General features: G+C 67.0%; 52 protein-coding genes (2 of these 52 cut by a window edge). 30 read left to right on the top strand and 22 right to left on the bottom strand.

The genetic code is table 11. The features are described 5' to 3' along the window. Together J5837_RS06110 and folE are read right to left on the bottom strand one after the other, a co-directional pair. On the bottom strand, positions 1-294 hold the start of the coding sequence (locus tag J5837_RS06110) for a TCR/Tet family MFS transporter (RefSeq protein ID WP_210535801.1). 960 nt of this gene lie to the left of the window's left edge; the window shows 294 of its 1,254 coding nt (coding positions 1-294); it begins with the start codon at positions 292-294; the stop codon falls past the left edge of the window. A 212-nt stretch (positions 295-506) separates the two neighbouring features. After that, positions 507-1,136 (bottom strand): GTP cyclohydrolase I FolE, encoded by a 630-nt coding sequence (gene folE / locus J5837_RS06105; RefSeq protein ID WP_210535800.1) that lies wholly within the window; start codon positions 1,134-1,136, stop codon positions 507-509. Between the two features lie 386 nt (positions 1,137-1,522). Between folE and J5837_RS06100 the strand changes: the two genes are divergently transcribed. From J5837_RS06100 to J5837_RS06070, 7 genes are all read left to right on the top strand, one after another. After that, on the top strand, positions 1,523-1,792 hold the full coding sequence (locus J5837_RS06100) for a hypothetical protein (RefSeq protein WP_210535799.1): 270 nt from the start codon (positions 1,523-1,525) through the stop codon (positions 1,790-1,792). 59 nt (positions 1,793-1,851) lie between these two features. Then, positions 1,852-2,142 (top strand): hypothetical protein, encoded by a 291-nt coding sequence (locus J5837_RS06095; RefSeq protein ID WP_210535798.1) that lies wholly within the window; start codon positions 1,852-1,854, stop codon positions 2,140-2,142. A 110-nt stretch (positions 2,143-2,252) separates the two neighbouring features. Next, positions 2,253-2,594 carry an ArsR/SmtB family transcription factor gene (locus J5837_RS06090; protein ID WP_210535797.1) on the top strand — a complete coding sequence of 114 codons (342 nt, stop codon included), beginning with the start codon at positions 2,253-2,255 and terminating at the stop codon, positions 2,592-2,594. Continuing rightward, positions 2,591-3,079, top strand: coding sequence for an ArsI/CadI family heavy metal resistance metalloenzyme (locus J5837_RS06085; RefSeq protein ID WP_210535796.1), 489 nt, complete (start codon positions 2,591-2,593; stop codon positions 3,077-3,079). The genes J5837_RS06090 and J5837_RS06085 overlap by 4 nt, the downstream gene beginning before the upstream one ends. Before the next feature lie 3 nt (positions 3,080-3,082). Then, positions 3,083-3,523: an arsenic resistance N-acetyltransferase ArsN2 gene (gene arsN2 / locus J5837_RS06080; protein WP_210535795.1), complete on the top strand. Its 441-nt coding sequence runs from the start codon at positions 3,083-3,085 to the stop codon at positions 3,521-3,523. Beyond that, positions 3,520-3,903: an arsenate reductase ArsC gene (locus J5837_RS06075; protein WP_210535794.1), complete on the top strand. Its 384-nt coding sequence runs from the start codon at positions 3,520-3,522 to the stop codon at positions 3,901-3,903. Before arsN2 ends, J5837_RS06075 begins: the two co-directional genes overlap by 4 nt. Further along, complete coding sequence (locus J5837_RS06070) at positions 3,903-4,586, top strand: MIP/aquaporin family protein (RefSeq protein ID WP_280518201.1); 684 nt, start codon at positions 3,903-3,905, stop codon at positions 4,584-4,586. Before J5837_RS06075 ends, J5837_RS06070 begins: the two co-directional genes overlap by 1 nt. Here the strand turns inward: J5837_RS06070 and J5837_RS06065 are convergent. Continuing rightward, on the bottom strand, positions 4,583-4,957 hold the full coding sequence (locus J5837_RS06065) for a hypothetical protein (RefSeq protein ID WP_210535793.1): 375 nt from the start codon (positions 4,955-4,957) through the stop codon (positions 4,583-4,585). The two genes, J5837_RS06070 and J5837_RS06065, sit on opposite strands and share 4 nt — an antisense overlap. A gap of 318 nt (positions 4,958-5,275) precedes the next feature. Between J5837_RS06065 and J5837_RS06060 the strand changes: the two genes are divergently transcribed. The 4 genes from J5837_RS06060 to J5837_RS06045 all read left to right on the top strand — a co-directional run bounded on the left by J5837_RS06060 (position 5,276) and on the right by J5837_RS06045 (position 7,180). Beyond that, positions 5,276-5,722 carry a fasciclin domain-containing protein gene (locus tag J5837_RS06060; RefSeq protein ID WP_210535792.1) on the top strand — a complete coding sequence of 149 codons (447 nt, stop codon included), beginning with the start codon at positions 5,276-5,278 and terminating at the stop codon, positions 5,720-5,722. A gap of 261 nt (positions 5,723-5,983) precedes the next feature. Further along, entirely contained in the window at positions 5,984-6,646 is a 663-nt protein-coding gene (locus J5837_RS06055) for a class I SAM-dependent methyltransferase (RefSeq protein WP_210535791.1), read from the top strand. Then, positions 6,643-6,954 carry a YkgJ family cysteine cluster protein gene (locus J5837_RS06050; RefSeq protein ID WP_342345508.1) on the top strand — a complete coding sequence of 104 codons (312 nt, stop codon included), beginning with the start codon at positions 6,643-6,645 and terminating at the stop codon, positions 6,952-6,954. The genes J5837_RS06055 and J5837_RS06050 overlap by 4 nt, the downstream gene beginning before the upstream one ends. A gap of 13 nt (positions 6,955-6,967) precedes the next feature. After that, the gene (locus J5837_RS06045) at positions 6,968-7,180 is read left to right on the top strand and encodes a hypothetical protein (protein WP_210536197.1); all 213 of its coding nucleotides are present in this window, start codon (positions 6,968-6,970) and stop codon (positions 7,178-7,180) included. 365 nt (positions 7,181-7,545) lie between these two features. On the opposite strand, the gene J5837_RS06040 is transcribed toward J5837_RS06045, so the two are convergent. Both J5837_RS06040 and J5837_RS06035 read right to left on the bottom strand, forming a co-directional pair. Further along, positions 7,546-8,016: a hypothetical protein gene (locus J5837_RS06040; RefSeq protein ID WP_210535789.1), complete on the bottom strand. Its 471-nt coding sequence runs from the start codon at positions 8,014-8,016 to the stop codon at positions 7,546-7,548. Positions 8,017-8,175: 159 nt separating this feature from the next. Then, entirely contained in the window at positions 8,176-9,060 is an 885-nt protein-coding gene (locus J5837_RS06035) for a DNA adenine methylase (protein ID WP_244755661.1), read from the bottom strand. 57 nt (positions 9,061-9,117) lie between these two features. Between J5837_RS06035 and J5837_RS06030 the strand changes: the two genes are divergently transcribed. Both J5837_RS06030 and J5837_RS06025 read left to right on the top strand, forming a co-directional pair. Beyond that, positions 9,118-9,354, top strand: coding sequence for a helix-turn-helix domain-containing protein (locus J5837_RS06030; protein WP_210535788.1), 237 nt, complete (start codon positions 9,118-9,120; stop codon positions 9,352-9,354). A gap of 17 nt (positions 9,355-9,371) precedes the next feature. Further along, positions 9,372-10,220, top strand: a complete 849-nt coding sequence (locus J5837_RS06025) for a DUF7687 domain-containing protein (RefSeq protein WP_210535787.1) — start codon at positions 9,372-9,374, stop codon at positions 10,218-10,220. A 39-nt stretch (positions 10,221-10,259) separates the two neighbouring features. Here the strand turns inward: J5837_RS06025 and J5837_RS06020 are convergent, their stop codons facing one another. From J5837_RS06020 to hrpB, 6 genes are all read right to left on the bottom strand, one after another. Further along, the gene (locus tag J5837_RS06020) at positions 10,260-12,110 is read right to left on the bottom strand and encodes an ATP-dependent endonuclease (RefSeq protein ID WP_210535786.1); all 1,851 of its coding nucleotides are present in this window, start codon (positions 12,108-12,110) and stop codon (positions 10,260-10,262) included. 93 nt (positions 12,111-12,203) lie between these two features. Continuing rightward, positions 12,204-13,262, bottom strand: coding sequence for an alpha/beta hydrolase (locus J5837_RS06015; RefSeq protein ID WP_210535785.1), 1,059 nt, complete (start codon positions 13,260-13,262; stop codon positions 12,204-12,206). A gap of 111 nt (positions 13,263-13,373) precedes the next feature. Next, positions 13,374-15,290 (bottom strand): exodeoxyribonuclease V subunit alpha, encoded by a 1,917-nt coding sequence (gene recD, locus J5837_RS06010; protein WP_210535784.1) that lies wholly within the window; start codon positions 15,288-15,290, stop codon positions 13,374-13,376. Then, positions 15,287-19,039, bottom strand: coding sequence for a UvrD-helicase domain-containing protein (locus J5837_RS06005; RefSeq protein WP_244755659.1), 3,753 nt, complete (start codon positions 19,037-19,039; stop codon positions 15,287-15,289). Before J5837_RS06005 ends, recD begins: the two co-directional genes overlap by 4 nt. Continuing rightward, positions 19,036-22,431 (bottom strand): exodeoxyribonuclease V subunit gamma, encoded by a 3,396-nt coding sequence (gene recC, locus J5837_RS05995; protein ID WP_210535783.1) that lies wholly within the window; start codon positions 22,429-22,431, stop codon positions 19,036-19,038. The genes J5837_RS06005 and recC overlap by 4 nt, the downstream gene beginning before the upstream one ends. Positions 22,432-22,582: 151 nt before the next feature. Next, positions 22,583-25,087: an ATP-dependent helicase HrpB gene (hrpB, locus tag J5837_RS05990; RefSeq protein ID WP_210535782.1), complete on the bottom strand. Its 2,505-nt coding sequence runs from the start codon at positions 25,085-25,087 to the stop codon at positions 22,583-22,585. A gap of 38 nt (positions 25,088-25,125) precedes the next feature. Here hrpB and J5837_RS05985 point away from each other — a divergent pair, with 38 nt between their 5' ends. Beyond that, on the top strand, positions 25,126-25,926 hold the full coding sequence (locus tag J5837_RS05985; RefSeq protein ID WP_210535781.1) for a TatD family hydrolase: 801 nt from the start codon (positions 25,126-25,128) through the stop codon (positions 25,924-25,926). A gap of 6 nt (positions 25,927-25,932) precedes the next feature. On the opposite strand, the gene J5837_RS05980 is transcribed toward J5837_RS05985, so the two are convergent. After that, positions 25,933-26,280, bottom strand: coding sequence for a hypothetical protein (locus J5837_RS05980; RefSeq protein ID WP_210535780.1), 348 nt, complete (start codon positions 26,278-26,280; stop codon positions 25,933-25,935). Between the two features lie 176 nt (positions 26,281-26,456). Between J5837_RS05980 and J5837_RS05975 the strand changes: the two genes are divergently transcribed. Then, positions 26,457-28,418, top strand: coding sequence for a winged helix-turn-helix domain-containing protein (locus J5837_RS05975; protein WP_210535779.1), 1,962 nt, complete (start codon positions 26,457-26,459; stop codon positions 28,416-28,418). Between the two features lie 43 nt (positions 28,419-28,461). Here J5837_RS05975 and J5837_RS05970 read toward each other — a convergent pair whose 3' ends face one another. Beyond that, positions 28,462-30,369, bottom strand: a complete 1,908-nt coding sequence (locus J5837_RS05970) for a sigma-54-dependent Fis family transcriptional regulator (protein ID WP_210535778.1) — start codon at positions 30,367-30,369, stop codon at positions 28,462-28,464. A 237-nt stretch (positions 30,370-30,606) separates the two neighbouring features. Here J5837_RS05970 and adh point away from each other — a divergent pair, with 237 nt between their 5' ends. The 11 genes from adh to J5837_RS05915 all read left to right on the top strand — a co-directional run bounded on the left by adh (position 30,607) and on the right by J5837_RS05915 (position 44,777). Continuing rightward, complete coding sequence (adh, locus tag J5837_RS05965; protein WP_210535777.1) at positions 30,607-32,136, top strand: aldehyde dehydrogenase; 1,530 nt, start codon at positions 30,607-30,609, stop codon at positions 32,134-32,136. A 184-nt stretch (positions 32,137-32,320) separates the two neighbouring features. Then, entirely contained in the window at positions 32,321-34,612 is a 2,292-nt protein-coding gene (locus J5837_RS05960) for a TonB-dependent receptor (protein ID WP_210535776.1), read from the top strand. A gap of 55 nt (positions 34,613-34,667) precedes the next feature. After that, positions 34,668-36,452, top strand: a complete 1,785-nt coding sequence (locus J5837_RS05955) for a PQQ-dependent dehydrogenase, methanol/ethanol family (RefSeq protein WP_244755654.1) — start codon at positions 34,668-34,670, stop codon at positions 36,450-36,452. Between the two features lie 10 nt (positions 36,453-36,462). Further along, positions 36,463-37,701, top strand: coding sequence for a c-type cytochrome (locus J5837_RS05950; protein WP_210535775.1), 1,239 nt, complete (start codon positions 36,463-36,465; stop codon positions 37,699-37,701). A 115-nt stretch (positions 37,702-37,816) separates the two neighbouring features. Then, positions 37,817-38,989 (top strand): porin, encoded by a 1,173-nt coding sequence (locus J5837_RS05945; RefSeq protein ID WP_244755652.1) that lies wholly within the window; start codon positions 37,817-37,819, stop codon positions 38,987-38,989. A gap of 90 nt (positions 38,990-39,079) precedes the next feature. After that, positions 39,080-41,215, top strand: coding sequence for a TonB-dependent receptor family protein (locus tag J5837_RS05940; RefSeq protein WP_210535774.1), 2,136 nt, complete (start codon positions 39,080-39,082; stop codon positions 41,213-41,215). Continuing rightward, positions 41,212-41,631, top strand: a complete 420-nt coding sequence (locus J5837_RS05935) for a DUF779 domain-containing protein (protein ID WP_210535773.1) — start codon at positions 41,212-41,214, stop codon at positions 41,629-41,631. Before J5837_RS05940 ends, J5837_RS05935 begins: the two co-directional genes overlap by 4 nt. Positions 41,632-41,824: 193 nt before the next feature. After that, entirely contained in the window at positions 41,825-43,027 is a 1,203-nt protein-coding gene (locus J5837_RS05930) for an amino acid aminotransferase (RefSeq protein WP_210535772.1), read from the top strand. Between the two features lie 133 nt (positions 43,028-43,160). Next, positions 43,161-43,862, top strand: a complete 702-nt coding sequence (locus tag J5837_RS05925) for a 2OG-Fe(II) oxygenase (protein ID WP_210535771.1) — start codon at positions 43,161-43,163, stop codon at positions 43,860-43,862. Between the two features lie 14 nt (positions 43,863-43,876). Then, positions 43,877-44,302, top strand: a complete 426-nt coding sequence (locus J5837_RS05920; RefSeq protein ID WP_210535770.1) for a GNAT family N-acetyltransferase — start codon at positions 43,877-43,879, stop codon at positions 44,300-44,302. Positions 44,303-44,318: 16 nt separating this feature from the next. Next, complete coding sequence (locus J5837_RS05915) at positions 44,319-44,777, top strand: GNAT family N-acetyltransferase (protein ID WP_210535769.1); 459 nt, start codon at positions 44,319-44,321, stop codon at positions 44,775-44,777. Positions 44,778-44,795: 18 nt separating this feature from the next. Here the strand turns inward: J5837_RS05915 and J5837_RS05910 are convergent, their stop codons facing one another. Further along, complete coding sequence (locus J5837_RS05910; protein WP_210535768.1) at positions 44,796-45,911, bottom strand: PA0069 family radical SAM protein; 1,116 nt, start codon at positions 45,909-45,911, stop codon at positions 44,796-44,798. Between the two features lie 275 nt (positions 45,912-46,186). Here J5837_RS05910 and cls point away from each other — a divergent pair, with 275 nt between their 5' ends. The 3 genes from cls to J5837_RS05895 all read left to right on the top strand — a co-directional run bounded on the left by cls (position 46,187) and on the right by J5837_RS05895 (position 48,726). Beyond that, positions 46,187-47,632, top strand: a complete 1,446-nt coding sequence (gene cls / locus J5837_RS05905; protein WP_210535767.1) for a cardiolipin synthase — start codon at positions 46,187-46,189, stop codon at positions 47,630-47,632. Between the two features lie 66 nt (positions 47,633-47,698). Then, positions 47,699-47,968: a hypothetical protein gene (locus tag J5837_RS05900; protein WP_210535766.1), complete on the top strand. Its 270-nt coding sequence runs from the start codon at positions 47,699-47,701 to the stop codon at positions 47,966-47,968. A 5-nt stretch (positions 47,969-47,973) separates the two neighbouring features. Beyond that, positions 47,974-48,726: a pyridoxine 5'-phosphate synthase gene (locus tag J5837_RS05895; RefSeq protein ID WP_210535765.1), complete on the top strand. Its 753-nt coding sequence runs from the start codon at positions 47,974-47,976 to the stop codon at positions 48,724-48,726. 76 nt (positions 48,727-48,802) lie between these two features. Here the strand turns inward: J5837_RS05895 and J5837_RS05890 are convergent, their stop codons facing one another. From J5837_RS05890 to J5837_RS05865, 6 genes are all read right to left on the bottom strand, one after another. Further along, on the bottom strand, positions 48,803-49,198 hold the full coding sequence (locus tag J5837_RS05890; protein WP_210535764.1) for an ExbD/TolR family protein: 396 nt from the start codon (positions 49,196-49,198) through the stop codon (positions 48,803-48,805). A 223-nt stretch (positions 49,199-49,421) separates the two neighbouring features. After that, positions 49,422-51,647 (bottom strand): NADP-dependent isocitrate dehydrogenase, encoded by a 2,226-nt coding sequence (locus J5837_RS05885; protein WP_210535763.1) that lies wholly within the window; start codon positions 51,645-51,647, stop codon positions 49,422-49,424. 295 nt (positions 51,648-51,942) lie between these two features. Then, entirely contained in the window at positions 51,943-52,431 is a 489-nt protein-coding gene (locus J5837_RS05880) for a hypothetical protein (protein ID WP_210535762.1), read from the bottom strand. 33 nt (positions 52,432-52,464) lie between these two features. Continuing rightward, positions 52,465-52,776: a LysM peptidoglycan-binding domain-containing protein gene (locus J5837_RS05875; RefSeq protein ID WP_210535761.1), complete on the bottom strand. Its 312-nt coding sequence runs from the start codon at positions 52,774-52,776 to the stop codon at positions 52,465-52,467. A 97-nt stretch (positions 52,777-52,873) separates the two neighbouring features. Then, positions 52,874-53,686 carry an NADPH-dependent 7-cyano-7-deazaguanine reductase QueF gene (queF, locus tag J5837_RS05870; RefSeq protein ID WP_210535760.1) on the bottom strand — a complete coding sequence of 271 codons (813 nt, stop codon included), beginning with the start codon at positions 53,684-53,686 and terminating at the stop codon, positions 52,874-52,876. A 56-nt stretch (positions 53,687-53,742) separates the two neighbouring features. Further along, positions 53,743-54,741, bottom strand: a complete 999-nt coding sequence (locus J5837_RS05865; RefSeq protein WP_210535759.1) for an aldo/keto reductase — start codon at positions 54,739-54,741, stop codon at positions 53,743-53,745. 109 nt (positions 54,742-54,850) lie between these two features. On the opposite strand from J5837_RS05865, the gene J5837_RS05860 reads away from it, so the two are divergent. Further along, positions 54,851-55,759 (top strand): LysR family transcriptional regulator, encoded by a 909-nt coding sequence (locus J5837_RS05860; protein ID WP_244755650.1) that lies wholly within the window; start codon positions 54,851-54,853, stop codon positions 55,757-55,759. Here the strand turns inward: J5837_RS05860 and J5837_RS05855 are convergent. Both J5837_RS05855 and J5837_RS05850 read right to left on the bottom strand, forming a co-directional pair. Next, the gene (locus J5837_RS05855) at positions 55,756-56,169 is read right to left on the bottom strand and encodes an acyl-CoA thioesterase (RefSeq protein ID WP_210535758.1); all 414 of its coding nucleotides are present in this window, start codon (positions 56,167-56,169) and stop codon (positions 55,756-55,758) included. The genes J5837_RS05860 and J5837_RS05855 overlap by 4 nt on opposite strands. 77 nt (positions 56,170-56,246) lie before the next feature. After that, positions 56,247-56,370: the end of a glutathione S-transferase family protein gene (locus J5837_RS05850; RefSeq protein WP_210535757.1), read on the bottom strand. 629 nt of this gene lie beyond the right edge of the window; the window shows 124 of its 753 coding nt (coding positions 630-753); its start codon lies beyond the right edge, outside the window; it ends in the stop codon at positions 56,247-56,249.

Raw genomic sequence — 56,370 nt, 5'->3', positions numbered from 1 at the left:
GAAGATGAAGTCGGCGCCCAGGCCGAGGCAGGACAGCAGGATCACCGGCCGCCGGCCGTAGCGGTCGGCCAGCGCGCCCTGGATCGGGGTGCTGAAGAACTGCACGGCGGAGAACGCGAACGAGAACACGCCGGTCCAGTACGCGGCGGTGGAGGTGTCGCCGCCGACGAACTGCTGCACTAGGTGCGGCAGCACCGGGATGATCACGCCGAACGCCAGCACGTCGATCAGCACGGTGATGAAGATGAAGGCCAGCGCGGCCTGGCGTTGCTTGCCGATGACGGGGGAGTTCAAGCGGGGACCTCGACTGGTTCTTGTTTTTGCTCGTCATTCCCGCGCAGGCGGGAATCGCTCTTGCTCTTGCCTTTGCCTTGTAGAGCCGAGCACGCTCGGCTGCCTTTCGCCCGAAAAACCACCCACTCCCGCGATCTCCCCACCCAGAAGCCAGAGCGATTCCCGCCTGCGCGGGAATGACGAGCAAAGGCGGGATGACGAGCGACAGCGAATCAGCGCGAGTGATTGCCCACGTCGATGAACCGTAGGAACTCCGCGCGCGTGCTCGGGTTGCTGCGGAACGTGCCCAGCATCTTCGAGGTGATCATGCTGACCCCGCGCTTGTGGATGCCGCGGGTGGTCATGCATTCGTGCGCGCCTTCGACCACCACGCCGACGCCGCGCGGTTGTAGCACGTCCTGGATGCACTGGGCGATCTGCGCGGTCATCTTTTCCTGTACCTGGAAGCGGCGCGCGTAGGTTTCGACCACGCGGGCCAGCTTGCTGATGCCGACGACCTTGCCGTCGGGCAGGTAGCCGACGTGGACCTTGCCGATGATCGGAGCCATGTGGTGTTCGCAATGGCTTTCGTAGTCGATGTCGCGCAACACAATCAGCTCGTCGTAACCGGCCACTTCCTCGAAGGTGCGGGCAAGGAATTCGCGCGGGTCGTCGCGATAGCCGCTGAACCAGTCGCCGTAGGCTTCGACCACGCGGCGCGGGGTGTCCAGCAGGCCTTCGCGGCGCGGGTCTTCGCCGGCCCAGGTCAGCAGGGTGCGGACGGCGTCCTCGGCCTGCGCGCGGGAAACCGGCGCGGGTGCCGGCGCGGCCTTCTTGCCGGCGGTTTTGTTGGTCTTGCTCATGGGTTGGCTCCACGGCGGGACGCGCAGTTTACCCGACAGTTTGTGCCATGCCGTTGGCAACCCGCAGCGGCAGGGACGGTGGGCCAGGGGCCCGCCCTGCGCGGCGTAGGGCGGGCTCAAGCCCGCCTTCCCCGCCACACATGGACGCCACACCACGCCAATGCAACCGGGCATCTCCTATCCTCGCGACCGACTGCATGCACCGCGTTGATCCGCGTGAACACCATCTCAAGCGAAGGCGCAGCGCGCTTGCGATGACGTCCGCGGCGGCGTATATCTGGTCGCGCTGACCGGTCGTCCATTTCCACGACACTCCGCCGCTTCCGGCGGACTTCCTTCCCTTCGGCTCCGAGCGATCTTCGCGTTTCAGCCGGGAACAGGAAGCAATGGCGCCACGACATCGAAAGGTCTTCATCCTGCACCTGAGCCCGCGCCAGTCGATCGGGCCCAACGACCTGCATGCCCTGTGGTCGAGCGCATGCCGGACCACGGATGTCGGGGTCAGCCGCAATGCGCCGCTGCTGCGCGATCCCTCGCGTCCTTCCTACGGTTTGTGGGCGAGCAATTCGTTCGACCGGGCCGGGGCGGAAAAGCGCCTGCGGATGATGCTGGAGGCACGCGGCTATTTCTTTTCCCTGACGGGCATCATCCACTAGGAGGCGATGTGTCGTTCGATGTGGGTATTGGCAAGTGCCGGTCGGTTTCCGGCGATCGGGTGGATGTCTGGGTCGACAGTTCGGTGGTGAACAAGATCGTGCCGGACGCGAAGTGGCAGAAGGCCGGGGTCAGCGTGCTGCGGGTGTCGCGCGGGTTGTGCAGCACGCAGCGGCCGGTGGAAGCGGACGAAGAGGTGTTCCTGTCCAGCGAACGGGTCGGCGCGAAGAGCACGGGCCTGATCGATTACCTCGGCTCCGGCGAGTTCGTGCGCGTCGGGCTGGCGGCGCTGGTGCCTGCGCTGGACGAACGCACGCATCCGGCGAGTTCGCGCAAGCCGGGCTGGCGTTAGGCCAGCGCTGCGCTTCCGCAACCACGGGCCGTTGACGCTCACTGCGACGGACGCGGTTCGTTTCCGCCCTCCCCATTGACATAATTCCATAATTCCGGAATATTGGAATTATGAAGACCCCTTCCGCTCTTTCGGCCCTCGGCGCGCTCAGCCACGAATCCCGCCTGGCTGCGTTCCGTGCGCTGGTCCAGGCCGGCCCCGATGGCCTTGCCGTGGGCGAACTGCGCGAGCGCCTGGACCTGCCGCCGGCCACGCTAACCGCCCACCTCAACGTGCTGCGCGCCGCCGCGCTGGTCCACGACGAACGCGAGGGGCGGGTGATCCGGGTGCGCGCGAACTATCTGCAGATGAACGCGCTGATCGGCTACCTCACCGAGAACTGCTGCGCCGGCGCCGTGGATTGCGGCCCCGCGCAGACCTGCAAACCCAAGAAGACAGGAACCCGCGCATGAACCGCTTCCACGTGCACCTCAACGTCGCCGACCTCGATGCCAGCATCCGTTTCTATTCCGAGCTGTTCGCGGCCCAGCCGGCCGTGCTCAAGCCCGACTACGCCAAGTGGATGCTCGAGGACCCGCGGGTGAACTTCGCCATCTCGACCACCGGTCGCGCGCCGGGCATCGACCATCTCGGTTTCCAGGTCGACAGCAGCGAGGAGCTGGCCGCGCTCGGCAAACGCCTGGACGCCGCCGGCGGCGCGGTGGTTCCCGAAGCGGCGACGATCTGCTGCTACGCCCGCTCCGACAAGAACTGGACCGAAGACCCGCAGGGGACGCGCTGGGAAACCTTCCACACGTTCGGCGAGGCCACCACTTACCACGCGGGCGATGCCGCTTGCGCGACCGACGGCGCGGCCTGCAGTCCCGACGTAGCGTCGATGAAGCCGCGTCCGCAGCAGGCGACGTCCTGCTGCGCGCCGCAATCCGGCTGCTGCTGAGCCATGGACCTGCGTGCGGGCACCGCCGACGACCAGGCGGCGATCCATGATCTGTTGCGGGACAGCCGCCTGCCGGTCGATGACCTCGGCACGGCGGCCGTCGATTTCACCGTGGCGACCGACGCTGCCGGCCTGATCGGTGTCGTCGGACTCGAATCCTTTGGCGATGTCGGCCTGCTGCGTTCGCTCGCGGTGCGCGACGGCCAGCGGGGCCGTGGCCTTGGCGAGCGGCTGGTCGGCGCGGTCGAAGCGCGGGCGGCCGCGCTCGGACTTCGGCAACTCGTGTTGCTGACCGAAACCGCCGCGCCGTTCTTCGCCAGGCGCGGCTATGCCGCGATCGCGCGCGAACAGGCGCCGGCGTCGGTCCGGCACAGCGCCGAATTCCGCTCCATCTGCCCGGCTTCGGCCACCTGCATGATCAAGTCCGTGGAAGTCTCTCCATGAAGCGCGTGCTGTTCGTCTGTGTCGAGAATTCCAACCGCAGCCAGATGGCCGAGGCCTTCGCCCATCTCTACGGCGGCGACCAGGTCGAAGCGTTCAGCGCCGGATCGAAGCCGTCGGGCCAGATCAATCCGAAGGCGGTCCGTTTCATGGCCGAACTGGGTTACGACCTGTCGCGCCATGCGTCGAAGTCGCTGGACCAGATCGAAGGCGAGTTCGATGCCGTGGTCACCATGGGTTGCGGCGACAACTGCCCGTGGGTGCCGGCCAAGCGCCGCGAGGATTGGGCGCTGCCGGATCCGAAACACATGGACGACGACGGATATCGCGCGGTGCGCGACGAGATCGCCGAACGCGTCAAGACTTTGCTGGCGTCGCTCTGATGGTTCTGTGGCGGAAGTTGCTGGCCGAGTTCCTCGGCACCGCGCTGCTGCTCGCGTGCGTGGTCGGTTCGGGGATCATGGGCGTGAACCTGGCCCGGGGAAACGATGCGATCGCCTTGCTGGCCAATGCGGGCGCCACGGCGGGCGTGCTGTACGTGCTGATCGTGGTGTTCGGCCCGATCTCCGGCGCGCATTTCAATCCCGTGGTGACGCTGGTGATGCGGCTGCGCGGGGAGCTGAGCACGCGGGAGGCACTGGCCTATGTCGGCGTGCAGGTCGTGGCGGCGATCATGGGCGTGCTGTTGGCGCATGCGATGTTCGAGCTGCCGCTGATCCAGCCGGGCACCCACGCGCGGACGGGTCATGCGCAGTGGCTGAGTGAGGCGGTCGCGACCTTCGGTCTGGTGTTGACGATCCTGCTCGGCGTGCGTCACCGGCCGGCGTCGGTGCCGGCGCTGGTCGCCAGCTACATCTTCGCCGCGTACTGGTTCACCGCCAGTACCTCGTTCGCCAATCCGGCGGTGACGCTCGCGCGCTCGCTGACGCAGACGTTCGCGGGAATCCGGCCCGGGGATGTCTGGGGCTTTGTTGTGGCGCAACTCGCGGGCGGTGCCGTGGCGTCAGCCGCGGCGTCCCTGTTCATCGCCAAGCGGCAGCACGAGAGCGACGTTGCGTCCGCTTAGCGTGCGGACTGGCGTACCGACGGAATAACGAGCCCGGAAACCGGAAACGGATCGGATCCACTTGAATCCGCTAACGCGGAAAAGTAACCCTGCCTCCGTAACGCGGGGAGCGCATCGGGCGATGTCGTCCTGCGCCGCGCTCCGGTCCGTCCGGACCAGAAGTGCAACTCGTCCCTCACATGCTCGCGGAACAGCGCGGTCGCGCGTCGCATGGCGCTTGCCCGCGCCACGATCAGCGGCGCTTCGATCTCATCGGCCGGAATCGGCCAACCTTCGTTTTCGGCGCATTCCACGGCGCGCTCGTTGAGGATGACGGCGGCGCGCTGGAAAGCGGATGCGCCCAGGACGACGCGATGCTGCTTGGTGTTCATGACGGCTCCGGACATTGTGCTACCCGGCACACAGCGGGCGCGGTAGCTAGCCAAAGTCGGAATGCCGCGTGAGCCCACGCTAGCACGTCGAGGCGACGCACAACGCGCATTCCGACCAACGGACATCACGCTGTCGTAACCGCATGAAGCGCACGGTGCTGCGGCTACGGTGCAACTCCGTATCGGCTGCTCAGCCGCGCATCACCTCATCCCATCCTCCGCATTGAGCTTGCGCCTGGCGTCTCGCCGGGTCACGGCCCTGGCCGTCCATTCGATCCCTCTCCGGGATCATCACGCAGGAAAAAAATCCTCATGGAAATGCAGCAGAAAGAAGGCTTCGGGCAACAGAACCTGTTGGGCACACTCAAGAGCAACAAGTCCTTCGAAACCTTCGCCAACGCCATCGACAAGGCGGGCCTGGCCGCGTCCCTCGACGGGACCGATCAATACACCTTGTTCGCACCGACCGATGAAGCGTTCTCGGCGTTGCCCGCAGGAGCGCTGGACCGGTTGCTCGAACCGGCCAACAAGGATGAACTGGCTTCGCTGGTGAACTACCACCTGGTCAGCGGTCGCAGGACTACCTCCGACGTCGGCAAGTGGCAGGCCGCCCGCACGATGCATGGCCAGCCCGCGCCGGTCCGGGTGTCGGAAGGGCAGCTCAGCATCGCAGGCGCCCAGGTCACCCGGCCGGACATCCTGGCCAGGAACGGCGTGATCCATGGCATCGACAAGGTGAACATTCCCGAGTCCAGGGCCGATTGAAGGAAGACGGAAAAGGAATGCCGGCGGCGGGGAGCGATCCCCGCCGTTTTCTTTTTTTCTCCCCCGAAACGTTGGCGTGGACGGTTCGTGAGCAGCGCGAGGCGTTCTTCCCTTTACCCGCTTCAGGCTGCAAGGCGACTTATCGCGTACGATGTCGGCGCAACATCCGTGCGTCCCGTCCGACCGCCGACACCGTCGCTCGCTGCGCTTTCCTTCACGCGTCACCGGCCTCGGCCGCTCGACGCACCCACGGGAGCGCCCATGACGGGCTACCAGGTCCGCGAGACCCGCCAGACCGTTGGCGGCCATGTCTATCGCCTGCGCGTACTCAGCGACAAGCAGCAGTTCGCCGATCCCGACGGCCACGGCGCCCGCATCGGGATCTCGTCGGCGCAATGGAGCCTGTTCGGCCAGGTCTGGCCGGCGGGCCGGCTGCTGGCGCAGGCAATGCAGCGCTTCGACATCGCCGGCAAGCGCATCCTGGAGCTCGGATGCGGGATCGGCCTGCCCAGCCTGGTGTTGCAGAAGCGCGGCGCCGACGTCGTCGCTTCCGACATGCATCCGCTGGCGGAAGTGTTCCTGGCGTACAACGCCGCGCTCAACGGCCTGCCCGCGCTGCATTACCGGCAGATGCGCTGGGACGGACCGATGGCTGCGCTGGGCCGCTTCGACGCGATCGTCGCCAGCGATGTCCTGTACGAGCGCGAAAGCGCGGAGGCGCTGAGCGCGGTGGTCCAGCACCATGCGCAGGCCCGTGCCGAGGTGTTGATCACCGATCCGGGCCGGGGCAACAGCGCGCGTTTCAGCCAGTTGATGGCTGATTGCGGGTTTTCGGTCGATTCGAAGCCCTGCCCGATGGACGACCTCGACCGGCCGCCGCATCGCGGCCGGATGCTGCATTACCGCCGCGGGTTGGACGCGTGACGGCCTCTGCGAAGGTGCCGTTGTGCGCGAGCTGCGATGCGGTGTGCTGTCGCCTGGTCGTGGTGCTGCAGCCGGAAGACCGCATTCCCGCGCACCTGACCGCATGCACGTCGGCGGGCCTGACGGTGATGGCGCGCGATGCGGAGGGCTGGTGCGTGGCCGTCGATGCGGCGCGGATGCGCTGTTCGATCTACGAGACCCGGCCGGGCGTGTGCCGCCGCTTCGCGATGTCGGGGCCGTACTGCCATACCGTGCGGGAGGACTACCTGGACCGCACCACGCGCGGCATCCCGCTTACGTTGTACTGACTGGAGAAACCTCTTGCCGATCACACCCAACTACGCCTTCGAGAAGCGCCAACGCGAGCTGGCCAAGAAGAGGAAGCAGGAAGAGAAGAAGGCCAGCAAACGCGATACGCAGGCCCCTGCACCCGCCGAGTCGGCGCAAGGTTCGGCAAGCACTGCCGGCGCGCCGTCCGCGCCACCCGCCGAACGAGCGGTGGCGCCAAGGGTTCATCGCAAGCGGGTGCCTTGACGCTTGCGCGGATCCGGGCCGGACGAATCATCCGATGGATGTCGGGGAACGAGGTCGGGTTCATCCACGCCCGTCTCCGGGAGGAAATGAACCCGATTCCGTTTGCGCTGCCTCGACAAGGCGGTGGGCCAGGGCCCACCCTACGAAGCTTGCAGAAGCTGGTCCATGTAGGGCGGGCTCAAGCCCGCCTTACGCGGGTTGCTAGCGGAAAGGTGTGTTGAGCACCTGGCGAAATAAGCTAATCGCCAACTCTGGGGAGGTCAACAGGTTGGTGCGCCTAAGCTAGCTAACGCCGGAGTTAAGTCGACTCATCTGAGGCTGACATCGAGGCCACGAAACAAGCTCGACTTGAATGAATTGTTAGGTCACAGCGATGAGGCAAGCTTTGACTCGCCCTGATACTTAATGAAAATCAACGTCTGGTCGATCTGTGGTTTTTGGACTTCTCCAACAATCGTCATGGCTGACCCGAAGTATTCCCAGAACTTCCACGCTACCGTGGGGTTCCAGTATTCGTCAGGTAGCCTTCCTAGGCTCTCACCTTTTTCAATTCGTCTTTGAAGAGTATGGACAATTGCGATCGGGGCTTTGTGGTACAAGGCCATCTGTACTTCATAGATGTTGATCTTTTCGGGATCAAAGCGCTGCCTGAGGGCGAAGTAGTAGCAAAAATCAAGGTCGTCCGTGGCAAATAGGCAGAACGACCTATTTGGCTGATGTGTCCCTCTAAACTTCTCGATCTCTGTAACAGCTTCTGGGTAGAAGGTAGTTGGTACCGTCGCTACAACCTCTTGCCCTGAAGAATAGGCCCTCAATGTTGCGTGATATAGCGGCATGTGAGAGCGCTCTTTGTAAGCTAACTACGATCGGATCCAAAGGTGGAGTGTGGCGTGGCTTCCGAGCAAGCCGTCAATGCACCATCAATCAATTTTTTCTATATGAATCTGCGGTCGCACAGGCAGCAGCATGAATTACCAAGCCTTGAGCTACGCAGGCTAATAGGTCAACAAGAGTCGATCAGCAACAACTTCTTCTTCTAGAGACTGACCATCCATTTGAAAACGACGCAGCATGGAGCGCCCACAGTTTACTAGAGCTTCGCGCTTAAATAGATCTGCAGGTGATTCAATACGAACGACGTCGTTTCCGGACTTCTTTGTGCCATCAATGCTGAGGGCCACAAATACTCCACGCCTCTTGCAGGACTCGATGGCAGTGAACAATTCGGAAAGTCGAAATTCTTGTGCGCCGTATAAGATGGATTGCGAGTCGACATAGGGTGGATCGCAGTAAACCAAGTCCCCGGGTTTAGCGCGCTCCATTAGCTCTCGGTAGTCTGCGTGATAAAACTCTGTGCCCTTAATTCGCTCGTGCCATATATGGGCGCGATGCGCAAAATTTTGTGGCGGCATTGGCGTATGCGGCCCACAAGGAGTGGACATGAAGCCATCTGATTTCCTAAAGCGAACGACCCCGCCATAGCAGGTCCGCGATAGAAAAAGGAGGTCCGCGCCATTGGCGGCACGATTGTAAGACGCAAGAGTCGCTTTGTAGGCCTCCACTTTGCCCATTTGAGCAATGAGGCCGTGCCGTTCTTTATACCAAGCAATCACTTTTTCTGGATCACTTTTCAGCGCAGTCCATATCTCGATAAGCGGCTTAAACGCATCTCCAGCAATAGCATGCTTTGGAGCCAATGCGCCCAAAACGGCACCACTGCCAACAAATGGTTCCAAATAAGTATTTATGGCTCTGGGAAAGTAGGAGATCAATTCTCCAGCGAACCGCTGTTTGTTGCCAATCCACTTCAGGAGTTGGCCCTTGAAATCATCGCGCCGCCTTTGCATGGAGAGAGGCGGCAATTTTGTCATGCGGTTCATTCGACAAGAATATCCTGAATTGGGATAGACAACAAGCTGGCCCTAGAGTTTCCGGTGATGACTACCGCCCCAGACCGACACGCGTTGCTTGCCCTACTACTCCGCGATCTACGAAGCCAAGCCCGACTGACCCAGACTGATGTCGCTGCCGCTCTCGGTAAGCCTCAATCGTATGTCAGCAAGTACGAGAGCGGGGAGCGTCGTTTGGATTTGGTGGAGCTAGCTGATCTGTGCGCGGTCCTCGGCGTAAGTCTCCAAGAATTCATCTCATTGTTTGAGAAGGGAATGCGATGAGGGGGAACGCGGAGTTTATGCAGCAGCCAGCCAGCTTCTGGGCGCTGGTTCGATCTTTATCGGAAGGGCTGGGCTATACGCAGCGCGCCCCACGAGGAGAGCCCAAAGGGGCTGGGCCGCTGAAAACTCACACCGCCAAAGATATGGCGCATGAACTGACCAGGCAGGGACTCGATCCTCGATTGGTCTTGTTGGACGATAAGCCCACTGAACTAGGTAAACAGCTGGAGCAATATTTCATCTATCGCGCACAAGTATTGAACGATCTTGTCAAGCCAAACCTTATGGATGTTGCTGAAGCTAAGGCATTGTTTGACAAGGTCTATGCTAGGGTTAATCCCCCCGCGACTTGCCCGATACCTAATAACAAACAATCTGACGAAAAGAGGGCGCCAGCATATCTAACTGGCTTGGTGAATATGCTGATCTATGAAGCAATCGGCGACGCGCGGTGTAACTATTCGCCGAGTCAGCTAACAACTTTCACGCGCCAAGGTGTTCCATTAAGGACGCTAGCTCGCCGGGTAGACGGGGCATTTCCCTCCGTAGTGAATCCAGTCGCAGTGTGGGAGATCAAAGAGTACTACTACACCACTACTTTCGGGAGCCGTGTTGCAGACGGAGTATACGAAACCCTTCTTGACGGCTTGGAGTTAGATGAGCTCCATAAGAAGGAAGGTGTTCGCGCAGAGCACGTGCTAATTGTCGATGCGCGCTATACGTGGTGGGTATGCGGGAAATCCTATCTATGCAGAATGATAGACATGCTGAACATGGGATTGGTGTCTGAAATCATATTCGGCCGTGAAGTCGAGGAACGAATACCAGTGTTGGCGCGCGAGTGGTTAGCAAGGGCTGCGCGCTAATGCGCTAGCCCTTCCAATCGGACAGGCAGGTAACCGCCTTCAAGGAACAACCTCTGGCTCGGCGAGTTGGCCGAAATATGCCATGTAGACGGCCTCGCAAAACGCTTGGGGTAGCTGCCCCTGAACGTGAAGGTCATCCACGGCTGATACTGCCGCATAAGGCTTGGCCTTACTTGGGGGCACATAGCCAAGTAGGCCCTCCAAGTTTGGGTTCACCAAATGAAGCTGGGCAGCGGCATTGGGAATCGCTGCGAGTATCTTCTGGTTGTTCGCCTGCTCAGTGGCGTTTCCCGGATCAGCATCATGAAGAACCCTGTATGGGATTTCAAAAGCATTGAGGACCCGCAGAAAAGCAGGAATGTTCGCTTTCCCGTTGCAATCAATTAGTGTCACCTCGCGCCGAAGCCTGCGATGTCGCTCGAATAGCCCAAGAGCCTCGGCGGCGCGATCGAACGCGGCAATTGCACTGAATTCTTCCATCAGCACAACGCTTTTCGCGAAGAAGAGTTCATTCACGACGGGGTCAAACTTCGCCACGGCATTCAGCCTTTGCCTATCTGCTTGGTGGGGTGGCCCAGGGAACAAATCCTGCGTCACTTGGTGGGATACCGCGTCACCGTTATGAGTCTTAAACATTCGGACAATTGCCCGATATTTGTCCGCGATGTCGAGAAATAGGGGCGAGTGGGTACAGTAAGCTATCTGGGTGCCTGGCTGGAGTGCCAATTTGTGCAAGACATCCCGCATAAGACGTTCCATCTGCGGGTGAAGATATAGCTCCGGCTCCTCAATCAGAAGAATGATGGATCTCTGAAACCCGGGAATCGCCCCCGGCGCCCCTTGGCCTTGTGCATCGGCCAATAACTGCAGGAGCGTCATGACAAGAGTCCGCTGGAGACCATGACCTTGGTGCCCAACATCCGTTTCGATACCAGCCATGGCATCACGGATCACTAGCGAAGTCGATGGCAGTACCATCGCTCGTAACTCGGGCGCCTCGGTTCGGATCAATGCATGACCGCCAATGACTTCATTGAGACTCCGATTGATCCTATCTTGAAGATCTCTGACCTCTTGTGCTTGGCGTTGCGGGTTAGCTTCATCTGGCCGGAACAACGCCAAGACCTCATCCAAGGCATCTCGTAGCCGTGCCATTTCGGGCCTTTGCGCCAGACTTCGCTCGACGATCAGATTTACTAGTTTTCCATAGGTCGATGCATCTTTTGCGTTTGTCTCGTCACTGGCTTCGTGAACAGCTCTTACAAAGATTGCTCGTGGGAGTATCGAGTTGGCGTTGCTCTTCCAATTGCCGCCACCTCCAGGGTTCACCAGCCAGTTAGGCGCACCCATCACAACCAGATCTGGCCGCTGCTCACGCACGACCGATCGCAGGGCATCTTTAGATGCGGCATTGGGTCGAGCGCCACGATTGGGGAGGGCCGCGATTAGAGGTTGGTAGTCCTCGGGAAAAGATGCCCAGGACGAATCGGGGTCAGGCCAGTCAGCGAAGCTCTCAATACTTGAAAAGGAGTAGAGCTGCTCTTTCCATCCGCCAGATTCCCCATCTTCACCTGGCTCGTACCAATACCGCTTCTTCAACACCCATTTGTCGCCATACATCCGTCCTCGAACTGCGATCTGCTCTGCTTCTTCTGAACTAATGTTGTCGAAATGCCCAATGAGCTCAATTGCATTCTGGGCATCGACCTGATGCTTGCGGAACAACGAGGCGTCTTTTGCGGCGCCTCCACTAAGAAAGAGGGCGATGGCGGACAGCACGGAAGATTTTCCCGCATTGTTCTCGCCGATCAGAACAAGTAGGTTCTCCCAGCTAAGATCCACATATTCAATGCATTTGAAGTTACGGATCTCGAAACGGCACAGTCTCATCACTTCTCCTTGAGGTGACTCCACCCGTCATCATTAAGTTTGGTTCGCGCAGCTATCTGCCGGCACATAGCGTCTGCAAGAACGGGGTCTGGTTCACTCACATCTACTAGGGAAAAGAAGTAGACCTGACCCCTTGTTTGGATCCTGCGCGGCGAGGACACGAGCGAAGAAGGGTAGAACGGACGCTTCGAATCGCTCGCGAGTATGGTCCGTGTGGGTGCCTGTGAACGCCACGAACGTGTGTGCGATGCCGGCGCGCCCCAACTCGCGGGAAAACGCCGTCGCCCCCAAAGTGACGCTGGGAATCTCATCCTGCAGTCCCGCATCGAGCGAGATGCTGCACAGCCGCCGATACGGCGATGGATCGCGCATCAGCCGGTTCAGTGGCAGGTAGTTTCGCCACGCACGGGCGACGACGGCGACTTCCCGCATTCGACCGTCGGATGCCGCCACGAAAGGCAGAGGTGGCGACTCAATCGAGGGTTCGCGGCCATTGCCAGGGGCAAAGGCTGCCGCCATTGCGCGCAGCCAGCCACGCGGTTCCTGCCGCCAACGACCGCTTTCCATTGCAAGGTCGCCTACGAAACCCAGGCAACACGGACTCATCGCATACACATGGCCGAAGGTTTCGGGATGACGGCCGGCCAGATACAGGGCGCCGAATCCGCCCATGGACTGGCCGGCCAGACCGCGGCTTTGCCGTGCCGGCAGGGTGCGGAACCGCGTATCGATGAAGCGGACAAGCTCCTTCGCGACGAAGTCCTCCCAGCGCCCGAAAGCCGTGGAGTTCACGTAGAACGAACCACCGAAACGGTTGTCGGCCATCGGCATCACCACGATGTACTCCGCAGCGAGCCGGTCGAGATCGGCGCCGAGATCCATGCCCTGGTAGGTACCGTCCAGCCATTCCTTCGGATCCGAGGTGGCGCCATGCAGCAGATAGACGACGGGATACCGCCGGGCCGGATCGCGGTCGTAGCTTGCCGGCAGGTGGATCGTGATCTTGCGATCCGGCGTATCGCCGATCCGGTTACCCTGCAATGCCGACGAGTGCAGCGTCTCCACGACGATGCGGCCTTGTGCGGTGGCACTCGGGGAACCAAGCGTCACGATGCTGAGCAGTCCCGATAACAGGACAAGGAATCGCTTCATTTCCGCCCCGTGGCCCCTCTGGCCCTGCATCGGATCCGTGCATGCGCACCGAAGGGCCAAGTCCGTTCGAGTATACGTCCGGCATTCCGTGGAAGGATGGTCAAGCTCGTCCTACGCAGGTCTGGCCGATCCAAGCCGCCACCCCAACCCCGACACCCGGCTGGCATGCCGCGCCAACGCTTTCTCGATAACGTCCGCAGTCCCCGCAATGTGCAACGCACTCCGCGCCCGAGTCAGGCCGGTATAGACCAACTCCCGGCTCAACACCCGGCTGTCGCCGCGCGGCAACTGCAGCCAGACCTCGTCGAATTCCGAACCCTGCGCCTTGTGCACCGTCATCGCGAACGCCGACTCGTGCGCCGGCAGTGCGGCCGGATGGAACGCCCGCACGCCGTCCGCGCCGGAGAACCAGGCCAGCGGCGTGCCGGCCGCGTCCGCCAGGCAGATGCCCACGTCGCCGTTGAACAGCCCGTGGCGATAACTGTTCTCCGTGACCAGCAACAACCGGCCCGGGAACCACGCCGGCGGCGCACCGATGCGACGGCCGGACAACGCTGCCTCGATCCGCGCATTGAGCCCGCGCGCACCCTGCGCGCCTTCGCGCACCGCCGTGAGCAGGCGCAGGCGATTGGCCCGCGCCAGCGCCTGCGCCGGGTCGGCCAGCGTGGCCAGCTCGCGCCACTGCGCCAGCAGGTCCGGCCGCGCCTGCAACGGATCTTCGACGCCCTCGTGGAAATGCACGCCGCCCAGCGTGCCGCCGCGCAGCAGCGCCAGCGCTTCGGTTGCGTCGCCGTTGCGGACCGCTTCGGCCAGGGGGGCGAGGTGCAGGGCGTCGCTTTGGCGCCAGCCGCGTTGGAGGTGGATGCGGTGGCCGTGGAGGCCGCCTTGCTCGTCACTCCCGCGAAGGCGGGAGTCCAGCGACTTCTGCTCCTGTTCCGCGAAAGGCGAAGTCACTGGATCCCCGCCTTCGCGGGGATGACGAGCAAAAGCAACATCGGCAGGGCCCAGCAGCGGTTGCAGCGCGTGCGCATCTTCTTCGGCCAGCGCATCGCCCAGGCCGGCGGCGGCGAGGATGGCGGCGAGCACGTCGCCGGCTTCGACCGAGGGCAACTGGTCGGCGTCGCCCAGCAGCACCAGTTGCGCGCCGTCGGCCACCGCTTCGACCAGCTTGCACATCAGCGGCAGGTCGACCATCGACGCTTCGTCGACGACGATGATGTCGAACGGCAGCGGATTGTCGGCGTGGTGGCGGAAGCGCGGCGAGTCCGGAATCGTGCCGAGCAGGCGATGCAGGGTGCTGGCCTCGCCGGGCAGCGCGGCGAGCAATGGCGCATCGACGCCGAGTGCGGCCATCTGCCGGGTGGCGCGGCGCAGGCTGTCGGCCATGCGTTCGGCGGCGCGGCCGGTGGGTGCGGCCAGGGCGATGCGCGGTGGCGTTGCGCCGGCGCGGCTCGCCTGCGCAACGCGCAGCGCGAGCAGGCGGGCAATCGTCGTGGTCTTGCCGGTGCCGGGGCCGCCGGTGACCAGTAGCAGCGTGCGGCGCAGGGCCAGCGCGGCGGCGCGGGCCTGGCGGTCGCCGGTGTGCGCATCGGGGAACAACGTCGCGAACAGCGGCGCGATCGCGGTGATGTCGCCTTCGACGGATTGCGCAGCGATGCGGCGCAGACCCAAGGCGAGGCGGCGTTCGTATTCGCGGTAACGGCGCAGGTACAGCAGGCCGTGTTCCAGCGCGAGCGGCGCGGTGGCGGCTGCGTCGTCCGACGACGACGGCGTGGCGACGAAACGCGAGGCGGCGAGCTGCTGCAACCACGCCTGCGGCTGCGGCCACGGCAGTTCCGCATCGACCAGTTGCCCCGGTTGCGTGGGATCGAAGCCGGCGTGGCCCTGTGCGACCGCCAGCGACGCCAGCGCAGCGGCGGCGAGCACTTCGTCCGGCGTGGACGGATCCAGCCGTTGCAGGGTGCGGGCCAGTGCGTCGTCGAGCGTGCGCAGGGCGCCCAGGCGGTTGAGTTCGCGGAGCAGGCTCATGGCGGGTACTCCGCATGTGTCGTGCCCCCACCCCAGCCCTCCCCCGCGTGCGGGGGAGGGGGCGCGCCGAACAGGGCGTCGAGTGCGTGCACCAGTTGCGGGGCGAAGCGTTGGGCGTGGATGCCGGGCGAATCGTCGCGCGAGGCATCGAGGCCACGACAGAACAGGTAGCGGATGCCGCCGAAATCGCGTGCGTAGTCGTAGGCGTCGCCGAGGCGGAAGCGCAGCCAGCGATGCAGGGCCAGGGTGTAGATCAGCGCCTGCAGGTCGTACTCGCCATGCGCCATCGCCCGTTGCAGCGCGGCGGCGTCGTAGGCGGGCAGGCGGTTGGACTTGTAGTCGAGCACGTACCACTGGCCGTCGTGGCGGTAGGTCAGGTCGATCAGGCCGGTCATCAGGCCCTGCAGCCGCGCGCGCAGGCCGAAGCCGTGGCGTTCGCGCACCACGCCGTGCGCGTGCAGCAGTTGCAGCAGCGCATCGACCCGGGTCGGTTGCAGGGCGAACTGGAATTCGATTTCCGGCCGGCGCTGGTCGGCGGGCAGGTCGCACAGGCGCACGCCTTCCGGCAGCGCGACGGTCAGGGTGTGGCCGACCAGCCGCGTGGTCAGCGCGCCGCCTGCTTCCAGCCCATCGGCCGTGTAACCGCTGGCCTGCAGCGCTTCGGCGATGGTGATCGCTTCATTGGCGGGCGCGTCGTCGCCGGCGCGCCAATCACGCCATGCGCCGAAGTCGGCGTGCTCCAGCGCCGCGTGCAGGGCCACGCCGTAACGATTGCCGGCGAAGCGCGCGTCGTAGCCGTCGTCCGTCGCCGCTTCGACTTCGACCTCGGGTTCGTCGTTGCCGCCGCTGGCCGGCAGGGTCGCGATGCTGGCGGTCTCGCTGCCGGCGTCGGCCTTCGACAACTGGCTGAAACTGTATACCCACCAGTCGTTCGGCGGCAGCGGCCTGGCCACGCGCGCGGGCGGCACCGCGGCGTCGGATTCGGGCGACAGGCGCGGCAGGGGTTGCGGCGAAGCGGCGTCGAACACGATGCCGGCGGCGGCGAGCCGCGCGGGATCGCGCAGCATCGCGGCCAGCGGGGTCTTGTCGTTGGCGAAGAACTCGCCGTTGGCGATCCACAGCGCGTGTTCGGCGCGGGTCAGGCCCACGTAAAGCAGGCGCGCATCCTCGGCGCGCTGTTCGCGCTTCCATTCCTGCGCCGCCACGTCCCATTGCGCTTCGGGCAGGTCCAGCTTCCAGTGCAGGCGACGGCCGTGCGCCGCGTCGTGGGCGACGCATGCGCGGCCCGGCGATTTCTCGGGCCGGCCAATGCCGACGAAAGGCAGGAACACCAGCGGGTATTCCAGGCCCTTGCTCTTGTGCAGGGTGACGATCTGCACGCGGCGTGCGTCGGATTCCAGCCGCAGCAACTGGGTTTCGTCGTTGGCGTCGGCACCGGCGATGCGCCGGCCGAGCCAGTCGACCAGCCCGTGCAGGCCCAGCGCATCGCACGCGGCTTCCTGCAGCCCTTCGGCCAGCTGCAGGTAATTGCTGACCCGGCGTTCGCCGTCGAGCAGGCCGAGCAGGCGTTCGCCGTTGGCCGCGCACAGGTCGTTGACCAGCGCCAGCGGGCCGCCGCGCAGCAGGCGTTCGCGCCAGCGCAGGGATTGCTGTTGCCAGCCGCGATGCGCGTCGGCGTCTTGTTCCAGCGCATCGATGCCTTGCGCGTCGACGCCGACCAGCACCGTGGCCAGCGCCGCGCGCAGGCGGCCGTCGTCGCCGGCATGCAGCAGGGCCAGCAGCAAGGCGTGCAGTTCGCGCGCTTCGGCAGTGGCGAACAGGCTCTGCTTGCCGGCGGCGACCGCGGGAATACCGGCCAGGGCCAGGGCCTGCTGGATGCGCGTGGCCTCTTGGTGCGAACGCACCAGCACGGCGATGTCGCCGGGCTGCACGGGTTTGCCGCCGATCGTGGCGCGGCCCGCGCGGGCGTCGGACAGCACGGCATTGATGGCGGCGACGCAGGCCTGGGTTGCAAGTTCGCGCGACGTTCCGGCCGACCACGGCTTGCGCTTGCCCTTGTCGTCCGTCGGTGGTGGTGGCGCCTGCCATATGGTCAATGCGGGCGCGGCGTGGCCGTCGCGCTGGAAATCGGCATCGTCGCGCTTGCCGCCGGCTTCGACCGGATGGAAACGGATGCGTTCGTCGACGAAGGCTGCGTCGCCGGCCTGCGCGTACAGCGCGCCGACGGCCTCGAGCAGCGAAGGCCGCGAGCGGTAGTTGTGCGACAGCGGCGGCGCGCGTTCTGCGACCTCTGCCGCGGCCAGATAGGTGTGCACATCGCCGCCGCGGAAGCCGTAGATCGCTTGCTTGGGGTCGCCGATCAAAAACAGCGCAGGTTGGAGGAGGTCGAATTCATGCTCGTCATTCCCGCGAAGGCGGGAATCCAGTGACTTTGAGCCTTCAAAAGCAACGTCCATGGATGAACCGACATTCGTCGGTTGAAAACCCCGCTTTCGCGGGAACGACGAGCAAAGGCCACTGCCGAACACGCAGTCGAAGATCCTCCACTGGCGCGCGTCGGTATCCTGGAACTCGTCGACCAGGGCGACGCGGTATTGCTCGCGCAGCTGCCGGACCAGCGCATCGCCGTTCGGGCCTTCCAGCGCATCGGCGACGCCATCGATCAGGTCGTCGTAGGTCTGCACGCGGCGTTGCCGCTTCAGCGTTTCCAATCTCGCACGCGCGTCTTCGCGAATCCGATGCAGCAGCGCCGCGCGGCGACGCGCGTTGTATTCGCCTTGCGCCTGCAAGGCCTCGAGGTACGGCGGAATCAGCGCGCACAGCGGCGAACCCGGCGTCCTGCCGACGTGGGTCTTGTTGGTCTTGCCCTGCAGGGCCTCGGCGGTGAGCCGGCCGATGCGCTCGTCGAGTGCGGCGGAGAAATCGCCGGCTCCGCACCATGCCGCCCACTGCGACCATAGCGCATTGATCCAGTCGCTGCGATAGCTGTTGCCGTTCAGCACCTTGCCGTCGACCGCCGCGAGCAGGGCGGCGAGGAAGTCCTCGCCATGCGCGCGGAATCCCTCGGCCAACGCGGCACCGGCCGCCAGCAGGCGAGGTTTTGGATCCGGCGGCAACGTTGCGTCGGCCGGCAGCAATACCGTCTCGCGCAGCAAGGCCGGCAGGTCGGCGGCGAGGGCCTCGTGCCCGCCGGGCCACAATCCCAGCAGGTCGTCGGTACCGGTTTCGTCCTGGGCCAGCGCGCGCCACAGGTCGGCGGCCAGTTCGGCGCGCAGGTCGCGGTCGTTGGCCAGCAGTTCGGACGGATCGAAGCCCTGTCCGCTTTCCAGCGCATGTTCGCGCAGCACGCGGGCGCAGAAGCCGTGGATGGTGAAGATCGCGGCGAGGTCGGTTTCCAGCACGGCCTGGTGCAGCCTGCGGCGCAGCGCGTCGTCGCTTTCGTCGCCGCGCGCGCGATGCGCGTCGAGCAATTGCCGGGTCCGCTTCGCTTCTTCGCTTTCGTCTTCGGCGCCTGGGGCGTCGACCAGTTCGAGCGTCAGCTGCAGGCGCTCGCGGATGCGCTTGCGCAACTCCTGCGTCGCCGCTTCGGTGAACGTGACGGCAAGGATCTGGCCGATGCGCAACTCCTGTTCGACCACCAGCCGCGTGACCAGGGTAGCCAGGGTGAAGGTCTTGCCGGTGCCGGCGCTGGCTTCGATCAGCTGCACGCCATGCAGGGGCAGGTCGAGGTAGGGGTCGCGCGCGCTCATGCGGCGTCCTCCGTGTCGTCCTGTTCCGGCAGGCGGACTTCGCCGATCGCGATGGGCGTGGCTTCGCCCCGGGTCACCGCGCCGAACACGATGCCGGCGATGCGCGCGAACTCGCGCTGCGCATCCGCATCGGCGAACGGATCGCGGCCGCGCAGGGCCAGCCGCAACGCGTCGCCATCGCCTTCGGCCCATTGGCGCTCGCTGCCACGCCACTTCTTCGCGGCGTCCTGCAAGCCGCGTTCCGGCGTATCGGCAGCGAACAGTTCCCACCCGCTGTAGGGCGCGAACGGCAATGGCCGGCGCAGGCCTTGCGCACGCAGGGCCAGCAGCGCGCGCAGCGCTTCGATGGCCGTTTCGCGCGGAATGCGCTCGCGCAGGTGCGGGCCGATTCCGTCTTCGCCCTCGCGGAACTCGACCAATGGCAATTCGATGCCGGCGGCCGATGCCAGCAACCAGTCCAGGCCCTGGCGGATCGACGAAGGCCCGTTGGGCGCGCCGAAACGCAGGCGCGCGATGCCCTGCGGCAACACGTTGGCGATCCGGCCATGCAGGCGCATGCCGTCGATCCCGACTTCGGCCGGAAGCGCCGTGGCTTCCGCGCCATCGCGCCACGCCGAGAACCGCTCGGCGTATGGCTGCACCTCGCGCAACGCCTCGGTAAGCACGCGTGCGCCCAGCGGGCCCGATGGCAGCAGACCGCGCGCGCGCAACCTCGTCCGCATGGTCGCTTCGTCGTGGCCTTGCAGCAGCGCATCGAACACCGCGCGCTGCAGCAGGCTGCGCTGCAAGCCGCGTTCGGGCGCCTGCAACGGCTCGATGTCCTCGTCCGCTTCCTCCAGTTCCGGCAGGCGCAGGTCGAGGCGCTGGCGCAGGAATTGCCCGGCCGGATCCAGCAGGAAACGACGCAAGGCATCGAGCGATAGTTCGCGTTCGGATTCCACGGCCGGTGCGAGCACGTCGCCCGCATCCATCCACGGCGTGAGCCTTTCGCGCGCGCCGGACAGGCGATCGGCGGCGGCATGCCATTGGCGGCCGTAGCTGAAGAAGCGCGGGTCTTCGCTGCCGAATGCGGGCGGCGAGAACGGCTGCAGCGGATGCTGCAACACCAGCCTGCGCTGCGCGTCTTCCGGATTCGCGTGGTACGCAGCCGCCGCGGCGAGCAATTCGGATACCAGCGCCGACGGTTCGCGCACGCTGCCGTCGCGCGGGTCGGCGCCGATCCAGCTGAGGTAGAACACGTCCTGCGCGGCGGAGAACAGTTGCAGGAACAGATAGCAGTCGTCGTCGCGGGTGGAACGGTCGCCGTGGCGGCGGCGTTCGGTGCCGAGTTCGGCGGTGAGCCGGTTGAGGCCGGCGGCGGGATCGCGTCGCGGGAAATCGCCGTCGTTCATGCCGAGCAGGCAGATCGCGCGGAACGGCAGCAGGCGCATCGGCACCATCCGCGCGAAGCTGACGCCGCCGGTCAGCAGCGGCGCGCGGGTGTCGGCTTCGGCCAGGGTCGCGGCGAAATGCGCGCGCACCACTTCGCTGGGGACCGGCGCATCGAAGCCGGCCCTGGCCGCCTGTCTGGCGAAATCGTCGACCAGGGTGCGCAGGCGTTCCAGTGCGCGCTGTCCGTTCGCGGACGACGGCGGCCTGGGCAACAAGGCGTCGAGCAGGCCCAGCAAACGCTCGCGCCACTGAGCCGGCGGCATCGCTTCGCCGAGCAGGCGTTCGTGGCGGGCCAGTACGCGCAGCAGGCGCAGCAAGGCGTCGAGCGCGTCGAGCGCGCCGCCTTCGAGTTCGGCCCACGGCGCGACGCCGTCGATGTCGTGTTCGTCGCCGCTGGCATGGCCCAGCAGCAGGCGGTCCAGTGCGAATTGCCAGGTGTAGGCATCGTCGGCCGGCGCGCCGCTGCGTGCGCGATGCGCGGCGTCGATGCCCCAACGCGCGCCGGCGGCGTGCAGCCAGCCGTGCAGGCGTTCGAAATCGTCGGCTTCCAGGCCGGCGGCCTCGGCCAGCGGCGGGCTGGCGAGCAGGTCGAGCATTTCCTCCAGCCCGAAGCGCGACACTGGCAGCGCGAGCAGGCGCAGGAACACTTCGGCCAGCGGTTCGCCGGCGAGCGGACTGGCGTCGGCGACGGCGTACGGAATCGCGTCGTCGTGGCCGTGGCCGCCGAGGGCATTCCCTCCAAAGACGGCATCGAGGTAGGGCACGTACGGATCGATGTCCGGCGCGAGCACCGCAATCTCGCGCGGTTGCAGCGGCGGGTCGAAGCGTTGGTCTTCGAGCAGGGCGCGCAGGCGGTCGTGCAGCACCTGCAGTTCGCGCAGGCGCGTGTGGCAGGCGTGGAATTGCAGGCTGGGATCGGTCGAATCGACGCTGGCGCGCGGTTCGCCCGAAGGTTCGGCGCGGCGATGGAACAGGTCCGACTGCATCCGCTGCAGCAGGCTGCCGCGCAGGCCGCCTTGCGACAGCTCCGGATCGGCGTAGGCGGGAATGTCGCCGGATGGATGCACGACCTCGTAGCTGCCGAGCAGGGCCATGAAGTCCCGGCCGGCCGCGCCCCAGTCGCGCAGCAGCGGGTTTTCCCCGGCTTCGTCGCCGAACGGATCGGTGCCCGCGCGCAGGCGCGCGCCGAGCGACTGCAGGTCGCCCCAGTATTCCTTGGTCGGCGTCGGCAGGTAGAAGTGCAGCGTGCCGACCCGCGCCTGCGTGGCCAGCACCCGCAGTACGTCGGGCGAAACGTTGAGCGTGCCGAAGGCGAACAGCCGCGCGGGCATGCCGGACGGCAGGGCGTCGCCACCGCCTTCGTTCTCCGCGAAGCGCGACAGGTAGTCCTGGATGCGCCGCGCGCGGTGCGAACGGCCCGCGGCGACTGCGCGCCACAGGATCGCCTGCGGGTCGTCGGGATCGGCGCCGGCTTCCCAGCGCAGCAGCCAATCGCGGCGCCAGGCCTGGTATTTCTCGAACACGGCGGCGAGCTCGCCGGCCAGCGCCCAGGGTTTCACCGGATCGTCGCCGGCAAGATAGGCGGCGATTGGTGCCAGCGCCGGTCTTGCGCGCAGCCTGGGGTCGGACAGTGCGGCGTACAGGTGCCAGCGCAGGCTGTCGGCATCCAGATCGTGGTCGGATCGGCCGAGCGCCTGCGGCAAATCTGGCGCGTTCGCAGCCAACGCGCGTGTGACGAACTCGCCGGGCGTGAGGAAATCGAGGTTGGCGGCAACGCCGTGCTTCGCCGCCAGCGTGGCCTGCAACCAGCGGCGCATCGCCACCTGCGGGATCAGCACGGTGTCCGGCGCCAGCAACGATTGCCCAGGCACCGGCTTGCGCAGCTCGTCCGCCAGCAGTTCCGCCAGCACGTCGAGCGCGTTGGAATGGTAGAGGCGGAAATCGGTGGGCATTCCCTGCATCGCGACATGATGCCCAATCGTCGTCGCAATTGCCGAGACCACGTCATGCATGGCTTCTGTAGGAGCGCCCCTGGGCGCGACCGGAGAAAGGCCACGCGGCATTTTCGAATCGGAAGGCGATCAGTCGCGCCCAGGGGCGCTCCTACATCGATCAAGTCCCGCGCGGTTTCGCGCGATGGGTCGCGGTTGCGCTCCACGGATCGTCAGGCCACGGATGACGCGGATAGCGCCCCTTCATTTCCTTCTTCACTTCCGGATAGGTGCGTTCCCAGAACCCGCGCAGGTCCCGGGTCACCTGCAGCGGCTTGCCGCCGGGCGACAGCAGGTGCAGCAGCAGCGGCACGCGGCCGTCGGCGATGCGCGGGGTTTCGGCCAGGCCGAACAGTTCCTGCAGCTTCACCGCCAGCACCGGCGGCTGCGCGTGGCCGTCGTGGTCGGTCGAGTATTCGATCTTGCGTTCCATCCCCGAAGGCACGTCGATGCGCACCGGCGCCAGCGTGTCGAGCTTCTGCCGCAGCGACCAGTCGACGCCCGATTTCAGCGCTTCGGCCAGTTCGCCCTCGTCGAGCGCGTCGAGCCGGGTCTTGCCGGCGAACGCGGGCTGCAGCCATTGCGGCAGGGTGGCGAGCAGCGCGGCATCGGACAGATCGGGCAGGCCGAGTTCCGGCATCCATTCGCGCAGGCAGCGCACGCGTTCGCGCCATTGCCGCAACGAGTCGGTCCACGGCAGCGCATCCAGGCCGAGCGCGGCAACGGCTTCGGTCAGGGCCTTCGCCGCGAGCGCCGGATCGACTTTGCCGGCCGGCTTGCTTTCCAGCACGATGCCGTCGAAGCGGGTTTCGCGCTGCGCGGACAGGGCGCGGCGTTCCGCATCCCAGCGCACCGTGTTTTCGGTGACGAAGCGCTGCGGGAAATCGCGGCGCAATGCCGCTTCGTCCAGCGGCGCGGCGCGCAGCACCAGCGCATCCTTCGCTTCGAAGCGCAGTTCGCTGGCGACCAGCCACGGCTCGCCGTACACCGCGCTGTCGTCGAACAGTCGCGCCATGCGCCCATTCGCCAGCTGGTAGCGGCGCGGATCGTTGCGATGCTGGAAGGCGATGCGGTCGGGGAAGGCGTGCAGTAGCAGGTCGCCGAGCCGATGCGCGTCTACCGAAGCCGGCGGCGCGACATCGACGTGCAGGCGGCGGCGCCATTGCTTGGCTTGCGCGTCGATGGCGGCGAGGCCGGAACGGCTGGCATCAGGTCCGATGCGACCGGTGCGGAACGCGGCCAGCGCGCGCCAGCGTTCGGCCAGCGCGTCGCTGCGGCTGCGCAGCGGATCGCGCGCCTCGACCAGCGCGGCCAGGTCGCAGGCCAGCGCGCGATCTTCGTCGTCGCGCGCCGACAACAGCATCGCGGCCAGTCGCGGATGCGTGCCCAGCGCGAGCATGCGCTTGCCCAGCGGGGTTATCGCATGCGCATCGTCCAGCGCGCCGAGCCGGTGCAGCAGGTCGCGCGCGGCGGCCAGCGCACCCGCTGGCGGTGCATCGACGAAACGCAGCGCATCGCTGCCCCACGCGGCCAGTTCTAGCGCCAGCGACGCCAGTTCCACCTGCGCCATCTCGGCGCGGCGTTGCGGTTCCAGCCGTTGCGACTGCGGCCACAACCGGTACGCCCAGCCTTCGGCGACGCGGCCGGCGCGACCGGCGCGCTGGTCGGCCGAGGCCTGCGACACCGACGCGACGTCGAGGCGCGAGAAGCCGCTGTTGGGGTCGTAGCGCGGTTCGCGGGCAAGCCCGGAATCGATCACCACGCGCACGCCGGGCAGGGTCACGCTGGATTCGGCGACATTGGTCGCCAGCACCACGCGGCGGCGGCCGGCGGGGTCGGGTTGCAGCACGCGCGCCTGCTGTTCAACCGGCAGTTCGCCGTGCAGGGCGAGGATGTCGACGTCGCGCATCGCGGTCGAATCGACCAGCGCAGCCTGGACCCGTGCGATCTCGCGCTGGCCGGGCAGGAATACCAGCAAGTCGCCTGGGTGCGACGCGAGCGCGTGTTCGATCGCGCGCCTCGCCTGCGGCTCCAGCGCCTCGTCGCGGCGCGCGGGGAAATGCGCGATTTCGACCGGATATGCGCGGCCTTCGCTGGACAAACGCGGCGCGTCGAGGAAGCGCGCGAGCTTTTCGCCATCCAGCGTCGCCGACATCACCACGATGCGCAGGTCCTCGCGCAGGCCGGCCTGCACGTCCAAGGCCAGCGCCAGGCCGAGGTCGGCGGACAGGTGGCGTTCGTGGAATTCGTCGAACAGGATCGCGCCGACGCCTTCGAGCAGCGGATCGTCCTGGATCATCCGGGTCAGGATGCCCTCGGTGACCACTTCGATCCGGGTGCGCGTGGATACCTTGTTCTCGAAGCGGATCCGATAGCCGACGGTGTCGCCGACCGCTTCGCCAAGCTGCTTCGCCATGAAGCCGGCGGCCGCGCGCGCGGCGACGCGGCGCGGCTCCAGCATCAGGATCTTCCTGCCTTCCAGCCAGGTTTCATCGAGCAGCGCCAGCGGCACCTGCGTGGTCTTGCCGGCGCCGGGCGGCGCTTCCAGCACCAGGCGCGGATGCGCGGCGAGGATGCGCCGGATGTCCGGCAACAACGGGGAGATCGGAAACTCGGGCGAAGGCATCGCGCAAGGATAGCGGCGCGCGCCGGTAGAATGTTCCGATGCAACTGATCGACATCGGCGCCAACCTCACCCACGACAGCTTCGACCGCGACCGCGACGCGGTGCTGCAACGCGCGCGCGCGGCCGGCGTGGCGCGAATGGTGGTCACCGGCGCCAGCCGCGAGCACAACCCGCAGGCGCTGGCCCTGGCGCAGGCGCATCCGGGTTTCCTGTATGCCACCGCCGGCGTGCATCCGCACCACGCGGTCGAGTACACCGATGAATGCGACGCCGAGCTGCGCGCCCTGCACGCCCATGCCGAGGTCGTCGCGGTCGGCGAATGCGGGCTGGACTACTTCCGCGACTTCTCACCGCGCCCGGCGCAGCGCAAGGCGTTCGAACGCCAGCTGCAACTCGCCTCTGAGAACGGCAAGCCGCTGTTCCTGCACCAGCGCGACGCGCATGTCGATTTCCTCGCGATGATGAAGGACTTCGACGGCAAGCTCGGCCCCGCGGTGGTGCATTGCTTCACCGGGACCCGCGAGGAGCTGTTCGATTACCTGGACCGCGACTGGCATGTCGGCATCACCGGCTGGCTGTGCGACGAGCGCCGCGGCCAGCACCTGCGCGAGCTGGTAAAGCACGTACCGGCGAACCGGTTGATGGTCGAAACCGACGCGCCGTACCTGCTGCCGCGCACGCTGCGGCCGATGCCGAAGGACCGCCGCAACGAACCGGCGTTCCTGCCGCACATCGTCGAGGAACTGGCGCGCGATCGCGGCGAGGATGCCGCGACCGCGGCCGCGGCGAGCACCGCGACCGCGCGGGCGTTCTTCCGCCTGCCCGATCCGGCGGCCTGAGCGAATTCAACGGCCCGCCGATCCGGTGCTGGCGACGGTTCGCATGCGTTTCGCTCCATCGGCCGGCACCTGCTGCACCAGGTTGACCCGTTCGATTCCCTCCCGGCTGCAGGCGCGAACCACTTCGGCCATCAGCTTCTCCCGGGTGTCGTAGACCTGGGCGAAATTGTGTTGCCCGGTCCATTCGCCGACCTCACGCTGGCTGGGCAGGGTACGTGCCCGGCAATCGAACACGTAGCGGACGGCCTGGACCTGGGGCAGCGACTGCGCTTCACCGGCGAAGGCGGCCGGCGCGCAACCGGGGGCTTCGACGGCGATCAGCAACAGGCTGGCGAAAAGGAATCGGCTGTTCATGGCAACTTCCGTGGCGTGGATACCGGCGATTCCGGCGTCGCCAGCGTCGCCTCGGCCCGCCCTGCGGTCTTGAGGAAATGCCGAGGATTGCAGCGCGAAGCTTGGGAAATGCTTAGGCCGCATCGCCCCGCCAAGTACGTATGCTTGGTTGCTCCCGGGATCCCAGGCGTCCACCGATGTCCCAGCCCCAGCCGGCCCGTCTCGCCTTCGACGATGTGGTCATCGACGTCCCGGGCCAGCGCCTGTGGCGGGGCGGGACCGAACAACCGCTGGAACCCAAGGCGTTCGCCGTGCTGGCCCTGCTGGCCGCTTCGCCGGGGCGGGTGTTCGGCCGCGACGAGATCCTCGACGCGGTCTGGGGCCACCGCCATGTGACCCCCGGCGTGCTCAACCGGGTGATGACCCTGCTGCGCCATGCGCTGGGCGAGGACGCGCAGAGCCCGCGCTATCTGCATACCGTGCACGGGGTCGGTTATCGCTTCGACCTGCCGGCTGGCCTGCAAGCCGCTCCCGTTGAAACCGGGCCCCCTGCGACACCGTCCACGGGCGTCGGGCCTGCTCCCGACAGCCCTCGTCGCCGCGCCAGCGACCAGCCGGCGCCTTCCCGCAGGTTCGCGACGCCGTGGTTGCTGCCGTTGCTGGCGGTGCTCGCTTTCGCCGGATGGCGGCTGTGGCCGCGCGAGGCGCCTGTCCCTGCGGTCGCGCCGTCCGCGGAACCACGCAGCATCGCCGTGTTGCCGCTGGCCAACGCCAGCCGCGATGCCGACCAGCAGTTCTTCTCCGATGGCCTGTCCGAAAACCTGATCGACGCGCTGTCCAAATCCGAGGGGCTGAAGGTGATCGGCCCCACCTCTTCGTTCCGCTTTCGCGACGGCAAGGACGACAGCAGGACGATCGGCGCGAAGCTGGGTGTCGCCTACCTGGTCGGCGGCAGCGTGCAGCGCGCCGGCGACATGGTGCGGATCAATGCGAACCTGACCCGGGTCGCCGATGGCAGCACGCTGTGGGCGGAGCATTACGACCGTCCGTACCAGGACCTGTTCGCGCTGCAGGACGAAATCGCCCGGGCCGTCGCCAACGCGCTGCAGGTGAAGCTGCTGCAGCCGCGGGACGCCACGCGGCAGGACAAGCGGCCGCCGAGCGGCAACATGGAGGCCTACAACGCGTTCCTGCGCGGCATGCGCAGTTTCTACCAGCAGGATTGGCGCAAGGCCGTCGAATACCAGAGCCTGGCCACGCGACTGGACCCGGGCTATTCCACCGCCTGGGCGGAACAGTCGGTCGCCTGGGCGCTGATCGGCTACGCCGAAAGCGGCGACGAGGCGCGAACCGCATTCCGCAACGCCCGCGTCGCGGTAGACAAGGCGCTGGCGCTGGCGCCCGATCTCGGCATCGCCCACGGCGCGCTGGGCAACCTGTTGCTGGGCGGGGAATTCGACTGGCGCGGTTCGATCGCCGAGTTCCGCCGCGGCACGCAACTGGACCCGGACAACGGCCCCGTGCATGGCGGCTTCAGCCGGGCGCTCGCCGCGAGCGGGAGGTTGCAGGACGCCATCGGCGAACGGCAGCGTTTCCTCGCGATCGACCCGCTGGCGCCTTTCAACTACACGCTGTACGCCGACCTGCTGATCGCGACCGGTCGCCTCGACGAGGCCGAAAGCAACCTGCGCATCAGCCGGGACCTGCAGCCGGGATCCACGCCGCGGCACCAGCTGATGTACATCGCGATCCTGCGCGGCGATGCGAAAACCGCGCTGGATATCGCGCACCGGATGCCCTCGCCGTGGCAGGAGATGGACGTGGCCGTGGCGGCGCAGATCGCGTCCGATCCCAAGGTCGCGGATGCCGCATTGGCGAAGGTGTTGAAGGACAAGGCATGGGCCGGAACCAGTCCCTACGTCGTCGCGCAGGCCTATGCGCTGCGCGGCGACGCCGACAAGACCGTCGAATGGCTGGAGCTGACCTGGAGCCGGCGGGACACCAGCATCCACCACCTGCTGTACGACCCGCTGATCCTGCGCTTCCGCGACGATCCGCGCCTGGTCGCGTTCTGCAGCAAGATCGGCCTGCCGCCGCCGTCGCAAAGCGAAGCCTTGAGCATCGACCAGATCCGCGCGAGTCTCGCCGCGAAGCGCTGAACCGCACTGGTGGCGCAACGGCGCAACGTGCGGATGACCCGGTCTAGTTCGGCTTGCGCAAGCCTCCGCCGAGGCGGCGGTACAAGGTACTGCGGCTGATGCCGAGCCGGCGCGCGGCCTGTACGACGTTGCCGTCGCAGGCGCGCAACGCGGCGCGCATCGCGGCTTCCTCGACGGCCTCCAGTCCCGCATCCGGCATCGCGGTGACCGCCGCGGCCACCGGATCTTCCGCGACGCGCGCCAGTTCGATGCTGCGCAGGTAGGCCGGCAAGGCTTCGGGGCCGATCCGCGCGCCCGGTTCGCTCAACGCCACCAGGGTGCGCAGGCAGGCCGACAGCTGGCGCAGGTTGCCCGGCCACGAATATCCGGCCAACGCCTGCAAGGCTTCGTCGGTCAGTTGCCGGCCATGCTTGTCCAGGCGTCGCCACAGGTCGCGGATCAGGCGCGCGCGCTCCGGGTGGTCGCTCAGCGGCGCGATGCGCACGCAATGGTGGGCGATGCGGTAATACAGGTCGGCGCGGAAGCGGCCTTCGGCGACGCCGCGCTCGAGATCCTGGTGGGTCGCGCAGATCAGGGCGAAGTCCAGCTTGACCGGCTTGCCGCCGCCGAGCGGGGTCAGTTCGCGTTCCTGCAGCACGCGCAGCAGGCGCGGCTGCAGGGCCAGCGGCATGTCGCCGATTTCGTCGAGGAACAGCACGCCGCCGGCCGCTTGGCGCAACAGTCCGGGACTGCCCTGCTTGCGCGCACCGGTGAAGGCGCCGTCTTCGTAGCCGAACAGTTCGGCTTCGATCAGGCCTTCCGGCAACGCCGCGCAATTGACCGCGACGAACGGCTTGTCGGCGCGCGAGCCGCGCCGGTGCAGTTCGCGCGCGAACACTTCCTTGCCGGTGCCGGTCTGGCCGAGCAACAGCACCGGCAGTTCCGCATCCAGCACGCGGCAGGCGCGCTGCAGTTCGGCATCCTGGCCGGCATCGAACAGCGGCGCGTCGGCACGGTCTGCGCGGGTCGCGGCGGATACGGTGATCGGCGGGCGCGAGGAATGCCGGCGCGGACGGTCGTCGCCGTGTTCCTGCACATGGCCGTGCAGCATGCGGCCGTGCCGATCGACCAGCACGCCGTCGTCGCGCAACCGCGACAGGGCCTGTTCGAACAAGGCGTGGTAGCTGACTTCGCCGAGCTCGCCGCGCTCCAGCCCGAACAACTGCAGGCCGCTCTGGCTGGCCGCGACCAGGCGCCCGTCGCGGAACGCGAGGATGCCTTCGCGCGCGGTGCCCAGCAGCGCCGGGTTGTGGTGCAGGCGCACGACCTGCGCGTCGGCGATGCCGTCCTCGAAGTAGCGGTGCTCGATATTGGCCACCGCCAGCCGCGCCAGGCCCAGCGCGTGGACGTGGTGCACGCTGGCTTCGCCGGAGATGTCGAGCACGCCGACCAGGTGGCCGAACGGATCGTAGACCGGCGTGGCCGAACAGCTGAGGATGCTGTGCGGCGCGAAGTAGTGTTCGCCGCCGCGCACTTCCACCGCGCGGCCTTCGACGATCGCGGTGCCGATCGCATTGGTGCCGACCTGGGTTTCGCTCCAGCACGCGCCGGGCATCAACGCGACGCGCCCGGCCTTGTTGAGGAAACCGGTGCTGCCCTCGGCGTCGAGGATCCAGCCGTCCTCGTCGGTGAGGATGACGATGCTGCCGGTGGCCATCGCATCGGTCGCCAGCGCTTCCAGTTCGGCGCGCGCCAGCCGCCACAGTTTTTCGTGGCGCTCGCGCATGCGCCGCAGGTCGGCTTCGGTGACCGGCTCGATCGCCGGATGCGACTGCGCTTCCAGTCCCAGCCGCTGGCAACGCTGCCACGACTGCAGGATGGTGTCGGGCACCTGGCCTTGCGGCGCGAGGCCGCGTTCGAAGAACACGCGACGCGCCTGGCCAACGCTGTGCCTGGGTTGTGGCTGCGCCATTTCCGCTCCCGTGTCGCAATTTGCGACACCTGTTTCTCTGGCTGTCCCGATTAACAGCACAGCCGCGACACGCTTGCAATCGAATTCCATGCTGCATCGCGCAAGCGAGCCGGCCGCTTTGCAGACCGGTGAAGGGTTTGCGCCGTGACGCGGCGCAACAGCGGATTTTTGGCACCGCGCTTGCGGTAGGGGACGTGCCCGAAACGGGTTCCTACCCAACCGATTCCAGGAGTCCCCATGAACGCCGTCACCGCCGCCAAGCCGCAAACCACCGACCCGTCCTCGATCTTCAAGCCGCGCTATGCCAACTACATCGGCGGGCAATGGGTGGAACCGCGCAGCGGCCAGTACTTCGACAACGTCACCCCGGTGACCGGCAAGGTCTTCACCTCGATCCCGCGCTCCAACGCCGAGGACATCGAGCTGGCGCTGGACGCCGCGCACGCGGCCAAGGACGCGTGGGGCAAGACCAGCACCACCGCACGCGCCAACATCCTCAACAGGATCGCCGACCGCATCGAGCAGAACCTCGAACTGCTGGCCTACGCCGAGACCTGGGACAACGGCAAGCCGATCCGCGAGACGCTCAATGCCGACGTGCCGCTGTGCGCCGACCACTTCCGCTACTTCGCCGGCGCGGTGCGCGCGCAGGAAGGCGGCATTTCCGAAATCGACCACGACACCATCGCCTACCACTTCCACGAGCCGCTGGGCGTGGTCGGCCAGATCATCCCGTGGAACTTCCCGATGCTGATGGCGTGCTGGAAGCTGGCCCCGGCGCTGGCTGCGGGCAACTGCGTGGTGATGAAGCCGGCCGAGCAGACCCCGGCATCGATCCTGGTGCTGCTGGAAGTGATCGGCGACCTGCTGCCGCCGGGCGTGCTCAACGTGGTCAACGGTTTCGGCCTGGAAGCCGGCAAGCCGCTGGCCGGCAACCCGCGCATCGCCAAGATCGCCTTCACCGGCGAGACCACCACCGGCCGCCTGATCATGCAGTACGCCAGCCAGAACCTGATCCCGGTGACCCTGGAACTGGGCGGCAAGTCGCCGAACATCTTCTTCGCCGACGTGATGGCCGAAGACGACGATTTCCTCGACAAGGCGATCGAAGGCTTCGTGCTGTTCGCCTTCAACCAGGGCGAAGTGTGTACCTGCCCGTCGCGCGCGCTGGTCCAGGAATCGATCTACGAGAAGTTCATGGAGAAGGTGATCGCCCGGGTCGAGGCGATCAAGCAGGGCAATCCGCTGGATCCGAACACGATGGTCGGTGCGCAGGCCTCGAACGAGCAACTCGAGAAGATCCTGTCGTACATCGACATCGGCAAGCAGGAAGGCGCGCAGGTGCTGGCCGGCGGTGGGCAGAACAAGCTCGATGGCGAACTGTCCGGCGGCTATTACGTCAAGCCGACGGTGTTCAAGGGCCACAACAAGATGCGCATCTTCCAGGAGGAGATCTTCGGCCCGGTGGTCTCGGTGACCACGTTCAAGGACGAAGCCGAAGCGCTGGCGATCGCCAACGACACCCTGTACGGGCTCGGCGCCGGCGTGTGGAGCCGCGACGCCAACCGCCTGTACCGCATGGGCCGCGCGATCCAGGCCGGCCGCGTGTGGACCAACTGCTACCACGCCTATCCGGCGCACGCGGCGTTCGGCGGCTACAAGCAGTCGGGCATCGGCCGCGAGAACCACAAGATGATGCTCGACCACTACCAGCAGACCAAGAACCTGCTGGTCAGCTACTCGCCGAAGGCGCTCGGATTCTTCTGAGCCCTCGTCGGGCCGCGCGGGGCGACGCCCTCTCCTGTCGCCCCGCGCCTTTCCTTCCACCTCCCGGAGGTTCGCGATGCCAGCGCGCGCCCACGCGCTTCCTGCTTGCCTTGCGCCGCGCGAAACCATGTTTCGCGATGCGACGACGCCAGCGGAACGCGAACCCCCGGTCGAACCCGAGCCGATGATGCTGCGATCGTGGTTGCCGCTGCTGCCGCTGTGCCTGCTGGCGCCGGAGAACGTCCGCGCCGGCGATGCCGTCGCTGGTTCGACCCCGGTCGAACTGGATCGCGTGCGCGTGGTCGGCGTGGTCCCCGGCGACGGCGCTTCGGTTCCGCTCGCGCATCGCCCCTACGCGGTGCGGCGGCTGGATGCGCAGGCGATCGAACGCATGCAGGCAGGCGACCTGACCGACGCGCTGCGCCGGCAGATGCCCGGCGTCAGCCTCAACACCGTGCAGGGCAATCCGTTGCAACCGGACCTGCAATACCGCGGTTTCACCGCCTCGCCGCTGCTCGGACTGCCGCAAGGCATGGCGGTGTACCTGGACGGCGTGCGCCTCAATGAAGCCTTCGGCGACACGGTCAACTGGGACCTGCTGCCGCTCGCCGCGATCGAACGCGCGGACCTGGTCGGCGGTGCGGATCCGGTGTTCGGCCTGAACACGCTCGGCGGCGCGCTGAGCCTGCACAGCCTGGACGGTTTCGAAGCCGCGCGTACGCGACTGGACATCGAGGGCGGCTCGTTCGGCCGCCGCCAGGCCACGCTGCAGCATGGCGGCAATTCCGGCGGATTCGCCTGGTACCTGCTCGCCGACGATTGGGGCGAAGACGGCTGGCGCGATTTCTCCGCTTCCGATGCGCGGCGCCATTTCGGCAATTTCAGCTGGCGCGGCGAACGCGGCCGCGTCGACCTGGCGCTGGCGCAGGCGCACAGCTCGCTCAACGGCAACGGCCCCGCGCCTGCGCAGCTGCTGCGCGACGATTACGACGCGGTCTTCACCGCGCCCGACAACACCGGCAACGAACTGCACCAGGCCCACCTGCGCGGCAGCTTCGATTTCACCGATACGGTGCGTGGCAACGCCGGCGTCTATTCGCGCCAGGTCGATACCTCCAGCTACAACGGCGACGTCGCCGACAGCGAGGTCTGCGACGACGATCCGGCGTATCGCTGCGGGGAAGACGGCGAGCCGGTGCTCGACACGCGGGGCGCGCCGGTCGCGGCGGCGTTCGATGCGATCAACAACCTCGGCGAGCGTCGCCAGCGGATGCGCGGCGGCCACGCGCAACTGGTGTTTTCGCGCCCGCTGGGCGAACGCCGCAACCAGCTGGTCGTCGGCCTGGAAACGCTGCGCGCCAAGGTCCGTTTCCGCTCGCACGTGGAAGCGGCGACGCTGGACGCAAACCGGCATACCTCGGCCGGCTCCGGCGTGGAAATGGCCGACGCCGCCGTCGATCTTTCCGCGACGACGCGCAGCCACGCCTTCTACGCCACCGATACCTTGTGGCTGACTCCCGCACTGTCACTGACCGCTGCACTGCGCTTCAACCGCACCCGCATCGTGCTGGCCGACCGCAGTGGCGAGGATCCGGACCTCAACGGACGCCATCGCTTTTCGCGCCTCAATCCGGCGCTGGGTTTCGCCTGGGACGTCTCGCCGGCGCTGAACGTCTACGCCAGCTACGGCGAATCGACCCGCGCGCCGACCCCGGTGGAGTTGAGCTGCGCCGACGAAGACGCGCCGTGCAAGTTGCCGAACCAGTTCATCGCCGATCCGCCGCTGCGGCAGGTCGTCGCCCGCAGCTGGGAAGCCGGCCTGCGCGGCGATCGCGGCGAAGCGCTGCGCTGGCAGGCGGGGTTGTTCCGCACCCGCAACGCCGACGACATCCTGTTCCAGACCACCGGCGGCGCCAGTTCCAACGAAGGCTTCTTCGCCAACGTCGCCGACACCCGCCGCCAGGGCCTCGAAGCCAGCGTGCAGGGCGGCGGCGAGCGAGCGCAGTGGTACGCCAACTACGCGTGGCTGGACGCGCGCTTCCTCGACGGTTTCGCCGAAACCAGCGCGCACCATCCCGACGCCGATGCCGACGGTGTGCTGCAGGTGCGCCGCGGCGACCGCCTGCCGGGATTGCCGCGCCACCAGTTGAAGGCCGGCGTCGATGTCGACGCGACCGCGACGCTGGGCTTCGGCATCGACGGCGAATGGCGCAGCGGCACTTACCTGCGCGGCGACGAAGCCAACCGCCTGCGCCGCACCGGCGGCTACGCGGTGTTCGGCGCGCACGCGCGCTGGCAGGCGACGCCGCGCGTGTCCCTGCGCCTGCGCATGGACAACCTGTTCGATCGCCGCCATGCCGGCTTCGGCGCGCTCGGCGCGCCGGACGAAGTGTTCGCCGGCTACGACGATCCCCGTTTCCTCGCTCCCGGCGCGCCGCGAGGCGCATGGCTGGGGGTGCGTTTCGAGCTGCTGTAACCGTTCCGCCAAGCCCCCCGCACAACGCAACGACCACCGTCAGGAGATCCGCACCATGAACCATCCGACATCCCACGCCTCGCGCGCCCCTCGCCTGCATGCGCTGCATGCCTGTCTCGTCGTCGCCGGCGCGATGTTCGGCCTGCAGGCCTGTGCCAAGGCGCCCACCGCCGCTGCCGACGCCGCCAAGCCGGCCGCCGCCGCGCAGGACGACGGCGGGTATCCGCTGGTCACCGACGTGCGTCTGCAGAACGCGGGCAACGACGACGGCTGGCTGATGTACCGCCGCGACTACGGCAGCAGCGGCTACGCGCCGTTCGACACGGTCAACGCCGGCAACGTGGCCCAGCTCAAGCAGGCCTGGGACTACACCAGCGAATTCGACATGGGCCACGAGGCCCCGCCGGTGGTCAACGGCGACTACATGTTCATCACCACGCCGAAGAACCACCTGCTCGCCTTCCAGGCCAGCACCGGCAAGCTGCTGTGGAAGTACGAACACGACCTGTCCAACGCTGGCCTGAAGACGGTGTGCTGCGACGTGGTCAACCGCGGCGTCGCGCTGTACCAGGACAAGGTCTACATGGCCACACTGGACAACCATGTCGTCGCGCTCGACGCGAAGACCGGCAAGGTCGCGTGGAACGAGAAGATCCACGAGCAGGACGTCGGCTACGCGATGACCCTGGCGCCGCTGGTGGTCAAGGGCAAGGTGATCGTCGGCGTGTCCGGCGGCGAATACGGCGCGCGCGGCTACGTCACTGCGCTGGACGCGGCGACCGGCAAGGAGGCGTGGAAGCAGCACACCATCCCGATGCCGGACGAACCCGGCGGCGACACCTGGCCGAAGGGCGCGGCGGAAACCGGCGGCGGCGCCGCGTGGCTGACCGGCAGCTACGACGCCGAAACCGACACGCTGTTCTGGGGCGTCGGCAACCCCGGCCCGTGGCTGGCGACGCTGCGCCCGGGCGACAACCTGTACACCGATTCGGTGATCGCGATGGATCCGGCCACCGGCAAGATCAAGTGGCATTACCAGTACACGCCGAACGACACCTGGGATTACGACGGCACCAACGAAACGGTGTTCACCGACATCGACTACAAGGGCGCCAAGCACAAGGCCATCGTCAGCGCGAGCCGCAACGGCTGGTTCTACGCCATCGACCGCACCGACGGCAAACTGATCTACGCGGAGAAGTTCGCCACCGCGACTTCGGTCACCGGCCCGGACGCCAACGGCAAGATGCAGACCGATCCGGCGCTGCGCCCGACCGTGGACAAGGAAGTGTTCACCTGCCCGAGCTTCCTCGGCGGCAAGAACTGGTGGCCGATTTCGGTCAGTCCGCAGACCGGCCTGGCCTATGTGCCGACGCTGCATTCGTGCATGACCATCAAGGGCGCCGAAGTCAGCTACAAGGCCGGCCTGCCGTTCCTCGGCGAGAGCTTCCTGGTCAAGCGCGACCCGGCGTTCCCGAACCAGTGGGGCTCGGTGCAGGCGATCGACGTCAACACCGGCAAGCAGGCGTGGACCTTCCCGTCCGAGCTGCCCTGGAACAGCGGCATGTTGAGCACCGCGGGCGGACTGCTGTTCTCCGGCAGCGCCGACGGCTACCTGTACGCGTTCGACGCCAAGACCGGCAAGGTGCTGTGGAAGAGCCCGCAGATGACCTCCGGCGTGCTCGGCGTGCCCAGCACGTGGAAGGTCGGCGGCAAGCAGTACGTCGGCGTGTGGGCCGGCTGGGGCGGCGCGTCGCCGATCTGGGGCGGCGAGATGGCCCAGGACCCGAAGGTCAAGGGCATTCCGCTGGGCGGCCACCTGTACGTGTTCTCGCTGTGAGGATCGAACGATGAAACGTCATGTCTCGATGCATGGCGCGCTGCTGGCCCTGGCGTTCGCCGGGGCCGGCTGCAGCGCCGACGCGCAAGCCGCGCTGCGGGTCTGCGTGGACAGCAGCAGCCCCGGCGCCGACATGGACCTGCGCCTGGCCGAAGCGGTGGCGCGCGACCAGGGCACGACCCTGGCCGTGCACCGCTTCGACGGCGAAGGCGACGACGAGGGCTTCGACATGAAGAACTTCGTCGCGATGGCCGGCAAGGATTGCCAGCTGGTCCTCGGCTTCCCGCTGCGCGACCGCCACGGTGGCCTGCCTGGCGGCCTGCACGCGACCCAGGCCTATGCGCGCACCGGTTTCGTGCTGGTCACGCCGATGGCGCGCCGCGCGGCATCGCTGGATGCGTTGCGGCCGGGCACGCGGGTCGCGGTGACCTACCAGACCACGCCGAACCTCTATTTCGCCGAGCATCCCGCGTTGCAGGCCGACATCCGCCTGACCAACGAGGACGCGATCGACGCGCTGGAGAAAGGCAAGGTGCAGGCGGCGATGCTGTGGCGCCCGACCGTGGTGAAGTACCTGTCCGGCCACGGCCAGGCGCAGCGCTTCGACTACGCCGAACTGGACGAACCGCACGCGCGTTACGACCTGGTCGCGCTGTACGCCGACGCGAACGCGAAGGCGGCGCAGCGGTTCGAAGCGAGCATCGCCAGGCTCGGCCGGGACGGGAAGCTCTCCGCATTGCTGCAGCCTTATGCGGTGGCGCCATCCGCGCGCAAGGCCGCGGCCGTCGCGCCTGCGCTTCCCGCCGCCGCGGAAGCCTATCGGCGCAAGCACGACCTGCTGGCTCGGGCCGACGTCGATGCGCAACTGGCTTTCGCCGGCAGCGACAAGCCTTCTGCGGGCAAGGCCAAGGCGCCGGCGTTGTTCACCGCGAAGCAGGCGACCGGCGGCAAGGCGAGCTACGAGCAGAACTGCGCGATCTGCCACGGCGACAAGCTGACCGGGCGCGCCGGGCCGGCGTTGAAGGGCAAGCATTTCGCCCCGGACGACGGCAAGTACAAGGTCGGCGACATCTTCGCCATCGTGCACAAGAACATGCCGGCGATGGCGCCAGGCAGCCTGCCGCAGAACACCTACGTCGAAATCATGGCCTACATCCTGCAGCAGAACGGCTACCCCGCAGGCGGCAAGCCGTTGACCTTCGATGGCGCCAAGTCCTCGAAGGTGCCGTTGATCTACGCCGGCCAGTAAGGCCGGACCCGCGTCCGTTCCACCGCACACCGCGCCCGGCTTCCGGGCGCGGCACCCCCGGTGCGCGCCGCGCATCCGGATTCCATTGCAAGCAAATCCTCGGGAGGGATTCGTCATGCGCTTCATCCGCAAGCAAAACCGCCGGCGCACGCTGGCCCTGATCGTGCCGGCCCTGCTGGCCCTGGCCCCCGCCGCGCAGGCGGTGGAACTGTCCGCCGGCGACTGGAAGGTCGACGTCGGCGGCTTCGTCAACGCGTACTACACCTACACCAACTGCGACGGCGATGCGGTCGGCGGTTTCGCCCTTGCCGGCACCGCGCTGGGCTGCGGCGGGCAGGGCGCGCGCAGCACCATCGGCAACGGCCTGTTGCCGAACGCGCTGGTGACCAAGTTCAGCACCAACCAGGAGGGCTACGACATCGGCGGCACCATCGCGATCATGGCCCACACCGCCACCTCCAGCGCGATCGCGCCGAACAGCGGCGTCGACGTGCGCCAGGCGTTCTTCACCGTCGGCAACGGCCGCATCGGCACGTTCAAGCTGGGCCGCGACTACGGCGTGTTCGGTTCCGGCGCGATCCTCGGCGACATGACCCTGCTCGGCGTCGGCATGCCGATCCAGGCCACCCAGCGCGGGCGCGTTTCGCTGGGCCATATCGGCGCGGGGTATTCCTACCTGGGCCATTACGGGCAGATCGCGTGGACCTCGCCGGCCTTCGCCGGCGGCAACGTGACCCTGGCGTTGATGAGCCCGGTCGACAACGGCCTGGCCGGGACGCACGACGCGGGTTCCTCGCCGCAGGTGCAGGGCCAGTACGCCTGGAGCGGCAACGGCGTGAAGCTGTGGATCGCCGGCAAGTACCAGAAATTCGAACCGTTCGACGGCACCGGCGGCCAGCCCTTCACCATGTCGGGCGGCGAAATCGGCGCGTCGTTCACCGCGGGCAGATTCTCCGCGCTGGCCAACGTGCAGAGCGGCAAGGGCCTGGGCATCCTGTCCGATGGCGACCAGCAGGACACCAAGTCGACCAACTGGTTGGTGCAGGGCGCCTACGACTTCACCCCCAAGCTGAAGCTCGGCGCCAACTACGGCGAAAGCAAGAACAACGACGACACGCCCGGCGCGCTGGGCCTGGAATCCAACCGCAACGGCACGCTCGGCCTGTATTACAAGCTGACCAAGAGCGTGACCCTGGTCGGCGAAGTCAGCCAGACCCGTTCCCGTGCCTTCGACGGCGCCGAAGCGACGATGGACGGCTACGCGGTCGGCGGCATCGTGTTCTTCTGAGCGGCCACGGCCGCGCGTCGCGACGGCGCGCGGCCTTCCCGCACCCGCAACCCGATGCAGGCAAACTGTGTGCGTGGAGAAACTTGCCCGATGAGACGACTGCTGCTGACCAATGCGATCGCCTTCACCCTGGCCGCGCCCTTGCCGGCGCTGGCCGGCGACGACGACACCGCGACCACGCTGGACCGCGTGCAGGTGGTTTCGACCCGCCTGCAGCAGGTGCCCGCGTTCGACACGCCGGCGTCGTTGAGCACGGTGGACGTCGATGGCCGCGCCGCCAGCGCAGGCGTCAACGTCTCCGACCTGCTGCGCGGCGTGCCCGGCCTGCTGGCCCGCGACCGGCAGAACTACGCGCAGGACACGCAGTTGTCGCTGCGCGGGTTCGGCGCGCGTTCCACCTTCGGCGTGCGCGGCGTGCGCCTGTACGCCGACGGCATCCCGGCGACGATGCCGGACGGGCAAGGCCAGGTTTCGCATTTCGCCCTGGCCGGCGCCGAACGCATCGAAGTGCTGCGCGGTCCGTTCTCCGCCCTGCACGGCAATTCCTCGGGCGGCGTGGTGCAGATCTTCAGCGCCGACGGCGATGCGCCGACCCAAGGGCACATGCAGGCCAGCCTCGGCCGCGACGACAGCCGCAGCTTCGGCGCCAGCCTGCGCGGCGTCGACGGCGCGTTCGGCTATGCGCTGGCCGGCAACCTGTTCGAAACCGATGGCTGGCGCGAGCACAGCGCCGCGCGACGCCAATCGTTGAACGCCAAGCTGCACTACGACCTGCCCGGCGATGGCCGCCTGCGGCTGGTCGCCAACCACTTCAACGCGCCGAACGCGCAGGATCCGCTCGGCCTGACCTGGGCGCAGGTGCGGGAAAACCCGCGCCAGGCCACGGCGGTGGCCGAACAGTTCGACACGCGCAAATCGGCCGAACAGGACCAGGCCGGACTGGTCTGGGAGCAGCCGCTCGGCGACGGCCACAGCCTGCGCGCGATGGCCTATGCGGGCACGCGCGAGATCGAGCAGTACCTACCGCTGCCCACCGGCGCGCAGGCGAATCCGCTGAACTCCGGCGGCGTGATCGACCTCGACAACGACTACGGCGGCGCCGACCTGCGCTGGAGCTGGCGCGGCGAACTGGCCGGACGCGAATTCGAACTCACCGCGGGCGGCAATTTCGACCGCCAGCGCCAGCATCGCCTCGGTTACGAGAACTTCGTCGGCACCGCGCTCGGCGTGCGCGGCGCCTTGCGCCGCGACGAGCGCAATCGCACCGACAACTTCGACCAGTACGCGCAGGCGTGGTGGCGCTTCGCCCCGCGCTGGTCGCTGCTGGCCGGCGTACGCCACAGCCGCGTGCGCTTCGAGTCGCGCGATGCGTACGTCACCGCACGCAACCCGGACGACAGCGGCGCGGTCGAATACGCGCAGACCACGCCGGTCGCCGGCCTCGCGTTCTCGCCGAACGACGACCTGCGCTTCTACCTGTCCGCCGGCCGCGGCTTCGAAACGCCGACCTTCAACGAACTCGGCTACCGCGCCGATGGCGGCGCCGGCCTCGCCTTTGATCTGAAGCCGGCGGTCAGCCGCAACCTCGAATTCGGCGGCAAGTGGCGCAACGGCGACGGCGCGTCGCTGGAAGCCGCGCTGTTCCGCGCCGACACCGACGACGAACTGGCGGTGGCGCGCAACGTCGGCGGGCGCAGCAGCTACCGCAACGTCGGCCGCGCGCGCCGCGAAGGTTTCGAACTGGCGGCCGGGTTGCCGCTGGGCGAGCGCTGGCGTTTCGACCTGGCCTACACCTGGCTCGACGCGCAGTTCCGCGACAGCTTCCCGATCTGCACCGCCGCCGGCTGCACCAACCCTTCGGTGCGGGTCGCCGCCGGCACGCGCATCCCCGGCACCGCGCGCCAGCAGCTCGATGCGCGCTTGGGTTGGCGCAGCGGCGGTTGGGAAGCGGCGCTGGAGGCGATCGGCGTCGGCGATGTCACGGTCAACGACCCGGGCAGCGCGCGCGCACCCGGCTACGTGCTGCTGGGCTTCGAATTCGCCCGCGAATGGCGCTTCGGCACGCAATCGCTGCGCGGCTTCGCCCGGGTCGACAACCTTCTGGACAAGGCCTATGTCGGTTCGGTGATCGTCAACGAAGGCAACGGCCGCTATTACGAACCCGGCCCTGGCCGCGGCCTGCTGCTGGGCCTGCGCTGGCAATGGGCCGCGGAGGACGCGCCATGAACACCACTTCGGTTTCCAACGGACGGACGCCCGACCAAACTGCGCTCGACACCCGCCAGGTCATCGCCACGCTGGCCGCGCTGCAGTTGATCGACAAGCTGCGCGCGAAGCACGGCGCGCTGCTGTTCCACCAGTCCGGCGGCTGCTGCGATGGCTCCTCGCCGATGTGCTACCCGGTCGGCGATTTCATCGTCGGCGACCGCGATGTCAGGCTGGGCGAGATCGGCGGCGCGGAGTTCTTCATCAGCCCCTCGCAGTTCGAATACTGGAAGCACACCCAGTTGATCATCGACGTGGTCGAAGGCCGCGGCGGCATGTTCTCGCTGGAGAACGGCGAGGGCGTGCGCTTCCTGGTGCGCTCGCGGCTGTTCACCGACGAAGAGTTCGCCGCGCTGCAGGCGCAGGGACGGGCGTAACCGCCTTTCCGCAAACCCCTCTTTTTTGCCGACGCCTTCGCGACCAGGCTTCCCAGGGCCCGTGGCTCTGCGCCTGGATCGCCCGTGCCGACCGTTGCACTCGCAACCCTCCCGGCGGCGGCCCGTCGCCCCTGCTAAACTCGCGCTCCGCGCGATTCGCGCACCTTCCTCCCTCAGCCAGCGAAACCCCACCGTGTCCGTCTTTGCGCATGTCGAACAAGTCCCCGGCGACCCCATCCTTGGCCTGACCGAGGCCTACAACGCCGATACCCGCCCGACCAAGGTCAACCTCGGCGTCGGCATCTACTACGACGAAAGCGGACGCATCCCGCTGCTGAAATGCGTGCAGCAGATCGAACGGCAGCTGGCCGAGCAAGGCCGCCCGCGCGGCTATCTGCCGATCGACGGCCTGCCGGCCTACGTGCAGGGCACCCAGCGCCTGCTGTTCGGCGAGGACTCGCCGCTGCTGGCCGCCGGCCGCGTCGCCACCCTGCAGACCATCGGCGGCAGCGGCGCGCTGCGCGTCGGCGCCGACCTGCTGAAGAAGCTGCTGCCGAAGGCCAAGGTTGCGCTGAGCAATCCCAGCTGGGAAAACCACCAGGCGGTGTTCGCCGCCGCCGGCTACGAGGTGTCGAACTATGCGTACTTCGACGCCGCGACGCATGGCGTCGATTTCGCCGGCATGCTCGCCGACCTCGGCAAGCTGGAACCCGGTTCGGTCGTGCTGCTGCACGCCTGCTGCCACAACCCGACCGGCGCCGACCTGAGCGTCGAGCAGTGGAAGCAGGTCGCCGCGCTGCTCAAGGAACGCGGCCTGTTCCCGTTCCTGGACATGGCCTACCAGGGCTTCGACAAGGGCATCCGCGAAGACTCCGTCGCAGTCGGCATCCTGCTCGACGCCGGCATCGACAGCTTCGTGCTCAGCAGCTCGTACGCCAAGTCGTTCTCGCTGTACGGCGAACGCGCCGGCGCGCTGTCGGTGATCGCAGCCAACGCCACCGAGGCCAAGGCGGTGCTGTCGCACGCCAAGCGGGTGATCCGCACGATCTATTCCAGCCCGGCGACCCACGGCGGCGCGCTGGTGGCCGGCGTGCTCAACAATCCCGAGCTGCGCGCGCTGTGGGAACAGGAACTGGCCGACATGCGCAGCCGCATCCACACCATGCGCGCGTTGCTGGTGACCAAGCTGGCCGAACGCGGCGCGCCGGAGTTCGCCTTCATCCAGCAGCAGGCCGGCATGTTCTCGTACTCGGGCCTGTCCAAGGCGCAGGTGGACCGCCTGCGCGACGAGTTCGGCATCTACGCGGTCGGCAGCGGCCGCATCTGCGTGGCGGCGTTGAACCACAACAACATCGACTACGTCGCCGACGCGATCGCCGCCGTGCGCAAGGGCTAAGCCTGCGGCATTACCGTTGTTGAAGCGGGTTTCGTGGGAGCGGCCCTGGCCGCGAATGCTTTCTTCTTTGCCAGTGAAGAGCAAGAGCATTCGCGGCCAGGGCCGCTCCCACAATTGCGCTTAGAATCGCCGCATGCCCGCCGCCGACTTCATCGAAACCTATCCTGACCTGGTGGACGGCGCGACCTGCGCCGCCATCGTCCGGCGCATGCGCGACAGCGACGCGCTGCAGCCCGGCCGGGTCGGCAGCGGGGTGTTCCCGGAACTCAAGCGCAGCCGCGACCTCAGCCTGGTCAACCGGCCCGAGTGGCAGGATGTCGACGCGCTGCTGCAGCAGGCGGTGTTCGCCGGCCTGCTGCGCTACCTGCGCCAGTATCCGCAGGCATTGATTTCGCCGCTGATGCTGCAACACCAGTCGCCCGACGGCACGACCCGCCGGCTGCAGGCCGACGACATCGCGGCGATGGACGACTCGGCCGTCGCCGATCTGGCCCGCGCCTGCCTGCGCCCGGGCGCGATCAACCTGCAATGGTATTCGGCCGGCGAAGGCGGCTATCCGTACTGGCATTGCGAGCTGTATCCGCGCGACGCACGCGCCGAAACCTTGCATCGGCACCTGCTGTGGACGCTGTACTTGAACGACGGATTCGACGAAGGCGAAACCGAATTCCTGTTCCAGCAGCGCAAGGTCGAGCCGCGCACCGGCAGCCTGCTGATCGCCCCGACCGCGTTCACCCACACCCACCGCGGCAACCGGCCGCAGAACGGCGACAAGTTCATCGCGACCAGCTGGATCCTGTTCCAGAGCGCGGACAAGCTGTTCGGCGCGCCGTGACTTCCGGAGACCCCATGGCCATTCGCTGGACGCAATCCCCGGACGCGGTCGATTGGGACGCGTTGTCGGAGCTCTATCGCATCGCCCCGCTCGGCAACAAGAGCGGCGAGTGGCTGAAGACGGCCTATTCGAACAGCATGTTCAAGCGCTTCGCATTCGATGGCGACCAGGTTGTCGCCGCCGGCCGCGCCGTGGCCGATGGCGTGGACTGCTCCTATCTCTGCGACATCGTCGTCCATCCCGCCTACCAGGGAACGGGCCTGGGCAAGGAACTGATCCAGAGCCTGGTCGACCTTTCCAAAGGCCACCGCAAGATCATTCTCTATGCCGTTCCCGGCCGCGAGCCGTTCTACGCCAGGTTCGGCTTCCGCCGAATGAACACGGCCATGGCGATCTTCTCCGACCCGGAGAAGGCCGCCGCGGACGGGTACACGCAATAGTGCGGCCACGTAGCTGATGCACGACGATTCCGCGACCCGCCTGCCGGTCGGATCCGCCATTCCCGACTTGCGCATCCGCCGGATCCCTTGGCAGCAGACCATTCCGCTTCGCCACTCGGTGCTGTGGCCGGACAAGCCGCCGGAGTTCTGCCATGTCGAAGGCGACGAGGACGCCCGGCATTTCGGCGCCTTCCTGCGGGAGGAACTCGTGTCGGTGGCCTCCGTGTATCCCGAAGGCCACGACGTGCGCCTGCGCAAGTTCGCGACCGCCAGCGGGTTCCAGCGCCATGGCGTCGGTACGCGGATGCTGGCGCACATCCTCGCCGAGCTGAAGGACCAGGGCTTCCAGTACTTCTGGTGCGACGCACGGGAATCGGCGCTCGGGTTCTACGAACGCTTCGGCATGCGGCCCGAAGGCGAGCGCTTCCACAAGGGCGACGTGCCGTATTACAGGATGAGCGTGCGTCTGGATTGACGCGCAGGGCACGTCAGGTCAGAACAACTCGCCCTGCGGCGACGGTTTGCGCGGGGGTACGAACAGGCTGCAATCGAGGCCATCGTCGCGATGGCTGCGGCTGTAGCCGCTGTCGTAGCCGAAGCGCTTCTTCGCCAGGGCGAAGCGTTTCGCCAGTAGCTCGGCGAATACGCCTTCGCCGCTGAAGCGCTTGCCGAAGGCCGCGTCGTAATCCTTGCCGCCGCGCGACTGGCGGATCGTGCTCATCACGTGCGCGGCGCGGTCGGGCACGTGGGTTTCCAGCCAGTCGCGGAACAGCGGCGCCACTTCGTGGGGCAGGCGCAACAGCACGTAGCCGGCCGAACGCGCGCCGGCGTCGCGCGCGGCTTCCAGTACGTCTTCCAGCATATGGTCGTTCACCCACGGGATCGCCGGCGCGAACATCACCCCGACCGGGATGCCCGCCTCGTGCAGCGCGCGCATCGCGCGCAGGCGCGCGTGCGGGGCAGACGCGCGTGGCTCCAGCTTCGACGACAACGGGTTGTCCAGCGAGGTGATCGAGATGTAGCAGTGGACGAGGTTGAGCTTCGCCATCGGCGCGAGCAGGTCGATGTCGCGTTCGACCAGCGCGTTCTTGGTGATCAGCGAGAACGGGTGGCGGGTTTCGGCCAGCACCTCGATCACCTTGCGGGTCAGTTGCAACTTGCGTTCGGTCGGCTGATAGATGTCGGTGCTGACGCCCAGCGCGATCGGGCTGACCTGGTAACCGGGCCTGGCCAGCTCGCGGCGCAATACTTCCGGCGCATTGGTCTTGGCGAAGATCTTGGTCTCGAAATCCAGTCCCGGCGACAGGTCGATGTAGGCATGGGTCGGGCGCGCGAAGCAGTACGAGCAGCCATGCTCGCAACCGCGATACGGGTTCACCGATTGCGCGAACGGGATATCCGGCGAGTGGTTGCGCACGATCACGCTGCGCGCGGCTTCCTCGCGCACTTCGGTACTTGGCGCGGAGTCGCTTTCGTCCTCGCGGTCGCGGTCGTGCCAGCCGTCGTCGGTCTTTTCCGCAACGGTCTTCGCATAGCGGCCCGGCAACCAGCCGGTAGAACCGCGGCCCTTGATGGCCTGTCCCCGGTGCGAGCCTTCTCCTTCGTGCATGCGTGCAGCCTACGCCGTGGCCGTCTCATCGTCGGCGACACGGGATCGCGGTTCTGCCTCGACCTCCTCCCTTTTGCCAAAGGCAAAGGGGAGGATTGAGGAGGGGTGCCTTTGCTCCTGCCTCCCGCCTCCGAAAAGCCGAAAGCAACAGCAAAGCACCCCCTCCTCGATCCTCCCCTGCACGCTGCGCGCGCAAGGGAGGAGGCTGGGCTCCTCGGCTCTTCACGCAACACGGAGTTGTGACAACCCGAGCGCTGGATCAATAGAATGCCGGCATGCTCGCCGCCCTGCGCCATCTGTGGGATGCCTTCTGGGCGATTCCGCACATCAACCTGTACCTGTCGCTGGCCTGGTTGCTGTACCTGGTGCCGCTGTGCATGTGGATCGTGCTGCAGCGGCGCGAGCCGGTGGCGACGCTGAGCTGGCTGCTGTCGCTGTCGCTGCTGCCGTACGTCGGCTACGTGGTGTATTTCCTGCTCGGCCCGCAGAAGATCGACCGCCAGCGCCTGCGCCGGCGCATCGCCCGCAACCGACTCGACCCGAGAACGCTGGCCGGGCCGCTGAGCGAGGACTGCACCGAACTGGCCCTGCTCGGCCAGTCCACCACCGGACTGGCGCCGCTTACCGCGCGTTCGGTGCAGCTGCTGGTCGACGGCGGCGCGACCTACGACGCGATCCTCGAAGCGGTCGCATCGGCGCGCGACCACGTGCACCTGGAGTACTACATCTTCATGCCCGACCGCATCGGCACGCGCCTGCGCGATGCGCTGGTCGAGCGCGCGCGGGCCGGGGTCAAGGTCAAGCTGCTGGTCGATGCGGTGGGTTCGTCGAAGTTGCGCGCGCGCTTCCTGCAACCCCTGCTGGATGCCGGCGGCGAGATCGCCTGGTTCCACCCGGCCAAGTTCCGCGGCTTCGCCCGGCCCTGGGTCAACCTGCGCAGCCACCGCAAGATCGTCGTGGTCGACGGCCACGTCGCCTTCACCGGCGGCATCAACGTCACCGACGAGGAAGACGAACGCCTGCGTCCCGATGCGTACCGCGACCTGCACCTGCGCCTGGTCGGCGAAGTGGTGCGCAGCGTGCAGCTGGTGTTCGTCGAGGACTGGGTCTACGCCAGTGGGCAGACCCGCGAGGCGTTCGCCGGCTGCGCGCTGTGGCCGCATGCGGAACCCGGCGACATTCCCGCGCAGGTGCTGGTGTCGGGGCCGGATTCGTCGTGGGAGGCGATCCACCGCATGCACGTGGCCGCGATCCACGAGGCGCGTCGGCGCGTCTGGTTGGCGACGCCGTACTTCGTACCGGGCGAGGCCGCGCGCATGGCGCTGACGTCGGCCGCGCTGGGCGGGCTCGACGTGCGCCTGCTGGTGCCGAAGATGAGCGATTCGAGACTGGTCACCTATGCCGCGCGTTCGTACTTCGACGAACTGCTCGCCGCCGGGGTCAAGGTCCATGAATACGGCCCGCGCATGCTGCACACCAAGGCGCTGCTGTGCGACGACAACCTGGCCCTGATCGGCAGCGCCAACTTCGACAACCGCAGCTTCCGCCTGAACTTCGAGGTCTCGGTGCTGCTGCGCGGCGAGGAAATGGCCGGGCAGCTGGACCGGCTGCTGCGGGGCGAACTCGACGACGCGCCACAGGTGCAGCGCGAGCGCCACCGGTCGCTGTGGCGGCACCGCTTGCCGGAAGCGCTGGCCCGCCTGCTGTCGCCGCTGCTGTAAGCCCGCGGCGAAAGCGCTAGACTCGCGGCGGATTCGGGCCCGCGGGATCGCGGACGGGGATTTGAAATGCATTGGCTGTTCCTGCTGTTGTCTCTGGGCGCCCTGTTCGGCGCCGTGCGCACTTCATCGACCGGGCTGATGGCCGTGCTGCTGCTGGCCTCGCTGGTGTTGCTGCTGGCCTGGGTGCTGGGCTGGATGTCGGCGCGGCTGGGCAACCGCCGCGAGGAACGCCCGATGATCGACCCGCAGGAACTGCGCCGGCTGCGCGAGCTGGCCGAGGCGCGCCGGCAGCAACAGGCTTCGCAGACGGAGCACGACGGCATCGGCGCGCCCTGAGCCGCATGACCGTCCTCAGCGTCAACGTCAACAAGATCGCGGTGTTGCGCAACTCGCGCGGCGGCCACGCGCCCGACGTGGTGCGTGCGGCCCGCGCCTGCCTCGACGCCGGCGCGCACGGCATCACCGTGCATCCACGCCCCGACCAGCGCCACATCCGTGCCGACGACGTGTTCGCGCTGGCCGGACTGACCGGCGAATACGGCGTCGAATTCAACATCGAAGGCAATCCGTTCGCGCCACCACGCGCGGGCTATCCCGGCTTCGTGGAGCTGTGTGCACAGACACGCCCGGCGCAGGCCACGCTGGTGCCGGACAGCGACGGACAGCTGACCTCCGACCATGGTTTCGATTTCGTCCGCGACGCCGCGCGCCTGCAGCCGCTGGTCGCCGAACTGAAAGCGCTGGGCTGCCGGGTCAGCCTGTTCGCCGATGCCGGCTGTGCCGGTCTCGCCGAAGCCGCGCGGATCGGCGCCGACCGGATCGAGTTGTATACCGGGCCTTATGCCGAAGCCGCGGCTGCAGGCGATGCCAACGCGGCGCTGGCCGCATGCGCCGGCACCGCGCGCGAAGCGCAGGCACTGGGCCTGGGGGTCAATGCCGGCCACGACCTCAGCCAGGCCAATCTCGGTGCGTTCCTCGCCCGCGTGCCCGATGTGCTGGAAGTGTCGATCGGCCACGCGCTGATCGACGAAGCCCTGTACGCCGGACTGGATGCCACCGTGCGCGGTTACCTGCGGATCCTCGCGGGCAACTAATTTCCGTAGGGTGGGCACGCCTTTTGTGCCCACCAGATTGTCGGTGCGGCGGGCACGAAAAACGTGCCCACCCTACTCATGGCTGCACGGCGATGTTGCGCAGACCGCGTTCGCGCGCTTCGGCCAGGGCCGTCACCACGTGCTGGTAATCGGCCGCGGATGTCGCGCTGACCCGCAATGCCGTGCGCGGATCTTCCGCCGCGGCTTCCTCGAAGCGCTGCCATAGCGCATCGGCGGCGTAGACGCGGCCGTCGAGCAGGTAATCGCCGGCGTCGTTGACCTGCAAACGTAGCGACGGAGGCGGTTCGACCGAATCGGGTCGCGCAACCTGCGGCAGCGTCGCGTCGACAGGCTGCGCCAGGATCGGCATCGTGATCATGAAGATCACCAGCAGCACCAGCATCACGTCGACCAGCGGCGTGATGTTGATCTCGGCAACGGGACTGTCCTTGACTGCATCGGAGAAAGCCATGGCGCACTCCTGGTCGGTGGGACGCCATCCACGCTACGCCGACCCGACGGGCGCCGCAAGCGGTCGACCTTCGTAGGGTGGGCACGCCTTTTGTGCCCGCCGCGCCTCCAATCCGGCGGGCACAAAAGGCGTGCCCACCCTACGGACGTTTCGCACGATGTCGTCCCGGATACAAGAACGCCCGGCATGGCCGGGCGTTCGCTGGTACGGCGCGTTCGACGCTTTACAGCACGGCCAGCGCGGCGTTGAAGGTCGCGCTCGGGCGCATCGCCGCCGCGGCCTTCGACAGGTCCGGGCGGTAGTAGCCGCCGATGTCGACGGCCTTGCCCTGGACGCTGTTGAGTTCGCCGACGATCTTCTGCTCGTTGCCCGCCAGGGCCTCGGCCAGCGGCGCGAACTTGGCCTTCAGCGCGGGATCCTCGTCCTGCGCCGCCAGCGCCTGCGCCCAGTACATCGCCAGGTAGAAATGGCTGCCGCGGTTGTCCAGCTCGCCGGTGCGGCGCGAGGGCGACTTGTCCAGCTCGAGCAGCTTGCCGGTGGCCTCGTCCAGGGTCTTCGCCAGCAGCTTGGCCTTGGCGTTGTCGTACTTGATGCCGGTTTCTTCCAGCGACACGGCCAGGGCGAGGAATTCGCCCAGCGAATCCCAGCGCAGGTGGTTCTCTTCCAGCAACTGCTGCACGTGCTTCGGCGCGGAGCCGCCGGCGCCGGTCTCGTACATGCCGCCGCCGGCCATCAGCGGCACGATCGACAGCATCTTCGCGCTGGTGCCCAGTTCCATGATCGGGAACAGGTCGGTGAGGTAATCGCGCAGGATGTTGCCGGTCACCGAGATGGTGTCGAGGCCGCGCACCACGCGTTCCAGCGTGTAACGCATCGCGCGCACCTGCGACATGATCTGGATGTCGAGGCCGGTGGTGTCGTGGTCCTTCAGGTAGGTCTTCACCTTCTTGATCAGTTCGTTCTCGTGCGGGCGGTACGGATCCAGCCAGAACAGCGCCGGCATGCCCGAGTTGCGCGCGCGCGCCACGGCCAGCTTGACCCAGTCGCGGATGGGCGCGTCCTTGACCTGGCACATGCGCCAGATGTCGCCGGCTTCCACGTTCTGCGACAGCAGCACTTCGCCGGTGGCGATGTCGACGATGTTGGCGACGCCGTCTTCCGGGATTTCGAAGGTCTTGTCGTGGGAGCCGTATTCCTCGGCCTTCTGCGCCATCAGGCCGACGTTCGGCACCGTGCCCATGGTGCGCGGATCGAAGTTGCCGTGCCATTTGCAGAAGTTGATCATCTCCTGGTAGATGCGGGCGAAGGTCGATTCCGGCATTACCGCCTTGCAGTCATAGGGCTTGCCGTCGGCGCCCCACATCTTGCCGCCCTGGCGGATCATCGCCGGCATAGACGCGTCGACGATGATGTCGTTGGGCGAATGGAAGTTGGTGATGCCCTTGGCCGAATCGACCATGGCCAGCGCGGGACGATGCTCCTGGCAGGCGTGCAGGTCGCGGATGATTTCCTCGCGCTTGGATTCCGGCAGCGACTTGATCTTCTCGTACAGGTCGGCCATGCCGTTGTTGACGTTGATGCCGAGCTCGTCGAACAGTTTGCCGTGCTTCTGGAAGGCTTCCTTGTAGTAGATCCTGACGCAGTGGCCGAACACGATCGGGTGCGAGACCTTCATCATCGTGGCCTTGACGTGCAGCGAGAACAGGATGCCGGCCTCGCGGCAGTCGTCCAGCTGCTTCTCGTAGAACGCGAGCAAGGCCTTCTTGCTCATGAACATCGAGTCGATGATCTCGCCGTCCTGCAGCGCGACCTTCGGCTTCAGCACGACGGCCTTCCCTTCGCGGGTGACCAGTTCCATGCGGACGTCGCGCGCCTTGTCCAGCGTCATCGATTTTTCGCCATGGTAGAAATCGCCTTCATCCATGTGCGAGACGTGGGTGCGCGACCACTGCTTCCACTCGCTCATCGAATGCGGGTGCTTCTTGGCGTAGTTCTTCACCGCCAGCGGCGCGCGGCGGTCGGAGTTGCCTTCGCGCAGCACCGGGTTCACCGCCGAGCCCAGGCACCTGGCGTAGCGCGCCTGGATGTCCTTTTCCGCATCGGTCTGCGGTTCCTCGGGGTAATCCGGCAGCGGATAGCCCTGGGCCTGCAGTTCCTTGATCGCGCCCTTCAACTGCTGCACCGAGGCGCTGATGTTGGGCAGCTTGATGATGTTGGCTTCCGGCCGGGTCGCCAGCGCGCCGAGTTCAGCCAGGTCGTCGTTGACCTTGCGGTCGCCCAGCAGCTCGGGGAACTGCGCCAGGATGCGCCCCGCCAGCGAGATGTCCCGCGTTTCCACCGCGATCCCGGCCGCGCCCGCGAACGCCTGCACGATCGGCAGGAGCGACTGGGTGGCGAGGAACGGGGCTTCGTCGGTCAGGGTGTAGATGATCTTGGTGTCGCTGGACATGGGGTCGGAGTCTCTGCGGTTGCGGTTGGCCGGAAGCATGGCGCGGCGAAGCGCCGCCCGGTATCGACCGCCATTGTCGCGCGCGGCCGCCTCCACGGCAAAGACGAACCGAATGAAAGGGCGGAGCCAAGGGTGTTTTCGACACCTGTCCGCATGCCCGGCATGCGAGCCAGGGGCATAAAAAAAGGGCGCGGATTTCTCCGCGCCCGGCTTGCCCGTCCACATGGGTCGGTAAGGGGCCCCGCCGCGGCGGGATGCGTTGCGTGCAGGGCCGCCTCGAAGCGCGGCCGATGCGTCACTTCACTTCGATTTCCTGGGTCATGCCGACCGGCGTGCCGTTGAGGGTCACGTCGACCTTGTACTTGCCGGTGGGCCACGGGGTGGCCTTGGTGAACTCGATATTGGTGGTATCGACGCCACCGGCGGCGACGGTGGCCGACTTCTTGCCGGCTTCCTGACCGTCCTGGTAGGTCAGCTTGGCTTCGATGGTGGCATTAGCCGGAGTCGCCGCATCGGTCTTCACCGACACGATGATCTTGTCCTTGGCGCCGAAGGTGGTCATCGCGGCGACCGACTTGTCGGCAGCGGCAGTATTGCCCACGGTGACGCTGGTGGCGGAGACCGGAGCCGGAGCGGGCGCGGGTTCGACAGGCGCAGGGGCAGGAGCGGTTTCGGTCGGAGCCGGCGCGGGGGCAACCGGTTCTTCCTTCTTCTTGCAGCCGACCAGGGCGACGCTGCCAGCAAGGGCCACGATCAGGGCATAAGCGATGCGATTGTGCTTCATGGTGTTCAATCCTTGGATGGAAGAGAGGAAGAGTCAGTCTTCTTTCGGCAGCGACGGCAACTTGATCACCTGGCCCGGGAAGATACGATCGGGATCCTCGATGGTGTCGCGGTTGGCGTCGAAGATCTGGTGCCACGCGCTGGCCTTGCCGTAGTGATCCTTGGCGATCTTGGAAAGGGTGTCGCCCTTCTGGATGGTGTAGGTCTGTTCGCCGCCGCTGACGACTTCGGCGGTGCTGTCCACAGTCGCGGTGACGTCGGAGAAGTCCGCCTTTTCGACGACCGGTGCGGTGCTGTCGACCTTCGCGGTCACATCGGAAAAATCCGCTTTCTTTTCGGTGCTCATGCAGGGCTCCTCCCTGATGGGGTGGTCTACGAGCGCCCAAATGTACACACCGCTTGTTAAGAAAACATCGGGAACGCGTGAAGCATGAATGTAATATTCATTGCCTCATCTCGCGCCGCATGAGCGGCTCGGGTGCGCCCGGCGTGGCGCGCCACGGATTGATGTCCAGGCCGCCGCGGCGGGTGTAGCGCGCTTCCACCGACAGCCATTGCGGCCGGCAGCGCGAAAGCACGTCGGCGAATATCCGTTCGACGCATTGCTCGTGGAAGCCCGCGTGGTGGCGGAAACTGACCAGGTAGCGCAGCAGGCCGGCGCGGTCGAGGCGCGGGCCGCGATAGGCGATGCTCACGCTGGCCCAGTCCGGTTGCCCGGTGACGGGGCAGTTCGACTTCAACAGATGCGACGACAGCGTTTCCTCGACGATGCCGCCGGCATCAGCGACGAGGAAATCCGGATGCGGCGGATCGTAATGATCGATGTCGATGTCGAGCGCGTCGATCGACTCGCCTGTTTCGCCGGAAATCGCCGGCACGCCGAACGCCATCGCGACCGTCGCGCCCGCCGCCGCCGACAGGTCGGAAACGATGCGCTCGCGCAGCGCATCGCGGTCGGCGAAGCGTTCGTCGTTCAACGAATTGAGATAGAGCTTCAGCGATTTCGATTCGACCAGGTTCGGCGAATCGCAGGGCACGCGCAGCGTCGCCGTGTCCACCTGCGGCTTGCCGCGCGCGTCGAGCCACGCCAGTTCGAACGCATGCCAGCGGTCGAAGCCGATGAACGGCAACGCGGCCGGGACCAGGCCCAGTTCGCTTCGGGCACCGGCGCGCGGAATCGGGAACAGCAGGCTGGCGTCGTAACGCGAGGGATAGGCGACCTCGCGGCCGAGGCTGGAGTCTTGCGCGGAATTCATCCGCGAATTCTACGCCGTGCGGAAACGGATGCCGTCCGCTTCCGCACGGCGACCGTTCAGCGATTCACCGCCTGCATGCCCGCACCCGGATAGCGCATGCCCGCCACCGCGCCGGGCGGGAACACCGCATCCAGCGCGGCCAGTTCCGCCGCATCGAGCTGCACATCGAGCGCGTCGAGGTTCTCATCGAGATAGCGGATCCGCTTGGTGCCGGGGATCGGCACGATGTCGTCGCCCTGGGCCAGCACCCAGGCCAGGGCGAGCTGGCTGGCCGTGACGCCCTTGGCCTTCGCCAGCGCATCGACCTGTTCGACCAGGGCGAGGTTCTTCGCGAAATTCTCCCCCTGGAAACGCGGCGAATGGCGGCGGTAGTCGTCGGCGTCGAAGTCGTCGGGACTCTTCAGCGCACCGGTCAGGAAGCCGCGGCCCAGCGGCGAATAGGCGACGAAGCCGATGCCCAGTTCGCGCAGGGTCGCCAGCACGCCATTCTCCTCCTGGTCGCGCGACCACAACGAAAATTCGCTCTGCACTGCCGTGATCGGATGCACCGCATGGGCGCGGCGGATGGTCTCCGCCGACGCCTCGGACAGGCCGAGGAAACGCACCTTGCCCTGCTCGACCAGCCGCGCCATCGCGCCGACGGTGTCCTCGATCGGCACCTGCGGATCGACGCGATGCTGGTAGTACAGATCGATGTGGTCGACGCCGAGCCGCTTCAGGCTGCCTTCGCAGGCGGCCTGCACGTATTCCGGACGGCCGTCGACGCCGCGCGCGTGCGGGTCGTTCGGATCGAGCCGGATGCCGAACTTGGTGGCGAGGAAGACCTGCTCGCGGCGCGGTCCGGCGATCGCCTTGCCGACCAGCATCTCGTTGGTGTGCGGGCCGTACATGTCGGCGGTATCCAGCAGGGTGACGCCACGGTCCAGCGCGCGATGGATCACCGCGATGGATTCCGCGTCGTCGCCGCGACCGCCGTAGAACGCGCTCATGCCCATGCAGCCGAGGCCGAGGGCGGAAACAGTGGGGCCGTTGCGGCCGAGCGTGCGGGTTTGCATGGGGAGTTCTCCGAAGGGGGCGCAGCTGCGCAAGGAAGGGGAGATGGTGGAGCCCGGCCAGTGTGCGCGCCGCGATAAGAAAGAAAAACGGTGGTAGCCTTCCTGACAAATGAAGCCAAACTTCACAATCAGGCCGGAAACCCTGTCGGCGCTGCCGGCCTTCGTGCGGGTCGCGCGGTTGGGCAGCTTCCGCATGGCCGCCGACCAGCTCGGGGTCAGTCCGTCGGCGGTTTCGCAGACCCTGCGCGCGCTGGAAACCCGGCTCGGCGTACGCCTGCTCAACCGCACCACCCGCCGGGTCGGCCTGACCGAGGCCGGCGAGCGCCTGCTGCGCCGGATCAGCCCCGCGATCGACACGCTCAACGAAGCGCTGGAGGAAGTGGAGTCGGCGCGCGAACGCCCGGCCGGCCTGCTGCGCGTCAACCTGCCGCGCGCGGCATGGTGGCTGGTCGCGCCGCGGCTGCCGGATTTCCTTGCGCGTTACCCCGACGTGCGGGTGGAGCTGTTCGCCGACGACGGACTCAGCGACGTGATCTCCGGCGGCTTCGACGCGGGCATTCGCCTGGGCGAGTTGCTGAGCCAGGATATGGTCGCGTTGCCGCTCACCCCGCCGCTGAAGATGGCCGTGCTCGGATCGCCGGACTACTTCCGCCGCCATCCGCCGCCGCAAACGCCGGAGGACCTGGCACAGCACGTCTGTGTGCACTTCCGCTATTCCGGCAGCGGCAAGCTGGTGGAATGGGAATTCGTCCGCGACGGTCGCGTGTTCGAGGTGGAAGTGGGCTCGCGGCTGATCGTCAACGACGGCGGCACCGCGCTCGATGCCGCCCTGCGCGGGATGGGACTGGCGCAGCTGTTCGAATTCGCCACGAAGGAGTACGAAGCGGCAGGCCGCCTGGTACGCGTGCTCGAACCGTTCTACCTGCCGTTCCCCGGGTTCTTCATCTACTACCCGGCGCGCGAATACCTGCCGCCGAAGTTGCGGGTATTCGTCGACTGGTTGCGCGAGGGTGCCTAGGCCGCCGTGGCCACCGGCAACGGCGGCGCCTGCACCGGACGACCCAGTTCGTCCAGCGCCACCATCACGAAGTGGCCTTGCGTGCACAGCTTGCGCTGGCCGCTCAGCAGGTCTTCGTTGACCACGTCGACGTCGACGTGCATCGAACTGCGCCCGACCTTGACGATGCGCGCGATCACTTCGACCAGGTCGCCCTTGCGAATCGGCTGGTTGAAATCGACCTGTTCCGAACGCGCCGTGACCACGGTGCTGCGCGCATAGCGCGAGGCGACGATGAAGGCGGCCATGTCCATCCAGGCCAGCGCCTGGCCGCCGAACAGGGTGCCGAGGTGGTTGGTATGGTCGGGGAAGACCATCTCCAGCAGTCGCGCCTCGGTTGGGCGCGGGTCTTGGGTCTGGAATTCGGCCATGGGAACGGATTCTCCGATTGAGACCCTCCCGGGTCCACGCTAACCGCGCCGGCTGGAGCAACTGCTCCAATCCGGGATCACTCCAGCCGCATCAAGCCGCGCCGTGCGACGTTCGTGCCCAAGGTTTCCGCCGCGAGCGGCGCGCCGAGCCCGGCCAGCACCGCGCGCTGCTCCGCAATCGGGGTGCGCAGCATGGGCTCT

Source organism: Pseudoxanthomonas helianthi (assembly GCF_017939625.1).
Classification (GTDB): Bacteria; Pseudomonadota; Gammaproteobacteria; order Xanthomonadales; family Xanthomonadaceae; genus Pseudoxanthomonas_A; species Pseudoxanthomonas_A helianthi.
Note: the sequence above shows the minus strand (reverse complement) of the source record. Positions and strands in the feature narration are given on the sequence as shown.

What these genes read in the sequence shown, in the direction of transcription:
- folE (WP_210535800.1), bottom strand. Translation starts at nt 1,136, where the DNA reads ATGAGCAAGACCAACAAAACCGCCGGCAAGAAGGCCGCGCCGGCACCC.
- J5837_RS06100 (WP_210535799.1), top strand. Translation starts at nt 1,523, where the DNA reads ATGGCGCCACGACATCGAAAGGTCTTCATCCTGCACCTGAGCCCGCGC.
- J5837_RS06090 (WP_210535797.1), top strand. Translation starts at nt 2,253, where the DNA reads ATGAAGACCCCTTCCGCTCTTTCGGCCCTCGGCGCGCTCAGCCACGAA.
- J5837_RS06085 (WP_210535796.1), top strand. Translation starts at nt 2,591, where the DNA reads ATGAACCGCTTCCACGTGCACCTCAACGTCGCCGACCTCGATGCCAGC.
- arsN2 (WP_210535795.1), top strand. Translation starts at nt 3,083, where the DNA reads ATGGACCTGCGTGCGGGCACCGCCGACGACCAGGCGGCGATCCATGAT.
- J5837_RS06075 (WP_210535794.1), top strand. Translation starts at nt 3,520, where the DNA reads ATGAAGCGCGTGCTGTTCGTCTGTGTCGAGAATTCCAACCGCAGCCAG.
- J5837_RS06070 (WP_280518201.1), top strand. Translation starts at nt 3,903, where the DNA reads ATGGTTCTGTGGCGGAAGTTGCTGGCCGAGTTCCTCGGCACCGCGCTG.
- J5837_RS06065 (WP_210535793.1), bottom strand. Translation starts at nt 4,957, where the DNA reads ATGAACACCAAGCAGCATCGCGTCGTCCTGGGCGCATCCGCTTTCCAG.
- J5837_RS06060 (WP_210535792.1), top strand. Translation starts at nt 5,276, where the DNA reads ATGCAGCAGAAAGAAGGCTTCGGGCAACAGAACCTGTTGGGCACACTC.
- J5837_RS06055 (WP_210535791.1), top strand. Translation starts at nt 5,984, where the DNA reads ATGACGGGCTACCAGGTCCGCGAGACCCGCCAGACCGTTGGCGGCCAT.
- J5837_RS06040 (WP_210535789.1), bottom strand. Translation starts at nt 8,016, where the DNA reads ATGCCGCTATATCACGCAACATTGAGGGCCTATTCTTCAGGGCAAGAG.
- J5837_RS06035 (WP_244755661.1), bottom strand. Translation starts at nt 9,060, where the DNA reads ATGAACCGCATGACAAAATTGCCGCCTCTCTCCATGCAAAGGCGGCGC.
- J5837_RS06030 (WP_210535788.1), top strand. Translation starts at nt 9,118, where the DNA reads ATGACTACCGCCCCAGACCGACACGCGTTGCTTGCCCTACTACTCCGC.
- J5837_RS06025 (WP_210535787.1), top strand. Translation starts at nt 9,372, where the DNA reads ATGCAGCAGCCAGCCAGCTTCTGGGCGCTGGTTCGATCTTTATCGGAA.
- J5837_RS06020 (WP_210535786.1), bottom strand. Translation starts at nt 12,110, where the DNA reads ATGAGACTGTGCCGTTTCGAGATCCGTAACTTCAAATGCATTGAATAT.
- J5837_RS06015 (WP_210535785.1), bottom strand. Translation starts at nt 13,262, where the DNA reads ATGAAGCGATTCCTTGTCCTGTTATCGGGACTGCTCAGCATCGTGACG.
- recD (WP_210535784.1), bottom strand. Translation starts at nt 15,290, where the DNA reads ATGAGCCTGCTCCGCGAACTCAACCGCCTGGGCGCCCTGCGCACGCTC.
- J5837_RS06005 (WP_244755659.1), bottom strand. Translation starts at nt 19,039, where the DNA reads ATGAGCGCGCGCGACCCCTACCTCGACCTGCCCCTGCATGGCGTGCAG.
- recC (WP_210535783.1), bottom strand. Translation starts at nt 22,431, where the DNA reads ATGCAGGGAATGCCCACCGATTTCCGCCTCTACCATTCCAACGCGCTC.
- hrpB (WP_210535782.1), bottom strand. Translation starts at nt 25,087, where the DNA reads ATGCCTTCGCCCGAGTTTCCGATCTCCCCGTTGTTGCCGGACATCCGG.
- J5837_RS05985 (WP_210535781.1), top strand. Translation starts at nt 25,126, where the DNA reads ATGCAACTGATCGACATCGGCGCCAACCTCACCCACGACAGCTTCGAC.
- J5837_RS05980 (WP_210535780.1), bottom strand. Translation starts at nt 26,280, where the DNA reads ATGAACAGCCGATTCCTTTTCGCCAGCCTGTTGCTGATCGCCGTCGAA.
- J5837_RS05975 (WP_210535779.1), top strand. Translation starts at nt 26,457, where the DNA reads ATGTCCCAGCCCCAGCCGGCCCGTCTCGCCTTCGACGATGTGGTCATC.
- J5837_RS05970 (WP_210535778.1), bottom strand. Translation starts at nt 30,369, where the DNA reads ATGGCGCAGCCACAACCCAGGCACAGCGTTGGCCAGGCGCGTCGCGTG.
- adh (WP_210535777.1), top strand. Translation starts at nt 30,607, where the DNA reads ATGAACGCCGTCACCGCCGCCAAGCCGCAAACCACCGACCCGTCCTCG.
- J5837_RS05960 (WP_210535776.1), top strand. Translation starts at nt 32,321, where the DNA reads ATGATGCTGCGATCGTGGTTGCCGCTGCTGCCGCTGTGCCTGCTGGCG.
- J5837_RS05955 (WP_244755654.1), top strand. Translation starts at nt 34,668, where the DNA reads ATGAACCATCCGACATCCCACGCCTCGCGCGCCCCTCGCCTGCATGCG.
- J5837_RS05950 (WP_210535775.1), top strand. Translation starts at nt 36,463, where the DNA reads ATGAAACGTCATGTCTCGATGCATGGCGCGCTGCTGGCCCTGGCGTTC.
- J5837_RS05945 (WP_244755652.1), top strand. Translation starts at nt 37,817, where the DNA reads ATGCGCTTCATCCGCAAGCAAAACCGCCGGCGCACGCTGGCCCTGATC.
- J5837_RS05940 (WP_210535774.1), top strand. Translation starts at nt 39,080, where the DNA reads ATGAGACGACTGCTGCTGACCAATGCGATCGCCTTCACCCTGGCCGCG.
- J5837_RS05935 (WP_210535773.1), top strand. Translation starts at nt 41,212, where the DNA reads ATGAACACCACTTCGGTTTCCAACGGACGGACGCCCGACCAAACTGCG.
- J5837_RS05925 (WP_210535771.1), top strand. Translation starts at nt 43,161, where the DNA reads ATGCCCGCCGCCGACTTCATCGAAACCTATCCTGACCTGGTGGACGGC.
- J5837_RS05920 (WP_210535770.1), top strand. Translation starts at nt 43,877, where the DNA reads ATGGCCATTCGCTGGACGCAATCCCCGGACGCGGTCGATTGGGACGCG.
- J5837_RS05915 (WP_210535769.1), top strand. Translation starts at nt 44,319, where the DNA reads ATGCACGACGATTCCGCGACCCGCCTGCCGGTCGGATCCGCCATTCCC.
- J5837_RS05910 (WP_210535768.1), bottom strand. Translation starts at nt 45,911, where the DNA reads ATGCACGAAGGAGAAGGCTCGCACCGGGGACAGGCCATCAAGGGCCGC.
- cls (WP_210535767.1), top strand. Translation starts at nt 46,187, where the DNA reads ATGCTCGCCGCCCTGCGCCATCTGTGGGATGCCTTCTGGGCGATTCCG.
- J5837_RS05900 (WP_210535766.1), top strand. Translation starts at nt 47,699, where the DNA reads ATGCATTGGCTGTTCCTGCTGTTGTCTCTGGGCGCCCTGTTCGGCGCC.
- J5837_RS05895 (WP_210535765.1), top strand. Translation starts at nt 47,974, where the DNA reads ATGACCGTCCTCAGCGTCAACGTCAACAAGATCGCGGTGTTGCGCAAC.
- J5837_RS05890 (WP_210535764.1), bottom strand. Translation starts at nt 49,198, where the DNA reads ATGGCTTTCTCCGATGCAGTCAAGGACAGTCCCGTTGCCGAGATCAAC.
- J5837_RS05885 (WP_210535763.1), bottom strand. Translation starts at nt 51,647, where the DNA reads ATGTCCAGCGACACCAAGATCATCTACACCCTGACCGACGAAGCCCCG.
- J5837_RS05880 (WP_210535762.1), bottom strand. Translation starts at nt 52,431, where the DNA reads ATGAAGCACAATCGCATCGCTTATGCCCTGATCGTGGCCCTTGCTGGC.
- J5837_RS05875 (WP_210535761.1), bottom strand. Translation starts at nt 52,776, where the DNA reads ATGAGCACCGAAAAGAAAGCGGATTTTTCCGATGTGACCGCGAAGGTC.
- queF (WP_210535760.1), bottom strand. Translation starts at nt 53,686, where the DNA reads ATGAATTCCGCGCAAGACTCCAGCCTCGGCCGCGAGGTCGCCTATCCC.
- J5837_RS05865 (WP_210535759.1), bottom strand. Translation starts at nt 54,741, where the DNA reads ATGCAAACCCGCACGCTCGGCCGCAACGGCCCCACTGTTTCCGCCCTC.
- J5837_RS05860 (WP_244755650.1), top strand. Translation starts at nt 54,851, where the DNA reads ATGAAGCCAAACTTCACAATCAGGCCGGAAACCCTGTCGGCGCTGCCG.
- J5837_RS05855 (WP_210535758.1), bottom strand. Translation starts at nt 56,169, where the DNA reads ATGGCCGAATTCCAGACCCAAGACCCGCGCCCAACCGAGGCGCGACTG.